This window comes from Onishia niordana, assembly GCF_004798965.1.
Classification (GTDB): domain Bacteria; phylum Pseudomonadota; class Gammaproteobacteria; order Pseudomonadales; family Halomonadaceae; genus Onishia; species Onishia niordana.
The window spans coordinates 1-56,744 of the sequence record NZ_SDSD01000010.1; the positions used below are offsets into that span (position 1 = coordinate 1).

Sequence of the window (56,744 nt, forward strand, 5' to 3'; positions counted from 1 at the left end):
ACACAACCCCTTTCTTTCAAAAAGGTGAATAGAGGCTGTGGATAGATAACAGCGGCGAGAGGGTGTGGATAACCAGGCGCCGCACACGATAACGCCCGCACAAGGGCGGGCGTTGTCAGAGACGCTAGCTTTCAGCCACTAGCTGTCAGCACTTGCAGGCGAAAAGCATCAGCTCGCCGGTTGTTTCTTCACCTTGCGCAGCGCCGCCAGCACCGGGCCGGACGCGACATAGACGGCGAAGAGCAACAGCAGCATAACCGCCGGCTCCACCGAGATCACCACGAAACCCAGCACGATAGCGAGGAGCACCACAAAAGGCACCGGCCCCTTGAGGTCGACATCCTTGAAGCTGTAGTAGCGAATATTACTGACCATCAGCACCCCTGCCGCGGCAACCACCGCCAGCATGAGCAGCTTGAAGAAGAAGGCATTGGCATCGAAGCTGTGGAACGTCCAGACACTGGCGGCAACCAAAGCGGCCGCAGAGGGACTGGGCAGGCCGATGAACCACTTCTTGTCAGTGGAGCCGATCTGGACATTGAAGCGCGCCAGCCGAAGAGCGGCACAGGCCACATACAGGAAGGCCACCACCCAACCGATCTTGCCGATGTCCTGAAGAATCCAGGTGAAGGCGACCAGGGCAGGCGCCATGCCGAAGGAAATCATGTCGGCGAGGCTATCGTACTCGGCACCGAAGGCACTCTGCGTGTTGGTCATGCGCGCGACGCGGCCGTCCAGGCCGTCGAGCACCATGGCGATGAAGATGGCAATGGACGCCGCCGAGAAATCACCATTGATACCGGCGACCACCGCGAAGAATCCCGAAAACAGCGCGGAGGTGGTGAACAGGTTCGGCAGCAAGTATATGCCACGCCGCCGGATCTTCTTGCCATCCTCGACCGCCTCTTCGACGACTTCCGTCTCGCGCAAAAACGTCGCGGTGACGTCTTCGTCATGCTCGGGGCGCTCGTGCTCGTACTCGGTCTTTTGCGAATCCTGACTCATAGAGGTCTTCCGTTGCTGGGATATGTGTCAGCGACACGGGAACCATTCTACATGCTAGCTACCTCAACGATAGTCAGGCTCCCCCAACGCAAACAGCGAGGGCGCGGAAATCCGCGCCCTCGCTGTCGTTACAACCGGAATGGTTCGATCAGTTCTTGGACTTGTCGACCAACTGGTTAGCAGCGATCCAGGGCATCATGGAACGCAGCTTCTCGCCGACCTGTTCGATCGGGTGTTCGGCGTTAAGACGACGACGCGCGGTCATTGACGGATAGTTGGTCTGGCTCTCGGTGATGAAGCTCTTGGCATAGTCGCCGTTCTGAATACGCTTAAGCGCGTTGCGCATCGCTTCACGAGACTGATCGTTGATGATTTCCTTGCCAGTGAAGTACTCGCCAAACTCCGCGTTGTTGGAGATCGAGTAGTTCATGTTGGCGATGCCACCTTCATACATCAGGTCGACAATCAGTTTGAGCTCGTGCAGGCACTCGAAGTAGGCCATTTCCGGCTCGTAGCCTGCTTCGGTCAGGGTCTCGAAACCAGCCTTGACCAGCTCGACAGCACCACCACACAGCACGGCTTGCTCGCCGAACAGGTCCGTTTCGGTCTCGGCACGGAAGGTGGTTTCGATGATACCTGTACGACCACCGCCCACACCTGCCGCATAAGAGAGCGCCAGCGCCTTGGCGTTACCGGTCGCGTCCTGCTGAATCGCGATCAGGTCGGGAATGCCGCCACCCTTGACGAACTCGGAACGCACAGTGTGACCCGGCGCCTTGGGGGCGATCATGATCACGTCCAGATCCTTGCGCGGCTCGATCTGGTTGTAGTGGATGTTGAAGCCATGGGCGAAGGCGAGCGTTGCACCTTGCTTCAGGTTCGGTGCCACTTCCTGCTCGTAGATGGCCTTCTGGTTCTCATCAGGTGCCAGCAGCATGACCACGTCGGCGGTCTTGCTCGCCTCGGCGACAGAGGCCACCTTGAGGCCGGCGGCTTCCGCCTTGGCGGCAGAGGAGGATTCCGGGCGCAGGGCGACAGTCACGTCGACGCCGGATTCCTTCAGGTTGTTGGCATGGGCATGGCCCTGTGAGCCGTAACCCACGATGGTGACCTTCTTGCCCTGAATGAGGGAGAGATCGCAGTCCTTGTCGTAATAAACGCGCATAATAAAATTCCTGATAGCGGATGAGAAAAGTGTCAGCGTTGATGGCGACCCACGCCGTCTATCGCAGCGCTTGTGGTATTGGTGCCGATGGAGAGACGATACGACAGACACCGCGTTGCGTAAAACGCTATATTTGCAACATCACATCCCGAAAAGTGCAACAACGCCCATGGACATGCGCGACCTACGCCACTTCCTGAGCCTGGCCGACACGCTGCATTTTGGCCGCGCCAGCGATGCCTGCCACGTCAGCCCCTCGACACTCTCGCGCTCGATCCGCTCACTCGAGGAGAGCCTGGGCGTAACGCTCTTCGAGCGCGATAACCGGCATGTGGCTCTGACCCACCAAGGCCTGACCTTTCAGGACTACGCCAGAGATGCGCTGGAACAATGGGAGCTGGTGCGTCACTCCCTGATGGAAGACACGGCAACGCTCTCAGGCGAGATCAGCATCTTCTGCTCGGTGACGGCAAGTTACAGTTTTCTTTACGAGCTACTTAGCAACTTTCGTATCCGCCATCCCCGCATCGAACTCAAGCTGCATACGGGTGACCCGGCCCACTCCATCGCACGGGTCTTGGCCGGCGATGAAGACATGGCGATCACGCCACGACCGCGACGCCTTCACGATGCACTGGCTTTCAAGCCGATGACCACTTCTCCACTGGTGTTCATCGCGCCTCGGGATGGCGCCGACTGGATGCCTGCCCACCCGGAGATCCCCACCGCCGAGCAGTGGGCCGAGGTACCGATGATCCTCTCCGAATCAGGCCTGTCCCGGGAGTACAGCGACACCTGGTTCAAGGCGCTGGGCATCGCGCCACGCATCTATGCCCAGGTTGCCGGGCACGAGGCCATCGTCAGCATGGTCGGACTCGGTTTCGGCATCGGCGTGGTGCCAAAGATCGTCGTCGACAATAGCCCCCTCGCCGCCCGGGTACAGTCCCTGGCCGTCAAGCCAGAACTCCCTCACTACGATGTGGGCCTGTGCGTGGCCCAGCGTCGACTGAAGAGCCCACTGATTCGCGCCCTGTGGGCCGAAGTCTCGTCGCACCAATGACAAGAGCATCCCTCTGCCCTCGCTAACCCCCTTCTTCGACCAGACACAAAAAAGCCGCTCCGAAGAGCGGCTTTCATGGCAGGCCTGAGCCTTGTGATCGAGACAAGCCCTCAGAGGCTCAACACCTTGTCGCCACGGGCGATCCCCGAAACACCGGTGCGTGCCACTTCGAGAATACCCACCGGGGCCATGGCCTGGAGAAAGGCATCCAGCTTGCCGGCATCGCCGGTGATCTGAACCGTGTAGAGGTTCGGCGTCACGTCGACCACCTGAGCACGGAAGATGTCGGCGGTGCGCTTGACCTCATCACGAGCAGCGCCCAGTGCCTTGACCTTGACCATCATCAGCTCGCGCTCGATGTGTTGGCCTTCGGTCAGATCGACCAGCTTGACCACATCGATCAGCTTGTTGAGGTGCTTGGTGATCTGCTCGATCACCCGGTCATCACCCACCGTGGTCACGGTCAGGCGCGACAGTGTCGGATCTTCGGTCGGCGCGACGTTGAGCGACTCGATGTTGTAGTTACGCTGCGAAAACAGCCCCACCACACGAGACAAGGCGCCGGGTTCGTTTTCCATCAGGATAGAGATGATATGGCGCATCAGGTCCGCTCCGTCTTCGAAAGCAGCATGTCACGCATGGAGCCCAAGGGCACCTGCATCGGATAAACGTGCTCGCGTGGGTCGACGTAAACGTCGAGGAACACCAGCTCGTTCTTGTCGGCGAAGGCCCGCTCGAGCGCGGGTTCGAGATCCTCGTGACGCTCTACCTTGAGGGCGGTAAAGCCATACGACTCGATCAGCATCTGAAAGTCCGGCAACGACTCCATGTAGGACTGGGCGTGACGGGACTTGTAGTTCAGGTCCTGCCACTGGCGCACCATGCCCAGCGAGCCGTTGTTCAGGTTGATGATCTTCACCCCCACCCCGTACTGCTTACAGGTGGAAAGCTCCTGCATCATCATCTGGAAGCTGCCCTCACCGGTGATGCAGACCACATCATCATCCGGGTAGCTCTTCTTGATCCCCATGGCCGCCGGAAAACCGAAGCCCATGGTGCCGAGTCCGCCCGAGGTAATGAAGCGATTGGGCTTGTCGAACTTGTAGTACTGGGCGGCGAACATCTGATGCTGGCCGACATCGGTGGTCACGAAGGCTTCGCCACGGGTGACCCGGCAAACGGCTTCGATCACTTCCTGCGGCTTGAGCGGCTCGCCCTCCTGAGAAAGCTCATAGAGTTTGCCCGCCCGCTCGTCGCGCCAGCCATCGATCTTCTGCCACCATTCGGTCAGAGCCTCGGGCTGGCTGATTTCCTTGCCCTGCACCAGGCTGATCATCTCGCTGATGACGCTCGCCGCCGGCCCGACGATGGGCACGTCGGCACGCACGGTCTTGGACACCGAGCTTGGATCGATGTCGACGTGGACGATCTTGGCCGTGGGGCAGAACTTGGAGGTGTTGTTGGTCACCCGGTCATCGAAGCGCGCGCCGATGGCGATCACCAGATCGGCATGGTGCATGGCCATGTTCGACTCATAAGAGCCGTGCATGCCCAGCCAACCGAGACATTGGCGATCACTCTGCGGATAGGCGCCAATACCCATCAGCGTGGTCGTGATCGGGAAGCCCAGGTGCTTGACCAGATTGGTCAGTCCTTCGCTTGCATTGCCGGTGACCACGCCGCCGCCGGTATAGAACACCGGGCGCTTGGCCTTGAGCATCAAGTCCACGGCCTTCTTGATCTGCCCGGTATGGCCGCGACTGACCGGGTTGTAAGAGCGCAGCTTGACCTTCTTCGGGTAGACGTACTCGTAACGCTCGGTGGGAGCGGTCATGTCCTTGGGTACGTCTACCACCACCGGACCGGGACGGCCGGTCGCGGCAAGGTAATAGGCCTTCTTCAGCACCTCGGGAATCTCCGAAGGATGCCGGATCGAGAAGCTGTGCTTAACCACCGGACGCGTCACACCGATGATGTCGGTTTCCTGGAAGGCATCGTCGCCGATCAGGTGGCTCATCACCTGTCCGCAGATCACCACCAATGGAATCGAGTCCATGTAGGCGGTAGCGATGCCGGTCACGGCATTGGTCGCGCCGGGACCCGAGGTCACCAGCACGGTACCGGGCTTGCCGGACGCTCGGGCATAGCCGTCGGCGGCATGCGTCGCGGCCTGCTCGTGGCGTACCAGAATGTGTTTGACCTTGTCCTGACGAAATAGGGCGTCATAGATATGCAACGCCGCTCCGCCGGGATAGCCATAGATATATTCGACGCCCTCGTCCTGAAGGAAGCGGGCGATCATGTCGGCGCCGGAAAGCAGTTCCACTGTGTTTCTCCCCTGGAGGTCTCGAGTGCCTTGCCGTGCCCTTTGGGTCACGCAAGTCGAGTGCGGCGGTATGCCGCGGCCGGTCGATGCCGGCACCTGATGCCAAACCCTGGCGTCATTCGGCCCGGATAGGGCCAGCACTCACATCACGGCGGTTCACCGTGTCGGGGCGTTGGCCGAGCAAGGCGGGTAGCCGTGCCCGGAAAGTCCTTCGGCGGGTAGAGGTCCTGCGACCTACCCTTCGCGCGGCGGTCGGGGATCGCCCGGATTCGTCCGCGCCCGCAATCAGGAACCGTCAAGACTCCAATAGCCCCCCGGTAGTGTCAACCGTGAAAAGGCCTCATGCGCTAACTCGACGCTGACAAACGGCCTCAACCGGCGATGGCGGACCCGGTGGAGCCTCGTGGGTGCGGACCATTATGGTACCGACGCCCGACCATTGAACCAATGTCTAATGCCGTTGAGTGGTGGAAATTCCGGCCAGCTGCTGTAATGACGACCTGCTGACACGATTCATCAAATATCGATAAACCTAAGCCGCGTCTTTCGCCGCGTTTTTCGGGCCATCAAGTGAATCGATTCACTTATGATTCTCGGGCCGAGCATCCCTGACCCCAGGCGCACGAGAAACGACGACGAAAGGCGACTCTGCCAGGAGTCTCCCATGTCTCGCATCATACAGTGGTCGATCACAGTAGCCCTCGCTGGCTTCCTGTTCGGCTTCGATACCGCCGTCATCTCCGGCGCCGACAAGCCCATCCAGGCCCTCTGGGGGCTGAGCGACCTGCAGCATGGCCTGCTGATCATGTCGATGGCGCTGTGGGGTACCGTGATCGGCGCCATCGGCGGCAACTGGCCGACCGACAAGCTGGGCCGCCGAGCCACCTTGGTGCTGATCGGCATCCTCTATCTAGGCTCTGCGCTCGGCTCGGCGCTGGCCACCGATCCTTTCTGGTTCTCCTTCTTCCGACTGATTGGCGGCATCGGCGTGGGCATCTCCTCGGTGGCAGCGCCCACCTACATCTCCGAGATCGCACCGGCCAAGCATCGCGGCGCCCTGGTCGGCCTGTACCAGTTCAACATCGTGTTCGGCATCCTGATGGCCTTCGTGTCCAACTACGTAATGGGTTCGATGCTCGGCGAGGGGGCGTGGCGCTGGATGCTGGGCATCGAAGCCGTGCCGGCACTGCTGTATACCCTGATGATCTGCCGAGTGCCGAAGAGCCCGCGCTGGCTGATCCTCAAGCGCAATGACGTTGAGGGTGCCAGCGAGGTGCTGAGAAAGATCGACCCGACCGCCGACGTCGATCGCGAGATCGCCGCGATCCGCGCCGCGGAGAGCAGTGAGCAGAAGGCGCACGCCCCCTTCTTCTCCGGCCGCTACCGGCTACCGATCCTGCTGGCCTTCCTGATCGCCTTCTTCAACCAACTCTCGGGTATCAACTTCATCATCTACTATGCGCCGCGGGTGCTTGAAGCCGCCGAGCTTGGCAGCAGCGTCGCCCTGCTCTCCTCGGCCGGCATTGGTCTGGTCAATCTGACCTTCACCATGGTCGGCATGGCGCTGATCGACCGCCTGGGCCGTCGCACCCTGCTGTATATCGGCTCGGTGGGCTACCTGGTCTCGCTGGTACTGATCTCTCGGGCCTTCTACCTTGGCAACCTCGGCGGCCTCGAGGTGCCGCTGCTGCTCGGGCTGTTCATCGCGGCCCATGCGATCAGCCAGGGGGCGATCATCTGGGTGTTCATCGCCGAGGTCTTCCCCAACCATGTGCGCGCCCGCGGCCAATCCTTCGGCAGCTCGGTACACTGGATCTGCGCGGCCCTGATCACCCTGGTGATGCCCTGGGTGCTAGGCACCTTCAATGGCGGCCCGGTGTTCGCCTTCTTCGCGGTGATGATGGCGCTGCAGGTGCTGTTCGTGAAGTTCCTGATGCCAGAAACCAAGGGCGTGTCGCTGGAGGCCCTGCAGGAGCGCCTGGTTCGCGAACCGACGCCCAAGACGCAATCCGCCACCGCCGGCAACCGCTGAGCGCGACTCGCGCCCTCGCCTGACCATCGAGGGCTGCGACACGCACGCTGAACGACAAAAGGCCCGCCTCCTGGGAGGCGGGCCTTTCTTATGCACACGAGCTAATACGTGTCGGACAAGCGTTGATGTTATTGCTTACTGAACGTCAGCTTTCCGTCTTCGCTTGCCACCTTGATGGTTTCGCCCGGGGCAAACTTGCCGGCGAGCAGGTCCTGAGCCAGCGGGTTTTCGATCCGGCTCTGGATCGCCCGCTTGAGCGGCCTGGCACCAAACACCGGATCGAAGCCCACCACCGCAAGCTGTGCAAGCGCTTCCTCGCTAACGTCAAGCGACAGGTCTCGCTCGGCGAGACGAGAACGCAGGCGCTCAAGCTGGATGCTGGCAATGGCCTGAATCTGCTCCTGACCGAGCGCGTGGAAGACCACCACTTCGTCGATACGGTTGATCAGCTCGGGACGGAAGTGGTCGCCGACCACCGCCATCACCATCTCTTTCATCTGCTCATAGTCTTTCTCGCCATCACCGCTGTTCTCGCCGCCCATGCGCTGGATGATGTCCGAGCCCATGTTGGAGGTCATCACGATCACGGTGTTGCGGAAGTCCACGGTACGTCCCTGTCCGTCGGTGAGGCGTCCATCCTCCAGCACCTGCAGCAGGATGTTGAAGACATCGGCATGGGCCTTTTCGACCTCGTCGAGCAGCAACACCGAATATGGCTTGCGACGCACCGCCTCGGTCAAGTAGCCGCCCTCTTCATAGCCGACATAGCCCGGGGGCGCACCGATCAGACGTGCCACGGAGTGCTTCTCCATGAACTCGGACATGTCGATGCGCACCATGGCTTCCTCGGTATCGAAGAGGAAGTTGGCCAACGACTTGCACAGCTCAGTCTTGCCCACCCCGGTCGGGCCGAGGAACAGGAAGGAGCCATTGGGACGGTTGGGGTCGGAGAGTCCGGCCCGGGAGCGACGCACCGCGTTGGCCACCGCGGTGACCGCCTCGTCCTGCCCGATCACCCGCTCGTGCAGCGCTTGTTCCATGCGCAGCAGCTTGTCACGCTCGCCCTCGAGCATCTTGGACACCGGAATGCCGGTCCAGCGCGAAACGACCTCGGCGATTTCTTCCTCGGTGACGTTGGAGCGCAGCAGCGTGTGCTTCGAGGTATCAGTCTCGGCCTCGGCACTCTCGGCGATCTTCTTCTCCAGGTCGGGGATCACCCCATACTGGATCTCCGACATACGCGCCAGATCGCCTTGACGACGGGCCTGTTCCAGATCGATGCGAGCACGGTCGAGCTCGTCCTTGAACTGGGCCGCGCCTTGGATACTGGCCTTCTCGGCCTTCCAGATCTCATCGAGATCGGCATATTCGCGCTCAAGCTCATCGATCTGGCCCTCGAGGCCCTCGAGACGCTTCTTGGAGGCCTCGTCGGTTTCCTTCTTGAGATGCTCGCGCTCCATCTTGAGCTGGATCAGCCGACGATCGAGGCGATCCATCTCCTCGGGCTTCGAGTCGAGCTCCATGCGGATACGCGAGGAGGCCTCATCGATCAGGTCGATGGCCTTGTCAGGAAGCTGGCGATCGGTGATATAGCGCGTCGACAACTTAGCCGCGGCGATGATCGCGCCATCGGTGATGTCGACCCCATGGTGCACCTCGTAGCGCTCCTTGAGGCCACGCAGGATCGCCACGGTGTCCTCCTCGGTGGGCTCGTTCACCTGCACCTTCTGGAAGCGACGCTCGAGGGCCGCATCCTTCTCGATGTACTTGCGGTATTCATCGAGCGTCGTGGCACCGACACAGTGCAACTCGCCGCGCGCCAGGGCCGGCTTGAGCATGTTGCCGGCATCCATGGAGCCCTCGGCCTTGCCGGCGCCGACCATGGTGTGCAGCTCGTCGATGAACAGGATCACCCGGCCCTCTTCTTGGGCGAGCTCCTTGAGCACTGCTTTGAGGCGCTCCTCGAATTCACCGCGAAACTTGGCACCGGCAAGCAGCGCGCCCATATCCAGCGACAGCACGCGCTTATCCTTGAGTCCTTCCGGCACCTCACCGTCGACGATGCGCTGGGCCAGCCCCTCGACGATGGCCGTCTTGCCGACGCCGGGCTCACCGATCAGCACCGGGTTATTCTTGGTGCGGCGCTGCAGCACCTGGATGGCGCGGCGAATTTCGTCGTCGCGGCCGATGACCGGGTCGATCTTGCCACTGGCGGCCCGCTCATTGAGATCCAGGGTGTACTTCTCCAGGGCTTCGCGCTGGTCCTCGGCGTTGGGGTCATCGACCCGTTCGCCACCCCGTACGTCGTCGACGGCGGTCTCCAGCGCCTTGCGGGTCACCCCGGCCTGAGTCAGCCGCTTGGTCACCGCACCGCCCATCTCCAGCGCGGCCAGCAGCACCAGCTCGCTTGCGATGTACTGATCGCCGCGTTTCTGAGCTTCGCGGTCGGTGAGGTTGAACAGCTTGATCAGGTCACGTGACGGCTGCACCTCGCCATCGAAATTGGCGACCTTGGGCAGGTCATCGAGATGGCCCGAGAGACCATCGCGCAGCCGATTCACATCACCGCCGGCCTTCTGCACCAGTGCCTTGACGCCAGTGTCGCTGGCATCCAGCAGCGCCAGCAGCAGGTGGCCGGGCTCAAGTTGGTTGTGCCCGCGGCCCACCGCTAGCGACTGGGCATCGGAGACGGCGTTCTGCAACTTGGCCGTAAATTTGTCGAATCGCATAGATATCCTCCATCGGGAGGCGGCATGGTTGGACACGCCGCCAGCCTGTTTCTTCTCTTGACAGTATCAATGGAGGTATGGCGGCCCGCTTTCAAGGCGTCTGCTAAAGGAAAGATGCGGCGACTTGATGCAGATCATGATTGGCAGGACGCCCCCGGGACATGAAGCGCGAAGACGCGGTGAATCCTTCCCTGGACGCTCGGCTTTTTCATCTGACCGCCATGGATGGCGGAAATGCCGGAATCGCATGGATGCACTTTCCGGCCCTGAAAAAGACGCTTCGCTTTTCCATGCCCGGGGCCGAGAGAGACACTTAGCGCAGCCAGATCACACTGGCCATGCGGCCGGTGACGCCGTCGTCGCGGCGGTGGGAATAGAAGCGGGGTTCGCAGGCAGTGCAGAAGTGACCGCCGCTGATATGAGCGACGCCGAGCCGCTCGAGACGCAGGCGCGCCAAGCGATAGACATCGGCCATATAGTGGCCGAGGCGATAAGGGCTTGGCTCGAAGACACTCTTGGCTTCTGGCTGCACGGCCACAAAGGCGTCATGCACCTCGGGCCCCACCTCGAACTGGGCATTGGAGATCGCCGGGCCCAGCCAGGCCATCAGCTCGCCGGGCTCGGTGCCTAGCGCCGCCACCGTGGCCTCCAGCACACCGCCGGCAAGCCCGCGCCAGCCAGCATGCGCGATGCCGACCCGAGTGCCACGCTGATCGCAGAAAAACACCGGCAGACAGTCGGCGCTCTGCACCACACAGGCATGGCTGCCATCAAAGGCTACCGCGGCATCCGCCTGCGGCGCCCCTGGCACATACACCTGCTGCACGTTGGCACCATGTACCTGGTCGAGCCAGAGCAACGGGCGGTCGCTACCCACCTCGGCCTGCAAAAGCTCACGACAGCGCGCCACCATGGCCGGGTCATCACCGACATGCTCGGCCGTATTGAACGCCGCGAAGGGCCCCTCACTCGGCCCTGTCTCGCGGGTGGTCACCAGTGCCCGCACCGTACTCGGAGCCGGCCAATCGGGCAGCACCAGCGTGGGGCAAGGGGATAGTGTCTCAGCGGGGTCCGTCATCACCGGATTCCTCTGCAAGGCATGGCCTCATCGCATGGTGGCATGGTCGTCGCGCAGGTAATCGAGCAGCATCAGCATATCGTCGGGCAACGCGGCGCGAAACTCGAGGCGCTGCCCGCTCTGCGGATGCACGAAGGCCAGCTTACGCGCATGCAAGGCCTGTCGCGGGAAGCCGCGCAGCAGGTCCTTGAGGTCATCATCGGCTCCCGGCGGCAGCTTCAGGCGGCCGCCGTAGAGGCTGTCGCCAATCAGCGGGAAACGCTGATGCGACATGTGCACGCGGATCTGGTGGGTGCGCCCAGTCTCGAGCTTGCAGCGCACATGGGTGTGATTGCGAAAACGCTCGGTGACCCGGTAGTGAGTGACCGCCGGCTTGCCGGATGCCGTCACCGACTGACGCTTGCGATCCTTGGGGTGGCGCCCGATCGGCGCATCAATGCGCCCGCCGGAGGTCACGACCCCAGTAACGATGGCATCATACTCCCGCGAGACACTGCGCGCCTGAAGCTGTTCGACCAGATTCGTCTGGGCGGCGAGGGTCTTGGCGACCACCATCAGCCCGGTGGTGTCTTTATCGAGGCGATGCACGATGCCTGCCCTGGGGACGCTGGCGAGATCCGGGCAGTGATGCAGCACTGCGTTGAGCAGCGTGCCATCAGGGTTGCCAGCCGCCGGATGCACGACCAGGCCGGCAGGCTTGTTGATCACCAGTACGGCATCGTCTTCATGGACGATATCCAGATCGATGTCCTGGGGCTCGAAGCGCAGTTCATCTTCAACAATGGCGGTCAGCACCAGCTGCTCGCCACCGTAGACCTTGTCCTTGGGCTTGGCACGAGCGCCATCGAGGGTCAGGTCGCCCGATTTTATCCAGCCTTTCAGGCGCTCGCGGGAGAAGTCTGAGAAGACGTCGGCCGCCACCTGGTCAAGGCGCTGGCCGGCCATGGCCTCGGGAATGCGGGCGTCGCGTTGTACGGTTTCTGACATGGGGGCTGTGTGCCTTTGACGTGGCACTCACCAGACACCAAGGCTTGGCGCTTTGCGACCTGCCCTGAGTGGTTTATCGTGAGTGCTTTATGATGAGCCGCTGCGTAATTCTACCACGGCCATTCGGGTTGTTTGAGACGAGGACCATGATGCGCGTTTTCCCCCGTGGTACACGGCTGGGCGCCTATGCCCTGGCAGCCGCCCTGCTCGCCGGTTGCGCCGGCAACGATACCGTTCCCGACGAGATCGCGGAAGCCGAGCTCTATCAGCAGGCGATGACGGCGATGGAGGCTCAGAATTACACCAATGCTGTCAGCCGCCTTGAGGCGCTCGACGCTCGCTACCCCTTTGGCGAGCACGCCGAGCAAGCGCAGCTGGAGCTGATCTACGCCTACTATCAGGCCGAAAACTATGAATCTGCACGGGCTGCCGCCAGCCGCTTCATCCGCCTGCAGCCAGACCACCCCCAGGTGGACTACGCCTACTATCTGCGTGGCCTGGCGGCCTATCAAGCCGGCCGGTTCAGCCTCGAAGGCCTCAAGCTGATCGACATTTCCAAGCGCGATCTGGGCGCGACCCGCGAGTCCTACAGTGACTTCCGGGATCTCATCGAGCGCTACCCGGACAGCGAGTACGCCCCCGACGCCGAGCAGCGTCTGGTTTATCTGCGTAACGTGCTGGCCCGCCATGAGCTGCAGGTCGCCGACTTCTATCTGCGCAAGGGCGCCTACCTGGCCGCCGTCAAACGCGGGCGCTGGGTGATCTCTCACTATCCTGAGGCACCGTCCAATGCCGACGCGCTGGCGGTGATGGTCGAAGGCTACCTGGGCTTGGGAATGACCGACCGTGCTCGTGAAGTACTCACTAGCCTGATCGAGAACGCGCCGGACCACGAGCGTCTGGACGGTCGTACCTTCCGTGGCGAACACGTCAAAGAGACGCTGCGCATGGGTGGCTAACCCTTCATCACCCGCCTGACTTGCGCTCACACACGATGGCATAAACGCTCGTCAACGTGACACGAAAACGCCCCGCCGGCAGAGCCGACGGGGCGTTTTTATCGACGAGCCTCGGCTTCGAGCGCTACAACACAAGTACGCGTTGCCCGGACGACCATCAACACTAGTCGCCCGGCTGCCAGCCATTGACGATCGGATAGCGACGGTCACGACCGAAACCACGCGGCGTGACACGCACGCCCACCGGCGCCTGACGGCGCTTGTATTCGCAACGATCGACCAGCTTGACCACCTGATAGACGTCATCGCGCGCATAACCTGCCTCGATGATCGCCTCGGCACTCATGTCACCCTCGATATAGCGCGCCAGGATAGCGTCCAGGGTGTCGTAACCCGGCAGCGAGTCGCTGTCCTGCTGATCCGGCGCCAGCTCGGCTGACGGCGGCCGCTCGATCACCCGCTCAGGAATCGCCGGCTCCTGAGCGTTGCGCCAACGCGCCAGGCGGTAGACCCAGGTCTTGTAGACGTCTTTCAGGGCGTTGTAACCGCCGACCATGTCGCCGTAGAGCGTGGCGTAGCCGACCGCCATCTCGCTCTTGTTGCCGGTGGTCAGCACCATCAGGCCTTTCTTGTTGGAGATCGCCATCAGCAGCACACCACGACAGCGCGACTGCAGGTTCTCTTCGGTGGTATCGCGCTCGGTGCCGGCGAAACTCTCCTGCAGTGTCTCCATGAAGCTTTCGACCATCGGCGCAATGGGCATCACTTCATAGCTGACGCCAAGCAGCTTGGCCTGTTCGGCGGCATCGGCCTTGGAGATATCCGCCGTGTAGTGATACGGCATCATCACCGCATGAACTCGCTCTGGGCCAAGGGCATCCACTGCGATGGCAAGCGTCAGCGCCGAGTCGATGCCACCCGACAGGCCGATTACCACGCCCTTGAATCCGCTCTTGTTGACGTAATCACGGACACCGGTCACCAGCGCGCAATAGAGATTTTCTTCGGGGTCGGGCAGCGGCTCGCATTCACCCTCCTGCGGTACCCAGTGCGTCTGCTCACGCAGAAACTGCACCGGCATCAGCCCCACCGCCCAGTGGGGCGCCTGAACCTTCAGCTGACCCTCAGCACCGAAGCAGGCCGAGCCGCCGTCGAACACCAGTTCATCCTGGCCGCCCACCTGGTTCACATACACCAGCGGGCGCTGAGCCTCGGCGGCACGCTCACTCAGCAGTTCAAGGCGTTCAGCGGGCTTGTCCTTATGGTAGGGCGAGGAATTGATGGTAACCAGAATCTCTGCACCCGCCTCGCATGCCTGGCGCACCGGCTCGGTCTTCCAGACATCCTCGCAGATAAGGATGCCGAGCTTCGCCCCCTGATGCTCAATGACCAGCGGCGTTGTGCCGGGGCTGAAGTAGCGCTGCTCATCGAACACCAGATAGTTGGGCAGTGCTTGCTTGGCATACTCATCGAGCCATACGCCGTTATACAGCAGCCCTGCGAGGTTATAGGTGTGTCCCTCGCGGCGTCCGGGGTAACCAATAATCACCAGCACATCACCGGCGACTTTGGCCGCCATGTGTGCGCGGGCTTCTCGCAGGCGCGTCTCCATGGAAGGGCGCAGCAGCAGATCCTCCGGCGGATAGCCGGTCAAAAACAGTTCGGGGAATACCACGATATCCGCGCCGTGCTCGATGCGCGCTTCGCGCACGGCTTCAATGGCGCGCTCGGCATTGCCGGGAATATCGCCGACCAAAGGGTCGAATTGGGCCATCACCAGCGTCAAGTCTTGCATGGTCGGGGAAATCTCTCGAAACTCTCGGATAACCGCATTGTCCCGCATGGCCGCCCGAGTAGCAAAACACGAAGCCTTCTCACGCGGCCCAACCTGGGAGTCATAAAAGGATGAACCTGTTGATCATTCGCCTGATCATTTTCGCTGTGGTGTTCTGGGCCGGCTTAAAGCTCTACCGCATGTACCGCGACTGGAAGCTCGAACGCGAGGAATGGCAGCGTACTGAAGGGCGCCAGGATGGCGGTCATATGGTGCGTTGCATCTATTGCCAGGTGCACTTGCCAGAAGACGAGGCCCTACGCGAGCAGGGCCAATGGTTCTGCGGCACGCCCCACCGCGATAAGTACCTCGCCGAGCAGCAGCCCTCCGAATAAAGGGCTATGACGGTTGAAGGGCGATCATCACGGGAGGGCTCTTTTCACCCAGGAGCCCTCCCCTTAACTCTTTTCCTTTCCACCACGCGCCCGCTTCCTATTCGCCAAGGCGGCCTTCCAACCGGTACGGGGCCGGGTCGAGGATAGGCTCGCGGCCCAACAGCTCATCGACCAACAAGCGCGAAGAGGCCGGTGCCAATACCAAGCCGTTGCGATAGTGGCCGGCATTGACCCACAGGTTTTCAACGCCCGGCACCGCACCGGTGAATGGAATGCCTTCCGGCGAGCCGGGGCGCAACCCGGCCCAATGATGCTCTACCTCACAGTCAACCAGTGCCGGCACGATCTGGGTGGCACTCTGCCACAAGGATTCGCGCGCCTCCTGGGTAGTGGCCTTGTCGAAGCCCGCCTCTTCGAGGGTCGACCCCGCCAGCACGCGACCATCGCCGCGGGGAATCACATAACGTCCGTCCATCAGCACTACCCGCTGGACAAGCCCGGGGGGCGCCTTGAAGAGAATCATCTGCCCCTTCACCGGACGCACCGGTAGCGTCACCTCGACGCTCTCCAATAGTTGAGCCGCCCAGGCACCGCCGCAGACGATCACCCGCTGCGCCGTCACAAGCTCCTCTTGCGTCCGAGCACCGACCACCGCGCCACTGGCGTCACGCTCAAGGCTGATGACTGCTTCATGCTCACGCAGCGTGACCGTCGGCATCGCCGCCAGTCTCGCCCGCAGCGCGCTGCCCAGGCGAGGGTTGCGAATACTGCCCAGTGTCGGCATCCACAGCGCCTGCTCGCAGCCGGGGGCGGCTGCCGGCTCCTTGGCATAGATCACCTCAGGCCCCACCCTCTCGAGCGGCTTTCCCGCCTCCCGGGCCCAGCCAAGTGCCTGCTCCTCATCTTCAACCCGCAGGTACAGGAGTCCCTTCTGGCGATACTCCGGGTCGATGCCGGTCTCCTCCAGAAGCCGCAAGCTGAGCTCCGGATAGAAGCCCTCGGACCAGCGCGACAAGCGCGACACCGGCGCGGCATGGCGCCAAGGATAAAGCGGCGAGACGATACCGCCCCCCGCCCAGGACGCCTCGCGGCCACACTCACCGCGCTCTACAAGGGTTACCGACTGGCCGGCATCAGCCAATTGCAGCGCCGTCATCATGCCGATGACGCCACCACCGATAATCAGGAAATCACTCACAATAAAATACGCTCTGGCTTACGACAGGTTTGGCTAGGGTAAAGGATTGTAGGAAGGGGTAAAGGAGTGCTCATCACGCAGTAGGCCATGACATATCTAACTCTCCAAGGAAGGAGGCGGACATGCACAGAAGAGAGGGTTCCCAACTGCATTTTTCAAGAGCTGGCTTCACCCTGATAGAGCTGCTGGTGACCCTTGCCGTGCTGACGATAATGCTTACCTGGGGCGTACCTAACTTCCAGCGACTCATGGAGCAGCTCTCGATTGATACTGGCATCAGTCGCCTGCAGCGAGCGATTGCGCTAACCAGAAACACCGCCATAAGCCAGCAGCGAAGGTTAACGCTCTGCCCCAGCGCTAATAACAAGCAGTGCAGCCCCAACTGGGATCTGCCATTACTGATACTTGTGGGCAATGTGGATGGGGATGCACTCGAAGGTGCTGAAGTACTGAAGGTAATTGCTGGCGGCGATCTTGAGCGCGTTAACTTCCGCAATGGCTATCGCTGGCTACGCATCGGCTCGAGTGGCTGGCCTCGAGGATACAACGGCACATTCACGCTATGTGGCCAGAAAGCCTCCGCAACACTCGTAATGAGCGCTACCGGGCGCCTTAGAGTCGGCCCGCCAGGAGACTGCAGCAGCTAGAAGCACTGGGCAACAGTCCCAGACTTCGAAGAAATAGACGTTTGTCCTGTCTGATCGAGTGACAGCGTGCCACATTCCGCATCAGGCGCCTGCGGTCCTTTCGGGGTCGCCTCAATCTCAAACGTCTGCGCCGTGGGCTCCTTGTCGGCGAAAGCAAGCGTGTAGCGATTGGCATTATCCAACTCACTGACGCACTCAGCACTCGGCAACGGCTGTGTATCGTTCCTGTAGCTAAAGGTCTCTGTGTAACGGCGCTCCATGCCCTGAGCCAACTCACTGAGACAGGCTGCTGCCCGGGTTCGCCATGTATCGGTTACGTACCTCTGATAAGAGGGATACGCGATACTGGCCAGGATGGCGATGATCGCGACCGCAATCATCAGCTCGATCAACGTAAAACCGCGCTGCCGACCACTGTGCATATATAGCTCCTAGGGTTCAAAAATCTGACGCCACGACTGACGACCGGATGCCGCACCCGAGACGCCAGTGCGCTGCGTGCCGCCAACACTACCTATGGTGCCCGCCAGAACGCCTTGGCCGGTTTCTGGATCACGCACAACGACTTGAGACTCCCCGTTACCCAACTTGATGCCCGTCACGACCTTCTTCGGGTCGCCATTGGCATCAGCGAGATTGTCGCCACTGTCGACCTTGCCATCACCGTTAGTATCGAAGAAGGCTGTGGTGCCACTCCCACCGGTTTCGAGACGTAAACTGTAAACATAACCGTCGACCCCGGCAGTACATTGGCCAAACAAAGGTCTTAGCGTCGAAAATAGCGCACGCTTATGATAGATACCCGCCGGCAATGTCGGCTGGGAGACCAGCCTCTCTCCGGCTGGCAGGTCGATGTACCAGCCCTGCTGAGTCGATCCGACAAGATTATTACTGCCGGTACGTACCTCTTGCCCGTCACTTGTCTTGTCGATAGAGAGAATTTGGGGAGCCAGGGTCGGGGTGGGGGCGCTGGCGCTAACCGCTGTAAGATTCTCATCACTTCTATCCAGTAATCCGTAAAGACGCTGTATGTTTGTATCATTGCGATCGTCAACGAACTGGAAACTGCCCGTACCAAACAACACGACCAATGCTCCAGAATCACCAGGTTTGAACTCTAGCTGCGCAGGAGCGGTAATGGGCTGACTGGCTTGGCCCTCCAGAAGTCTTTGCGGACTACTCGACAAATCGGATAAATCAAAGCGCCACATATTCCCCTGCAGATCACCTGCATAGGCATATTGGCTCAAGCCATTGTAAGCAGGCCAGCGCGTAGCAGTAGGCGGCGCCAGTCCATTAGGGCTGTCAGCCCCTCCGACGCCAGTATCCAAGCGCTTTAGCACCTCGCCAGTTTGCAAATCGACGGCGAACATTACCGCCTGCTGGGCCTCGCTGTTATAGCCATTGCCAAACAGCGCCACCCAGCGGGGCTTCCCTTTATAGCTAATCTGGGAGATTGAAGGTTGAGTCACCCCCTCACCAAGCGCCGCGTCAGAGAACTCCCACAGCACGTCATCCGCACTCATGTTTTCAGGGTCGGACACATCAAGCGCGAATACGGTGCGCCCACCGGCACCCATCGTGCCCACCACAACCGCATCCGGACCACCTTCTATATCAACGTTGCGTGCGACCGGTGAGCCATCGACAAAGTATCGGTGAGTGTAATCGGGGTTCATCAGTGACTCTAGCGGCGCCTTATTTCCTCGCCGGTTGTTGACTAACTCGCCGGGAAGGTACGCGAAAAGTTCTTTCCCTGTCTCGGCGGAAAAACCGTGCAACATGCCATCGTTGGCACCGACGAAAACCATTCCAGCGCGATCGCTACCATCTGGAGGCGTCAGCAGGAAGGGGGCGCTGTTAACGATATCCCCAAGTAGGTTGGGCGCTTCTTGACCGTCGGGGATACGGCCGCGCAAGCCATCGACCGACTCGCCTTTCAGCCAGCGGATTTGGTCTGCGCTAAGATCGCTGCTGACGGTACTCAGCGTTTGACCACTTTCGCCCTTCCAGGTCAGAAGCAGACGGTCGCCCGGTGACTGTTCGCGCAACCTGAGCTCGGCATCCCACTCAAGGTCACGCGCACCACCGGGGAGTAACTGATAGCCCTTGAGCTCACCCGACCAATCGGTGCTGCGAAACCCGGCTGAGAAGAGCTGTGTATCAGGCCCAATGGTGTCACTACTGACTGCCACGGGCACGACGGAAGCCTCCTGTCGAGACACGATCGTCCCCAGCACGGTATTCAATCCCTCGACAAAAGCCTGAGGGTTGGAGGCATTGAAGAAACCACCATGGCCGTTAATTGACGCATGCAGCAGGTCATCCAGGCGTGCCCGGTTTGCCGTATCCGAATCACGGCTGTTGAAATCACTGGCACTTGGCCAATCAACGCTCGCTCCGCTTTTAACCGCCTGCCAAGCGCTATCCGGGTCAATAGATCCCGCCACACCGAACCCTACCCCAAAGGTGGTCATATGCTGCCAGAAAGCAGGATCCTGGGCGTTGACAGGTACATCATTGGCAAGCTCATTTCTCTTATCCCCCCTAAGGTCTCTTTTCCAATAGTGCATCGCCACGTCGGCAAGCGTTGATGACACATCATCGGCATAGGGAGCTGTGGCAGGATATCTGTACGTTTGGCCGTCAGGCCCTTCAACAGAGGGGCCTTGTGTACCATCGGCATTATTAATACCCGGGGGGTTATTACCACTCCAGTAGCCATCAGACATCAGTAGCGAATAGTTCGCTCGACAGGACTGGAAATCACGGGACTGGTCCGAACTGGGATCATCACGCCAAGGCTCATCATGATTTTCGAAGTAGCTGCCGCTACGCTGAAGCCCTCGGCGAAGAGGTGTTCCCTCGGCGGGAACTTCATGGGTATAGAGTTCATCGAAAAAGCCACTACGTCCTTCTCCCTTAAAGACACGTACGCCTTTCGAAACATCACCCTGAATGACGTTGCCGTTGCTATTGATGGTGTCAAAACCGACTCGTATCGTTTCACCCAGTTGTGAGAATGCCTCGCCGATGCCTGCCCGAGCCGCCAGGGTTCTCGAACGATAGTAGCTATACCAGTTGGCGAAATTCTGCATTTCTTCGTCATAGGTACAGCTCGGTATATTGGCTGAAGCATTGGCACAATCGCTGCGATTTTCGCGACCTTCTCCGTCAAAAGACCCACGTCCGGAGCGAATTTCCACCCGGCGATAGTTTTCAATATCACCATAGCCACCACCCGTGTAGGTATAATAAGTCGCCGGGTAGAAGGTCACTTCAGCATCCTGGTAATAGCAGCCAAACCATCTACAGACAACCTCTCTACCCGGAGTCGTTTCACAGCCCTCTGGTCCCGCCTCGTTAATATTATCGCAATCGCCGACCCAACCATCTGCCGACTGCGTATTTTCAAAGGTAAGGTTACGTCCACCACGGTATGGGCTGCTGGGGTTATGGTAGGCATTGATGGGGTTAGCCTGCTGCATTCTAGATCCATCAGCACGAAACCAAGGCTGATAGGTCACGGCCGGGTTATAATAAAGCGCATTGACTTGCGGCGAGCGACTATAGGCATTGTAGGCATCGTCCTGATCGAAATTCGGCACGATATTAGAATAACTTCCCGACCCATAGATGCCACTTGGGCGTGGGTATATAAAGCGTGCCGACTCGGCAATGTTTGACTCTGGCATATTTTCAAAGCGCATGGAGCCAGAGTCATCAATGATGAACATCAAGTTCGGATCGACTCTGGCGCCCGCTGAAAGTGGTGCCCGTGCCAGGTCTGCGGCCTGGGCGAACTGCACTCCCCCTGCTAAAATCAGCAGCAGGGTGCCAAGCAAAGACTGCATGCGCATAACTAAGCCTTTAATTATCAGGAATATACCAACTCTGTATCACCACTCGGCTATTCGGTGAACCACCATAGCCAACCGCATTAATCTGATAAATAGGATGCGAGTTATTGCCGTCATCACCCTCTCCAGCCTGGCCTGCTAGACCTGGGGGATGCCATATATGGTATCGAGGACTACGGCTTAACCGTGAGTCATTTACCGATATCGTCTCCAAAGACCCATCGTCCTCATCCCACTGGGTTTCCTGGATATCTTCACCACTATTTGCCTTCTCTTCCGCTGCTTTCAAGGCGGCCTCTGCTGCCTGAAAAGCCATAGCATGATCTCGCTGGTTTGAGACCATACGCTCCTGGAGCGTGGCATCCTGGACAGAAGATACCGCCAGCAAACTTAGCAACAGAAGAAAAATTAGCGACACAATCAGTGCCATCCCTTGCTGCCGGAGAGGTAACTGAAGACGAGGACGTATCGCTAACATCACTTTATCCCCTCCGCCAAACGATTTCGAAGGGCAACCGTTGTTGTAAAACGTTGATAAAGCCGGCGATCACCGTCACCGGCCTCGAAATCGAAATCGTCGAACAGTTCCTCCTTGGCGGGATTTTGAAGCACATTGGCCTCTGATGAGCGCAGCAGGAGACTGACGCGTACAGCGGTGATGTCCTGCCAGTCGTCGCTGGATGGCGCTTCTACATAACTCCCGTCTACTAAAAACCGCAGCTCCATATCCACTACCGGGCTCGCCAATGTCTCTCGACCACCAGTCACCAAATCAAAGCGCATAAGACCTGGTTCGCCACGCGTTGTGTCTTCACCAATGTAATAGATGCTGCCTTGCGGAGACCCTATCCAAGTATTTTGCTTACTAAAGGCATGCGTAAAAGGGTCAGGAGCGGACAATTTATTATCTTCGGTGGTCTGGACGATTTCGCAGTTATTTTTTTCGATAAAGGCCAGAAGATCTTCACTGTTCATCTCATCCTGATTATCCAGCTTTACGTTTTGGTCTCCGGCCTTGATGCCGTCAGGATCAATGAGCTTTTGACCGGCAGGGGCGGCCGCGTGATGAATCAGTAACAGATTGCCTTGTTGATAATTCTTGGCGCTTATTTGTGAGGTATAGGCATCGTTACCTCGGCTTTCCCAGCCACCGACCGCATCGAAGCGATCTTTCGGAAACAGCTTGTCGGCCATGCCATCTTTAAGGTTCAGCACCAAGCCAACGCCTGACCCTATGTCACCCTGGCAGGCCGGCGCATAACCGGCATGACGGAGGTCTCGCTGAAAGACATCCAGTAAAAACCGACCGTTTTCCTGAACCTCTGAGATGGCATTCTGTAACCGATAGGTACGCTGATTGGCACTGAATAATTGATAAACGCCTGCCGTGATCACCAACGCCAGCACCATCACTATCATCAGCTCAATCAAGTTCGCACCACGCTGGCGCGACAGCCTCGCATAGTGGACATCTTTCATGGACGCACCCATGTCTCGAAGCGTTGCTGGTTGCCGCCCAGGCTTGGGGATGAGGACCATGCAACGGTGATGACGACTTCATCACCGTTGACGACCACGCTGCCATCACCGCTCGGCAGAGTGAACGCGATATCATCCAGCCAATCGGCCAGGTCACGTTTAGCAAGACTGCCGCTGCTGGGCGCGCCATCACCCAGCGCAATGGCATAGTCGCCCAACTGGCCTTCATTGGCCCGCACCCGATCACCCAGGTCATAGGCGAGGCTTGCGGCCTGGCTACGCAAGTAGGCATCTCGGTCCAGGGAGAGAGAGCGTGTCTGCAAGGCGACCATGCCTAGGATGCCGATCCCGAGCACCAGTAGCGCGATCAGCACCTCTATCAGCGAAACGCCGGCTTGACGCGTCATGGGCAAGTATCCACTGCTGTTATTGAACCACTAGGGGCAACCTGCAGCGTCTGACTCTGCCCATCAACACTCAACGTCAGGCAGCGACTACTGGCGCCAGTTGGCCGGCCAAACGAGTTGAAGATGATGGGCGCGCCAGTCACGATGTTGACGCCTTCATCTCGAACCGGATGGCGCCGGATCACCGTCCCTTGAGTTTTAGCCGTCACCAGTTGCCAGCCACTACTCCAGTCATTTCCGCACTTGCCGAGGCCACATAATGTCAGGGAGTGATTACGCTTGATGGCCTCGCTGCGGGCGAGGCGCAGCGTAGCGTTGAGATTATTGGTCAAAGTGGTTAACCGGCTGTCGTTCACCAGCCCGGAAAAGTTGGGCACCGCTACTGTGGCGATGATGACGATCAACGCCATCGTCACCAGCAACTCGATTAGTGTAAAGCCTGACTGCTCTCCTGCCTTTGCCATGCGCGTCACTCGCAAGCATCCCCCACTGAAACATCATGCGTCTAATACCAGTATGTATCAGGATGCCATGCGGCGTCATATTCGCACGCAAGTCTGGGCACAAAAAAACCGGGCCTGAGCCCGGTTCCTGTTGGTCACCGCCTGCCTGGTTCGCCAGGCGAGATAACGACGACCTACTCGCTGACGATGACCTGTTCGCGCAGTTCCTTGGGCATGGAGAAGGTGATGGTCTCCTCGCGGCCGACGAGTTCCTGCGGTGCCTCGGCGCCCAACGCCTGCAAGCGTTCGATCACGCCATTGACCAGTACCTCGGGGGCGCTGGCACCGGCAGTGATACCGATCTGGTCGACGCCTTCGAGCCAGTCGGCCTCGATCTGCTCGGCGTCATCAATCAGGTAGGCCGGAGTACCGACCCGCTCGGAGAGCTCACGCAGGCGATTGGAGTTGGAACTGTTGGGGCTACCGACCACCAGCACCAGCTGACTGCCGGCGGCGAGTTCACGCACGGCGTCCTGGCGGTTCTGGGTGGCGTAGCAGATATCGTCCTTGCGCGGGCCTTCTATCTCGGGGAACTTGGCGCGCAGCGCATCGATCACCCGGGCGGTGTCATCCATCGACAGCGTGGTTTGGGTGACGAAAGACAGACGGCTCGGGTCCTTGACCTCGAGGGCTGCCACATCGGCCTCGTCCTCGACCAGGTAGATGGCGCCGCCATAGCTTGTATCGTAGCGCCCCATGGTGCCTTCCACTTCGGGATGCCCCTGGTGACCGATCAGGATGCATTCCTGGCCGTGGCGCGCATAGCGCAACACTTCCATGTGCACCTTGGTGACCAACGGGCAGGTGGCGTCGAAGATCCGCAGGCCGCGCTGCTCCGCTTCTTCCTGCACCGCACGGGAGACCCCGTGGGCCGAGAAGATCACGATCACGTCATCGGGCACTTCATGGAGTTCCTCGACGAAGATCGCCCCACGCTCGCGCAGGGTGTCGACCACGAAGCGGTTATGAACCACCTCGTGGCGGACGTAGATGGGCGCGCCAAAGACATCGAGGGCGCGATTGACGATCTCGATGGCACGGTCGACGCCGGCGCAGAAACCGCGCGGGTTGGCCAACTGGATATGCATGGTTGCCTAGCCTTGATGCCCGCGGGCATCGCTTGCGAAAAGAAGCGACCCGGGCCTCGCCCGGGCTAGCAGCGTTCAGTGGGTGGTCGCGGGGGCGACCTTGATCACTTCGACCTCAAAGGTCAGCGTTCGTCCGGCCAGCGGGTGATTGAAATCCACCTTGACCTGCTCACCGTCGATATCGGCGATCACGCCGGGGAGCTCACCACCGGCGGCGTCGGCAAACGACATCACCGTGCCGACTTCGGGCACTTCGCCCTCGAAGTCATCACGCTTCATCAACTGCACGTTCTGCGGGTTGTGCTGGCCGAAGGCATGCTCCGGGGTGATCTCGTAGCTGCCGGCGTCGCCGTCGCTGAGGCCGGTCAACGGTGCTTCGAAGCCCGGCGGCAGGTTGCCATCGCCGACCTGGAAGGTTGCCGGCGCCTTGTCGCGGGTGGAATCCACCTCTGTGCCGTCCTCGAGCTTGAGCGTGAAGTGCAGGGTCACTTCCATGCCCTCGTCGATGCGATAGTCGCTCATTTGCTTGGCTCCGTCAGGAACTGGCTCGCCCACGGCGGGCGTCGCACAGGGATTCGATGATCAGGCCGATAGCCCCCAGGGTAATGGCGACATCGGCCAAGTTGAAGGCCGGAAAGTAGGCTTGGCCCCAGTGAAACGACAGGAAGTCGACCACGTAGCCATGCACCAGCCGGTCGTAGAGATTGCCCAAGGCACCGCCGATAATCATTGCCAGCGACACGGCCAACAGCGTCTCACCAGCGCGCAGCCGGCGCATCCAGATCGTGAGGCCGACGCTGGCCCCGATGGCGATAGCGGCGAACAGCCACCGCTGCCAACCGGCGTGTCCCGCCAGAAAACTGAAGGCGGCACCGGTGTTATGCAAGAGCGTCAGGTTGAAGACCGGCAACACCTCCACCGGCCGAGCGTAGGCGAGCCACGCCGTGGCCAGCATCTTGCTGCCAAGGTCGGCGACGATCACCGCAAGCGACAGCCACAGCCAGCGCAGCGGACGCCTCATGGGCGGCGCGCTGTGCTGATCGGCGGTCGTCGTGGCTGATGACTCTTCAGGCGCAGATCGCTTCTGATCAGGCATAGTGGCGCATCTCGCCGGGACCGTCCGGCAGGTTGGAGATACAGCGACCGCAGAGGTCCGTGTGCTCAGGGTGACTGCCCACATCCGGGCGATGGTGCCAGCAGCGCTCGCACTTGGTGTGCTCGCTTTCTGCCACGCTGACCTTGAGGCCCTCGAGCTCGGTGGCCTCGGCGGCCGCGCCTTCGGAGAGCGGTGCCAGGTGCACGTCGCTGGTCAGGAGCACGAAGCGCAGCTCGTCGCCGAGCTTGGCAAGCGTCGCCTCAAGCGCCTCATCGACGTAAAGGGTCACCTCGGCAGCCAAACCATTCTTGATCTGCTTGGCGTTACGCGCATCTTCCAGACACTTGTTGACCGCTTGCTTGACCTCGAGCACCCGAGACCAGAAGTCGCGGCCAAGCGAGGCATCCTCGGGAAGCGTCGAAAGCCCCTCGAAGTAGGTCTCGAGCAGCACGCTATCGGCACGCTTGCCGGGAATGTTCTCGAAGATCTCCTCGGCAGTGAACGACAGGATCGGCGCGACCCAGCGCGAGAGCGCCTCGACCACCTGATAGAGCGCCGTCTGAGCACTGCGCCGGGCCAGGGAATCGCGCTGCGTGGTGTACTGGCGATCCTTGATCACATCCAGATAGAAGCCACCGAGTTCCAGCGAGCAGAAGGAGTGCACCTGCTGGTAGACATCGAGGAAGCGGTACTCGTCATAGGCCGTCTCGATGCGCGCCTGCAACTGGGCGGCGCGGTCGACGACCCACTGATCCAGCGCCAGCATGTCCTCAACGGCCACGGCGTCACGCTCGGGCTCGAAACCGTTGAGGTTGGCGAGCAGGAAGCGCGAGGTATTACGGATACGCCGGTAGACATCAGCGATACGCTTGAGGATCTCGTCAGAGACCGCCATCTCGCCGGAATAGTCAGTGGAGGCCACCCACAGGCGCAGAATGTCGGCGCCAAGCTTGTCCATGACCTCCTGGGGGGCGACCACGTTACCCACCGACTTGGACATCTTGCGGCCCTGGGCATCGACGGTGAAGCCATGGGTCAGCAGCTGACGATAAGGAGCATGACCGTCGATGGCACAGCCAGTCAGCAGCGAGGAATGAAACCAGCCGCGGTGCTGGTCCGAGCCCTCGAGGTACAGATCCGCCCGCGGGCCTACGCTGTGCCCCAGCTGGTGGGAATCGCGCAGCACATGCCAGTGGGTGGTGCCGGAGTCGAACCAGACGTCCAGGGTGTCGGAGACCTTCTCGTAGTCGGCCGCCTCGTCGCCAAGCAGCTCGGCAGGGTCGAGGTTGAACCAGGCATCGATGCCCTTGGCCTCGACACGCTGGGCAACCTCTTCCATCAGCTCGACGGTGCGCGGGTGCAGCTCACCGCTCTGCTTGTGCAGGAAGAACGGGATCGGCACGCCCCAGTTGCGCTGGCGGGAAATGCACCAGTCCGGGCGGTTGGCGATCATCGAATGCAGGCGCGCCTTGCCCCAGGCCGGCACGAACTGTGTCTGCTCGATGCCTTCCAGCGCCGCTTCACGCAGGGAGCGGCCATCGCGGGCGGTGACGTCCATGCCGACGAACCACTGCGCCGTGGCGCGATAGATGATCGGCGTCTTGTGGCGCCAGCAGTGCATGTAGCTGTGAGAGATGGTCTTGTGCGCCATCAGCGCACCGGCCTCACTCAGGGCGGTGACGATCTTGGGGTTGGCCTTCCAGATCATCATGCCACCGAACAGCGGCAGGTCGTCGACATAAATGCCATCGCCCTGCACCGGGCTGATGAAATCATCGAATTCCAGGCCATAGGCACGGCAGGTATTGAAGTCGTCCACGCCGTGCGTCGGCGAGGAGTGCACGATGCCGGTACTGCCCTCGTCGCAGGTCACATAGTCGGCCAGATGTACCGTCGAGGCACGTTCGTATAGCGGATGACGGAACTCGATCAGATCAAGCGCCTCACCGCGGGTGGTGGCGATGACATCACCCGTCAGCCCGAAGCGCTCGAGGCAGCTTTCGACCAGATCCTCGGCGAGCAGCAAAAGGCGCTCCCCCACATCGACCAGGGCGTAGTTGAATTCCGGATGGACGTTGAGCGCCTGGTTGGCGGGGATGGTCCAGGGCGTGGTGGTCCAGATCACCACGGCGGCGGGCTTGGCAAGCTCGTCGAGACCGAAGGCGGCGGCCAGCTTGGCATCATCGCCACTCGGGAAGGCCACGTCGATCGCCTCGGACTTCTTGTCGGCGTACTCCACCTCGGCCTCGGCCAGCGCCGAGCCACAATCGAAGCACCAGTTGACGGGCTTCAGGCCCTTGAAGACATAGCCCCCCTTGACCATCTCCGCCAGGGCACGGATTTCGCCGGCCTCGTTGGCGAAATCCATGGTGCGGTAGGGGTTGTCCCAGTCGCCGATCACGCCCAGACGCACGAAGTCCTTGAGCTGGCCCTGGATCTGCTCGCCGGCATAGTCGCGGCATAACTCACGAGCCCGCTGCGGTTCCAGACGCTTGCCATGGGTGGTCTCGATCTTGTGTTCGATGGGCAGGCCATGGCAATCCCAGCCCGGCACATAGGGTGCATCGAAGCCAGCCAGGCTCTTCGACTTGACGACGATGTCCTTGAGGATCTTGTTGACGGCGTGGCCAATGTGAATGCTGCCGTTGGCATACGGAGGACCATCGTGAAGCACGAAGCTCTCACGGCCGCGGCGCGCCTCACGCAGGCGCTGGTAGAGATCCATTTCCTGCCAGCGAGCGACCCGGGCAGGCTCTCGCTTGGGCAGCATCCCGCGCATCGGGAAGTCGGTCTCGGGCAGATTCAGTGTGTGCTTGTAATCGCTCATAGCCTTGGGGTCAGCCGTCATCTTGGTCGGTAGGGGCCGGGCCCACCGAGGAGTCAGAAGTCGCGGCTTCGCGCGCCAGCGGCGCCGATGCCAGAGGAAGTGCAGTAGAAAGTGCCGTAGCGGGTACGCTTGAAGATGCCGTGTCCTGCCGCGCTCCGCCTTGCTGGGTGCTCGCGCCGTCCTGGGCGAAGTGCTCGGCAAAGAAACGCCGCGCCTGAGCCTGATCGATCTTGATCTGTTCCTTCAGCGGTTCAAGGCCGTTGAACTTGATCTCACCACGCAGCCGGGCGCAGGGATAGACCCGCAGCCGCTGGCCATAGAGATCCTCGTTCACATCGAACAGATGCACTTCAAGCACCGGTCGAGTGCTGCCCACCGTCGGGCGCCAGCCGATATTGGCCACCCCAGGCAGGCAGCGGCCATCCGAGAGCTCCGTGACGACCGCATAGACACCGCGCAGCGCCAATGGCTGTGGCAGCAGTGGCACATTGGCCGTGGGAACGCCGATGGTACGACCCAGTTGCTGATCGACGATCACGCGCCCGGCTAGCCGATAAGGCCGCCCCAGCATGCGGGCTGCCTGCGCGAAGTTGCCACTCGCCAGCAGGGTGCGTATATGGGTGCTGGAGACACGTTCACCTTCAAGCAGGAAGGTGCGGGTATGCTCGACGCCGAAGCCGCACTCTTCCCCCACCTTGGCCAGCAAGGTGAAGTCACCATCGCGCTCGCGGCCAAAGCGGAAGTCATCCCCCACCACCAGGTGGCGCACGCCCAGGCCTGCGACGAGGGTGCGGTCGATGAACTGCCGCGCCGTCAGGCTGCGCAGCGCATCATTGAACGGCAGGCACAGCACCTGATCGACACCGTGATCGGCGAGCAACCGGACCTTGTCGCGCAGCCGGGTAAGCCGCGGCGGGGCCTGTTCGCCGGCGAAAAACTCGCGCGGCTGCGGCTCGAACACGACCACCGTGACCGGCAGCCCCAGCTTGGCGGCGCGCTCGCGCAACTGATCGAGGATCGCCTGATGGCCGCGGTGAACGCCATCGAAATTGCCGATGGTGGCCACGCAGCCCTGGGATGCCTGCGGCAGGTTGTGTAGTCCTCGAATCACTCGCATGCGTATCTCGCGCGCCAAGTAAAAGGTTCGATTATAACGGCCAGGCCGTCTGCCGCCTATCCATCGCGGCGGACACCCGGTCGCCAACCGGTCGACTGCTTGTCATGCCAACACGCGCCACCATGTCATTCTTCGTTCAAGCGCTAGCCGTTCAAACGAAAGTGTCGAAGCCGGACACCTAGCGCCGCCAGCCAGGCGAAGTAGGCAAGGGCCCCGCCGGCTACCAGTGCGCCAAGGGTAGCCACACGTAGCCATAGCCCCCAGCCCAGCCAGACCTGCCAATTGGGCGCCAGCAGATAAAGGCCGAGCCCCATCACCGCACAGCCGCCGCCCAGCTGCAGCGCATAGCGCCCCCAGCCAGGCTGGAACACCAGCACCCCCTCGCGGCGCAGCCCCAGTGCCAGCAGTCCGGCATTGAGGAAGGCCGAAAGTGCCGTGGCAAGCGCCAAGCCGGCATGGGCCAGTGGCCAGATCAGCAGCAGGTTGAAGCCCATGTTGGCGACCATCGCGATAATGCCGATCTTGACCGGTGTCTTGGTGTCCTGTCGGGCGAAGAAGCCCGGCGCCAGCACTTTAATCAGCATGAAGGCCACCAGACCCAGGGCATAGGCCCGCAGGCTCATGGCTGCCATGGCGATGTCATGATCGGTCATGGCGCCATAGTGAAACAGCGTGATCAACAGCGGCTCGGCGAGCACGCCAAGGGCCAGCGCCGCCGGCATGCCCAGCAGCAACACCGCGCGCAGCGCCCAGTCGAGCATCTTGGCAAAGTGTTCGCTGGACTGTTCGGCGTGGCGCTTGGAAAGCGCCGGCAAAATCACCGTACCGATGGCGATACCGAAGACCCCTAGCGGCAGCTCGACCAAACGGTCGGAGTAATAGAGCCAGGACACACTACCCGCCGCCAACAGGGAGGCCAGCACGGTATCCAGCAGCAGGTTGATCTGGGAAACCGACACCCCGAACAGTGCCGGCGCCATCAGGCGCAGCACCCGCCGCACCCCCTCATGGGCGAATGACGGCCAAGGCTTGGGCATGAGTCCCAGCCGCACCAGGAACGGCACCTGAAAGACAAGCTGCGCGACACCCGCGATCAACACGCCCCAGGCCAGCGCCATGGCCGGGGCTTCCATCAGTGGCGTCAGCAGCAGCGCCGCGCCGATCAACGACAGGTTGAGCAGTACCGGGGTAAAGGCCGGCACCGCGAAGCGGTTCCAGGTGTTGAGCACACTGCCGGAAAAGGCCGTCAGCGAGATCAGCAGCAGATACGGAAAGGTCAACTGCAGCATGTCGGCGGTCAGCGCCAGCTTGGCCGGGTCGCGACCAAACCCCGGCGCGAACACCCATACCAGCCAAGGCGCGGCGAGCATGGCAAGCGCCGTGATCAGCGCCAGCACCACCGTCAGGCTGCCGGCCACCGCATCGAGCAGCTCACGCACCTCCTCGCGCGTACGCCGGGTAGCGTACTCGGACAACACCGGCACGAAGGCCTGGTTGAAGGCGCCCTCGGCAAACAGCCGGCGCAGGAAGTTAGGAATCTTGAAGGCGACGAAGAAGGCATCGGCGCCACTGCCAGCGCCCAACAGCGCGGCGATGACTACATCGCGTGCTAGCCCCAGCACTCTCGACAACATGGTCATGACACTGACCACCAGCCCCGAACGCAACAGGCCGGCGCGAGCGACGGCCTTGCCAGCCGCGGAGGGTGTTGGGGAGTCTTGCTGAGACACGCGCGATCGCCCTTCTGTGTTCGAGCACCTACCCGGTGAACGCCATGTTCACTTGGTCTGCCTACTGGCTTCGATGCTTGGCGGTAAGAGGCTTGGCCATGAAACGGCCACTCACAAAAGCGTCAGCCATAAAAAAACCGGCCGAAGCCGGTTTTTCCCTGAGGGCAAGAGGCCTTACGCGCATTGCGCGCCGGCCAGTCCCTAGGTCAGCGTCCGGCTTACGCAGCCAGCGCCTTAATTCGCTTGTTCAGGCGGCTCTTGATGCGAGCGGCCTTCTTCTTGGACAGCGCGTCCTTGTCAGCGATGCGGTCGATGACCGGCTGAGCGGTCTTGAACTCTGCCATTGCCTGGCTGTGATCGCCGCTTTGGATCGCCTTGATGATGCGCTTGACGTAAGTACGCACCATGGAGCGCTGACTGGCCTTGTGTACGCGACGCGCTTCGGACTGAAGAGCGCGCTTACGAGCTTGCTTAGAGTTTGCCACCGTTATCTCCTTGGAGAATCATTACCGGATTTGCCGGCAACGCTATGTAAATGTTTGACCCTGCTGGGAAAATTACACAATTCCCAACCGGTTTGGCCGTAAACGTCAACGGGCCGTGTCTGAGAGGATGGCATAGTCTAGCATGCCATCCTCGGCCTTGCTACAGGCCCCACCGCCTCTGGGCCGAGCTCCCCTAGCAAGTACCTATCTGGCACCCCTGGCCGGGCGCCTCTAGCCGAGCGCCCCTGGCCGGGCGCCTCAAATCACCACCAGGTTATCGCGGTGGATCAACTCGGGCGCCTCCATATAGCCGAGCAGCCCCTCGATCTGGTTGCTTGGCTTACCGAGAATGCGCGCGGCATCCTCGGCGCCGTAGTTGATCAAGCCCTTGGCGATGCGCACCCCATGCTCATCGACGCACTCCACCATGTCGCCGCGCACGAAATCGCCGGAAAGGGTCTTGACGCCCACCGGCAGCAGGCTCGAGCCGCGCTCACGGAGTACCGTGACGGCCCCCGCATCCAGGGTCAGCCGGCCACGCACCTGCAGCTGCCCCGCCAGCCAGCGCTTGCGGGCAGCGATCGGTGCCTGCTCCGGACGCAGCAGGGTGCCCAACCGCTCGCCATCGATCAGCCGCGTCAGCACGTCTGGCTGACGGCCACTGGCAATCGCCGTCACCGCACCGGAGCGGGCCGCAAGACGCGCCGCCCGCACCTTGGTCGTCATGCCGCCCCGACCAAGCACGCCGCCACCGCCAGCCATCGCCGCCAGGCGCGCATCGTCGGCACGCGCCTCGGGAATCAGACTTGCCTGCGGGTTATGGCGTGGATCGGCATCGAAGAGCCCCTCCTGATCGGTCAGGATGATCAGCGCATCGGCCTCCAGCAGGTTAGCGACCAGCGCCCCCAGGGTATCGTTATCACCAAAGCGGATCTCGTCGGTGACCACGGTGTCGTTCTCATTGACCACCGGCACCACCCTCAACTGCACTAGGGTGCGCAGCGCCGAACGGGCATTCAGGTAGCGCTTGCGGTTGGACAAATCGTCATGGGTGAGCAGGATCTGCGCCGTCAGCACGTCATGGCGAGCGAAGTGGCTCTCGTAGCATTCGGTCAGCACGTTCTGGCCCACCGCCGCCGCCGCCTGCAGGGCATGTACGGCACTGGGCCGCGATTGCCAGCCCAGACGCACCATGCCGGCGGCCACGGCGCCTGACGATACCAGCACCACTTCAATGCCGCGGCGATGCAACTCGGCGACCTGGTCGACCCAGCCACCAATCGCCGGCTCATCAAGGCCGCGACCGTCGTTGGTCAACAGGGCACTGCCGATCTTCACGACCACCCGCCGCGCACCTGCCAGGGCTTCACGCCCCGGCGCCTGCTCACTGCCCGTCATCCCCTGCACTCCCGGTAAACCATCGCCCGATCCGTCATCACCCCGCCAGACCTCGACACATCAGGGCGCGTATTCGACCTCGACATCGTAATCATCGTCGTCGAAATCATCATCATCGTCGTCGCCGAAGGTCTTGCGCTTGCGGCCCAGCCGCGCTTCGGTGCGCGCGACTGACTCGCGCTCCATGCGCTCGCGCATCTCGCGCTCGTGTTCGGCAACGGCCTCGTCTTCATTCTCGAGGCGACGCTGTTCGGTCAGCCAGCGATACACCGCTTGCACCAGCGGGTCACAGCCATCGCTTGAGATGGCCGAGACACGAAACACCGGCCCCTGCCAACCAAGACGCTCGACAATGGCATTGGCCACGGCCTCGCGTTCATCTTCGGGCAGCAGGTCGAACTTGTTGAGCACCAGCCAGCGCGGCCGCTCGGAGAGCGCCTGGGAGAAGGTCTCGAGCTCATGCACGATCGCCTCGGCGGACTCGACCGGGTCGGTCTCGTCGAACGGCGCCACATCGACCACATGCAGCAGCAGACGTGTGCGCGTCAAATGCTTGAGGAAGCGCAGCCCCAGACCTGCCCCGTCGGAGGCACCCTCGATCAGCCCCGGCACATCAGCCATCACGAAATGCTGATGCTGGCCGAGCTTCACGACGCCGAGATTCGGCACCAGGGTCGTGAACGGGTAGTTGGCGACCTTGGGCTTGGCCGCCGACACCGCGCGAATCAGCGTCGACTTGCCGGCGTTGGGCATGCCCAGCAGACCGACATCCGCCATCACCTTCATTTCCAGGCGCAGGTTGCGACGCTCACCGTCGGTGCCTGGCGTGGTGCGGCGTGGCGCCCGATTGGTCGACGACTTGAAATGGATGTTACCCAGCCCGCGTCGGCCACCCTGAGCCACCAGCACGACCTGACCGATCTCGGTGACATCGGCGATCACCTCGAGGGTATCCTCGTCGATCACCGTCGTGCCTACCGGCACCTTGACGTGCAGGTCCTCGCCGGCGCGGCCACTCATCTGCCGCCCCTGTCCGGGCCGGCCGTTCTCGGACTTGTAGAAGCGCTGGTACTTGAAGTCGATCAGGGTATTGAGGGCATCGTCACCGATCAGGTAGACACACCCGCCATGACCGCCATCGCCGCCATCCGGGCCACCCTTGGGCACGTACTTCTCGCGCCGGAAGCTCAGGCAGCCGTTGCCGCCGTTGCCGGCTTCAACGATGATCGAGGCTTCGTCGAGGAACTGCATCTGTCACTCTCCTGACGGGATATTACCGTCATGATACGAAAAGGCCCCGCCGGGGCGGGGCCTTTTTTACTGCAGGTTCGCGGCGTCTCAGGCAGAGACGACAGTCACGAACTTGCGGTTCTTCGGGCCCTTGGTCTCGAACTTGACCACACCTTCGTCCAGAGCGAACAGGGTGTGATCCTTGCCGATGCCAACGCCAGTGCCGGCGTGGAACTTGGTGCCACGCTGACGCACGATGATGTTGCCCGGTGCAGCGGCCTGGCCGCCGAACAGTTTCACACCAAGACGCTTGGATTCGGAATCGCGACCGTTGCGGGTAGAGCCCGCTGCTTTCTTATGTGCCATTACGAAAACCTCCTGTTAAGGGGGACCGCTGCGCTTAGGCAGAGATACCGGTGATCTTGACTTCAGTGAACCACTGACGGTGGCCCTGACGCTTCATGGAGTGCTTACGGCGACGGAACTTGATGATCGACACCTTATCGCCACGGCCATGAGAAACGACTTCTGCCGCCACTTTGGCACCCTCGACCAGCGGAGCGCCAACCTTGACGTCATCGCCATCGGCGACCATCAGCACTTCGTCAAACTGCAGGCTTTCGCCGGTGGCCACTTCGAGCTTCTCGAGCTTCAGGGTCTGGCCTTCCTGAACGCGGTACTGCTTGCCACCGCTCTTGATAACTGCGTACATAGCGTATGTCTCCAAACACTCATCGGGTTGAGCTCTTCATCGGCCTGCGGCGAGTGGCGCCCCTTTTGGCAACCATCTGACAGGGAGCATGATGAGTCGGGGGCGGGATTATAATCGCCCGGCACGCGCCAAGCAAGTCAAGCCCCCTTCCTCGCGCCGCGCCTCGCTTGACGCCCCAACAGGCGCCCCATAGCATAAGCGCCATCATTCAAGCCGGCAGTGCCCACGAAGGCCGACTCCCACCTATATACAAGCAGCTAGCCCATGCAGCCTACAGCGTCGCCTATTCATGCGGCGGTGGCCGAGGACTTCGCCGCCGTCAACCGCACCATCCTGGCCCAGCTGACCTCCCGGGTCCCGCTCGTCGAAACCATCGGCAACTACATCATCGAAAGCGGCGGCAAGCGGCTGCGCCCGCTGCTGGTGCTGCTGGCCGCCCGCTCACTCGGCTACGAGGGCGACCGCCACATTACCCTGGCGACGCTGATCGAGTTCATGCATACCTCGACGCTGCTCCACGACGACGTGGTCGACGAATCGCACCTGCGCCGCGGCAAGAAAACTGCCAACGATGCCTGGGGCAACGCCCCTTCTGTACTGGTCGGTGACTTCCTCTACTCCCGCTCTTTCCAGATGATGGTCGACGTCGGCTCGATGCGAGTCATGGAAGTACTGTCAGCGGCCACCTGCACCATCGCCGAAGGCGAAGTGCTGCAGTTGACGAATATCGGCAACCCCGACATCGACGAAGCCGCCTACTTCGAGACGATCCAGGGCAAGACCGCCATGCTCTTCGAAGCCGCCAGCCACAGTGGTGCGATTCTCGCCGGCGCAAGCGCCGAGCAGGAAGCCGCGCTGCAGCGCTTCGGCCGCTATCTGGGCCTTGCCTTCCAGCTGGTCGATGATCTGCTCGACTACCAGGGCGACGCCAAGGCAATGGGCAAGAACGTCGGCGACGACCTGGCCGAAGGCAAGCCCACCCTGCCGCTGATCCAGGCCATGGCCAAGGGCTCCCCCGAGCAGGCCAAGCTGATTCGCCAGGCCATCCGCAAGGGCGGCCTTGATCATCTCGATGAGGTGCTGGCCATCGTGCACGACACCGGCGCACTCGAGTACACCCGTGAACGGGCCGTTGCCATGGCAGACAAGGCCTTGGCCGAGCTGGACGCCCTGTCGCCCAGCGTTTACCGAGACACCATGGCCGAGCTGACTCACCTGGCGGTCGACAGGCAGACCTGAGCCAAAACGGACGATAGCTGAAAAAAGCCAATCACAGGCAGGGCTTGCATCCCACCAATGGATCCGTATAATGCGTCTCCGTTGGGTCGCAAGCCCCACGCATCGGAGTATAGCTCAGCTTGGTAGAGCGCTGCCTTCGGGAGGCAGAGGTCGTAGGTTCGAATCCTGCTACTCCGACCAAGAACATCAGTAAAAACGGCCACTTAGCTCATCAGAGCGGTGGCCGTTTTTCGTTGTGCTCGGCTTCAGGTTCCAAACAGGTGACATTCGAGCAGACCCAATGGCGCATCAAATCTGCCAGCGCCTTGGCTGGCAACGCTTCCTCAAGAGGGGATGCAGCCGACAGCTGTGCTCGTAGGGGTTAAGAATCCCGATCCGCCCTCGCCTCATCCCTGCCATATCGCCATCTCACAAGACGCTTGCGAATCACCTCGGCGCATCCGCCTGCCAGCAGACCCCAGAACGGATCAATGACAGCGGTAAAACCTGCCGTTACGACAATCACTGGCCAGCACGATGGCCTGCAGTCAGTGAGCCGCCTAGAGACCGCCAACTGTCCCGCCGTTACCAACAGAAGCGATCCCAGCCCTGCCCCTGGTATGGCAGCAAGAACGGTGAGGCCGACCCCACCCGGTAGCAACGCGAACGCGATCAACGCCACGCCAATCATGAGGGGCGCGCCGCCGCTGCGTGCGCCAAAGCGATAATGAGCCGCCAGGCCACCCGCACCATGACACATGGGCAATGCCCCCAAGGGGGGCAGGAACAGATTCGCAAGACCGCTACTGATCGAGAGTCTTACCGGCGTTACATGAGAGGCCCGGTCGCCGAAATAATCACCCGCGAGCAGGGCAGTGAGCAGAATGGCGTTGGTGAAGGTTAGCGAGAGTTGTGGCAGCACGAAAACCGACATTGCGCGTTCAACCTCGGCAGGCGAGGGCCAGGTCGGCAAGGCAACCAGCCCCGATGGAAGTGCTCCGACATCCAGTCCTGGCACGTCAAGTGCCTGGGCCATTAGGACTGCCACTACCAAGGCGACCAGGGAGGCCGGATAGCGCGGTGATACCAGCAGGCCAGAAAGCAATGCCAGCGTCACCATGGCAATCAAGGGTGCCGATGCCATCAGCTCCAGGCTCATGTGAGCGAGTGCCAGCCCGAGCCCAAGCTGGAGGCCGGCAAGCACCGACTGCGGTACGAGGCGCGCTATTCGGTTGATCCCGCCTGTCGATCCGAGAATCAGAAGGGTCACGCCGATAATGACGCCGCTAGCAGCAAGCCCACCGGGAGAGATCCCTGCGGTAAGCAGAGCGGCTGCTACCGCCTTCATGGGCTGCACCGGCACCGGGAGGCGATAATAGACCGCTGAAGCGATATAAAAGACGGCAAACCCTAGCAAGACCGGAGTCGGAGCCAACCCGACCAGGGCGATCGTGCCAAGCATCATCGGCAAGAGCGTGCCAATATCGCCTAGCGCCCCATTCACCTCTCGCAGGGTGAAAACAAACCTCTCGCCTCTCATCCCAATGCTCACCACATGTTCTTGCCTGCAAGAAAGTCAGAACATCCGGATATGCCGCGCTCGGACCAGATGACCCCGCTTACGGAGTGTGTAGCAGCGCTTTAAACACCGGATGCTCTCTTCAAGGTCCAATAATATAAGCTTTACGCAGACGAGGATGATGTCGAAACCGACATGGTCGGATGTGGCACTCCGCATGTGAAACCAAGGTCTGAAAAGCTCGCTTGCAGCGCAACGATCTGTGCACATCAGGCCTTTACCTTGAGCACGCGTCGTCACCCAGGCGTTGAAATCGCCCGCTTTGCCGCAAACAGGACTCCTCTGGTCGTTGTTGCACCCGTTCTCAAGGGCACTATGTTGGACTCTGACAAGATAGATGATTACAACCAGAAGGGGTTCATCGATGCCGACTTACCTATCACGCCCTAACGTCTTGCCCTCGTCGCTGCGCACCGCGACGCTATCTCTGCTGACGCTCGGCCTCGCCGCTGCATCGCTGCCGGCCTACTCAGCCGGCATGGACTTTTCAAACGAATACAACGCCAACTCGATCCATGCCCAAGGCGATGCCTGGTTCATAGACCGGGTTGAAACGCTGACCGATGGCGACGTCGACATCACCCTGCATACTGGCGCCGCACTGGGATTTCGCTCCGGGGATCACTTCTACGCCGTCACCGACAACGCCGTGCAGATTGCTGACACCCTCTCAGGCAGCCTCGGCGGCATCGACCCCATTTTCCTGCTCTCGTCGCTGCCATTCCTGGCCGACGACGCCGAATCGGCCCACCGCCTCTATGAGATCGCCCGGCCCGAGTACGCCAAGGTGTTCGAGGCCAACGACCAGATCCTGCTCTACGCCTCCCCCTGGCCGGCTAGCGGTATCTGGTCGAAGGAACCCGTCACCAGCATGGAGACGCTCGAAGGCCTCAAGATCCGCAGCTACGACCGCAATGGTACCGCCACGCTGATGAACGCCGGCGCCTCACCGGTGAAGCTCTCCTGGGCCGACGTGGTGCCCCAGCTCGCCACCGGCGGCATCGAAGCGGTCCTCACCTCAGCCGAGGCGGGTGCCAACGGCAACTTCTGGGAGCACCTGAGCGACTTCAATGCCATCCAGTACGCGATGCCGCTCAACATGGTGCACATGAACCGCGATGCCTTTGAGGCACTCAGTGAGGAAGAACAGCAGGCTGTGCTGCAGGCCGCTAAAGAAACCGACGCCCATAACTGGGAAGTCGTGAAGGAGCGCGTCGCAGAGAACTACGTCCAGCTCGAGGAGAACGGTGTCGCGATCCACGACCCGGTGCCGACCGACTTCCAGCAAAACCTCGAGGAGGCCGCACAACCGGTGATCAACGACTGGGTCGAGAGCACCGGCGAGCGCGCCACTCGCATTCTCGAGGAGTTCCACCAAGAGAGTGACCAATGAGTTCACAGCATCGTCGTGACGGCGCTGTTTTCCCAAGCGTCGCCACCCTCCTGGTCGATCTCCTCGGCCGGCTGACCAGCGCCCTTGCGGCGCTGGGTGCCGGTCTGGCGATGCTGCTCGTGATCTACATGCTTGGCCATATTCTGCTCGAAATCGGGCTACGCCTGTTCGGCCGCTCCACCTTCATCCTCGATGAGTACATCGGCTACGCCGTGGCGTCGATGACCTTTCTCGGCATTCCCTACGCCCTGGAGAAGGGCGGCTTGATCCGCGTGGAGCTGGTGTTAAACCGACTGCCCCAGGCATGGCGCTGGCCGCTGGAACTGCTCGCCAGCGTCTCGGCGCTACTGGCCTTCGGCTGGCTGGCCCGCTACTGGACCATCGCCGTAGAACGCAGCTTCCAGCGCGGCATCACCAGCGAAACCCTGGCCGAGACGCCGCTGTGGATCCCGCAGGGCACCGTGCTGATCGGCCTCTACCTGCTGTGCCTGGTGCTGATCACTCGTACCCTTCGCATCCTGGTGCGGCGCAAAACCTTCGACAGCGGAGAAGACTGAATGGAAACCCTATTAGTCGGGGCCGGTGTCATCGGCCTGCTGCTCGTCGTGCTCGCGCTGGGCAGTTGGGTGTTCGCCGGTCTGGTGATCGCGGCCATGCTATCGCTTTGGGGGCTTGGCGACTTCGACGCCAACCGCATCGGCCTGATCCTCTCCAAGATCATGTTCCGCGCCGCCAACAGCTGGGAGCTCTCGGCGATACCGCTGTTCATCCTGATGGGTGAGCTGATTTTCCGCTCCAACATCTCCGAACGGCTTTTCCGCGGCCTGACCCCACTTACGCGACACATGCCTGGTGGCATCCTGCACACCAACGTACTGGGCTGTACGCTGTTTGCCGCCGTCAGTGGCTCGAGCGCCGCCACCACCGCCACCATCGGCAAGATCACCACCCGCGAGCTGGAAGAGCGGCATTACGACCGCAACCTCTCGATCGGCTCGCTGGCCGGTGCCGGTAGCCTGGGGCTTCTGATCCCGCCGTCGATCGTGATGATCGTCTATGGCGTGCAGGCCGAAGTCTCGATCAGCAAGCTGTTCATGGCCGGCGTGCTGCCAGGCCTGCTGATCGCCGTCCTGTATATCGGTTATGTGGCGCTGCGTTGCATGGCCAATCCGCGCCTTGCTCCCAAGGCCGCCGATACCGGCAGCAGCATCTTCCAGGCGCTGCGCGACCTCGCCCCGGTACTGGGGCTGATCGTGATCGTCCTCGGCGCCATCTATACCGGCATCGCCACGCCTTCCGAGGCAGCCGCTGTGGGTTGCGCGGCCACACTGGCGCTGCTGCTGTGGGAGCGTCAGCTCACCTTTACGCTATTCATGGACGCCCTGCGCGGAGCGCTGATCAGCGCGGTGATGGTGTGCAGCCTGCTGGTGGCCGCGGCACTGCTGTCCACCGCCATGGGTTACCTGCACCTGCCTCGAGAACTGGCGGGCTGGATTGCCGAGCAATCCTTCTCGCCGATCGCCCTGCTGCTGGCCCTGGCCGTGTTCTACGTGCTGCTGGGGCTGTTTCTGGATGGCATCTCGATCACCGTGATGAGCCTGCCCATCACCCTGCCGATTATCATTCAGGCCGGCTACGACCCGCTGTGGTTCGGTGTCTTCCTGGTGATCATGGTGGAGCTGGGGCAGATCACCCCGCCGGTGGGCTTCAACCTCTTCGTGCTGCAGAGCCTGACCGGCGAGAGCATCGGACGTGTGGCCCTTGCCGCCGCCCCCTTCTTCGTCCTGATGTGCGTGGCGGCATTGATCATCAGCGTATGGCCGAGCATCGCGCTATGGCTACCCACGGTGCTTTCAGGGTAATACGCCACGAACGGCCACATCGCCTCCACATCGGCACATGAGCGTCGCCCCCTTTTGGGGGCGATGGCTTTTCTGGCCTCAGAGATCCGCTGCCGACAGGCCTGTTCGAAGCGCTCGCGCACCGCCCCCCCACATGCGACGTCACCTCAGGAAAAACCGCCAATCATGCGGGGACAAATCAGGAAAAACCGCTGATGGTGCGCGTTGGAGACTTTGCTATCGTCAAGCTTGAATCCACTCGACACGAGGAGCTAGCCGATGAGCACTGAACCCCTGTCCAAGGAGATCCCCTCCACCATGGCGGCCATGCTGCTGGCCGGCCATGGCGACATCGACCAGCTCGTCTACCACGAGGACGTGCCGGTGCCCCGACCGGGGCATGGCGAGGTGCTGGTGCGCGTCACCGCGACGGCCAAGAACAACACCGATCGCAAGGCGCGTGAGGGGCTCTACCCGACCAAGGACAAGGGCGAGGTGACCTCCTTTGCCATGGGCGGCTCGCCGACCCTTAACTTCCCGCGCATCCAGGGCGCCGATGTGGTCGGCCATGTGGTGGCGGTCGGCGACGGCGTGGCCAGCCTTCGGATCGGCGAACGCGGCCTTCTCGATTTCAACCTCTACCCCGATGCCCGGCCTGACCTGAACCTGGTGCCGGACTACTACGGCCACGGCGCCGACGGCGGCTTCGCCGAGTACATCGCGGTACCCTCGGATCAGTTCCATGCGGTCAGCAACCCGGGGCTTCACGACGCCGAGCTTGCCTCCATGGGCATGTGCTCCTACCAGACCGCTTACCACATGATGACCTCGGCCAAGGTCTCGGCCGGCGAGCGGGTGCTGGTCACCGGCGCCAGCGGTGGCGTGGGCACGGCGCTGATCCAGCTGTGCCGGGTTGTCGGCGCTATCCCCTACGCGCTTAGCCAGCCGGACAAGGCCGATGCCCTGCTCGCGCTGGGCGCCGAGGCGGTGCTGGATCGCGGCGACATGACCGATTTCACCGAGCAGGTGAAGGCCTTGACCGGCGGCGCGCCCATCGATGCGGTGATGGACCTGGTCGGCGGCGAGATGACTGATCGTTTCATCGACGCCATGATCTTCGACATGCGCCATCGCAGCACTTACCCGCGTCTCTCCATCGCCGGGGCCAGCGGCGGCAACCTGAGCGAGATCATGTGGACGCGCATCTACCTCTATCAGGTGCAGATCTTCGGCGTGTCCCACGGCACTCGCGAGGAAGCCGAGCAGCTCATCGAGTGGATCCGCGGCGGTCAGTTGAAGCCGGTACTGCACGCGGCTTTCAGGCTCTCCGCGTTGCACGACGCCGAGCGTTACTTCGTCAATCGTGGCAGCCATTACCTGGGCAAGATCGTGATCGTGCCCGATGCTCAGTGGCCTGAACACGGCGCTCCCTTCGCCCTGAAAGACGCCCCGCAGGAGAACGCCTCATGAGCCAACCGCTGAGTTTCCAGTTGATCGACACCCATGCCGGGGGCGACGTCAGCCGTATCGTCATCGGTGGCATCGCGCCGCTACCCGGCGCCAGCGTGCGCGAGCAAATGCACTATCTCCGCGATGATGCCGACGGTCTGCGCCGACTACTGCTCGAGGAACCCTACGGGATTCCGGAAATGTCGGTGGATTTGATCGTGCCGGCCACCGATCCGGCAGCCGCGGCGGGCTACATCATCATGGAAGTGATGGGCTACCCCATCTATTCCGGCTCCAATACCCTATGCACCGCCACGGCGGTACTGGAAAGCGGCATCGTGCCCAAGCGGGAGGGGCGCCAGCACTTCGCCCTCGAGTCGCCGGCCGGGCTGGTGCAGATCGAGGCGCGGGTCGAGAACGGCGTAGTCGAGGCCATCACCTGCGAGGGGCTACCCAGCTATATCGATACCTACCGGGCCCGCATTCAGGTACCCGGCATCGGCGAGGTGACCTACTCGATCGCCTACTCGGGGGGCTTTTATGCGCTAATAGATGCCGGCGCGCTCGGCTTCTCGCTGGTCCGCGAGGAGGAGCGGGCACTGGCTGACTGTGCCCACAAGATCGTCGAGGCCATTAAAGCCGAACGCGGCTTCTCCCACTACAGCCTTGGCGACGTGGGCCCCCTGCCCTTCCTGCACTTCATGGGCCCGGTCGAGCAGGTCGCAGAAGACTTCTATCGCTCGCGCTCGACCACCTACGTACACCCGGGCGTGATCTGTCGCAGTACCACCGGCACCGGCACCTCGGCGCGCCTGGCACTGATGCACCACGAGGGGAGCATCCAGCCCGGTGACAAGTTGGAAACGGTATCGCTGCGCGAGACAGGCTTCATCGGTGAGTTCACCGGCACGCACCTGGAAGGTGATCAAGCGGTGGTCGAGAACACCATCACCGGCAAGAGCTACGTGCTCGCCCGCTCGGAAATCGTCGTCAACTGCGACGACCCGATGGTGGAGTGCCAAGGGCTGCGCCATATTCTGACGCAGGGCTAGCAAGCAACAGGAAAGGAAAGAGAAAAGAGGAAAGAGGAAAGAGAGAAGCGCCAGGCGATGCTTATGATGCCGGCTGGATACGCAGCCCATGGCGCTGCATCTTGCGCACGACGCTTGGCTGGCTGATCCCCAGCCGCTCGGCAATGGCATAGCTGCTGGCAAGCTCACTACATAGCGCGGCCAATATCTCGCGCTCGGTGCGCGCCAGAGCGTCCTTGAGCCCTTCGCCCTCAGCCAATTGCCGCCCGGCATCCCCCTCGACAGTAGCCTTAAGCGCCCGGGGCTCACGCCTATGTGGCTCACTGAGGCCCGACAGCACATCCGCCTCGGGCGTCGAGATCACGCCTCCAGGCGCTGACAACCAAGCGCGCTCCAGCCAGTTTTCCAGTTCGCGCACATTGCCCGGCCAGTCACGGCCCATCAGCTCCTGCCACACACCACTATCCAGAATCTTGTCACCGCCGTAGCGATGATTGAGCTGCTTGAGCTGTCGCTCGACCAACCCCGGAATATCCTCACGGCGCTCCCGCAGCGGTGGCAGAGTCACGGGGATCACGTTCAGCCGGTAGTAAAGATCGAGCCGGAAGCGGCCCTCCTCCACCGCCTCGGCCAGGTTCTGGTTGGTGGCCACCACCAGCCGGAAGTCGACCCGACGTGGCGTGGTGTCGCCCAGCCGCATCAGGCTGCCGTCTTGAATGACCTTGAGCAGCTTGGTCTGCATGGCAAGCGGTAACTCGCCGATCTCATCGAGGAAGAGGGTGCCACCGGCCGCCTGCTCCAAGAGCCCCGCCTTGCCCTTGGGGTTGCTGCCGCTGAAGGCCCCCGGCTGATAGCCAAACATCTCCGACTCGAACAGGCTCTCGGGAATGGCGCCGCAGTTGACGTCGATGAAGGGGCCCTCTCCCCGGGCGCTCCAGCGATGCAGCTGGCGCGCGAAGGCCGTCTTGCCCACGCCGGACTCCCCCAGCATCAGCACATTGGCATCGCTTGGCGCCACGCGCTTAAGCAGCAAGGCGATCTCCTGCATCACCCCGCTGCGCACCTCAAGCACACCTTTGAGACTCGAAAGCCCCGGGTCCAGCTCGCCAGTGGCGGCTCCCTCGCCGAGGCTACGCTTGAGGTGGTCACTGAAGCGCTGCTGCAGCAAGGCGTACTCCTCCTGCAGCAGCTGCAGGTCGGTCAAGTCCATCGAGCGGCTGACCACACAGGCCAGTTGCCCTTCGCTGAACACCGGATGCGCCTGGGCGATGACCCGCCGGCCGGTGCCCGTATGCTGCAAGAGCTGCGCCGGCTTGCCGGTGCGCAGTACCTCGAGACTGACCGAGGGCTTGAGGACCCCCTGCTCGACCAGCGTGCGAACATTGCTGCCGATAAGCGTCTCGCAGGACATGCCATAGACGGCGGCAGCGCCGGGGCTTACGTCTCTCACCCGACCGCTGGCATCGACCAGGAAAAAGTGATCATGCGCGGTGTCGATGATGGTCCTGAGAATAGCGTTGTCCAGCTCGCTCATGAGATGCCACCCGATACATTTTTGAATCAATGATACGAGAGTGCATCATCAAGTGCCTGTCAGGCAATGCACTTTTGCATCACCTCTGACGAAACGCCTTACTATTCAATCAACTAAAAGTTGGCATAATTCCTGCTTGATAAACACCAACAAGGCATTCTCTGTGCACGTCTGACCTCTCAGCACACCTGGCAACGACGCCTGCCGAGGGATGCCTTGAAGACCGACACCAAGAACAAGGAGCAGGACATGAGCGACTTCAATCAACCGCTGGGTGGCAACGACATGCCGCGTTTCGGTGGGCCGGCGACCATGATGCGCCTGCCGGCACAGCAATCGGCCGCGGGTCTCGACGCTGCCTTCATCGGCATTCCGCTGGACATCGGCACCTCGAATCGCCCCGGGGCCCGCATGGGGCCGCGCCAGATTCGCGATGAGTCCCGCATGCTGCGTCCCTACAACATGGCGACCCGCGCCGCGCCCTTCGACAGCCTGCAAGTGGCCGATATCGGTGACGTGCCGATCAACACCTTCCACCTGCCCAAGAGCATCGACATCATCAGCGACTTCTACGATGAGGTCCTGTCACATGGCTGTGTACCGCTCTCGCTGGGGGGCGATCACACCGCGACGCTGCCGGTACTGCGTGCCATCGCCAAGAAGCACGGTCCGGTGGGCCTGATTCATATCGATGCCCATGCCGACGTCAACGATCACATGTTCGGCGAGCCGATCGCCCATGGCACGCCGATGCGGCGCGCCCAGGAAGAAGGCCTGCTCGACAGCCGCCGCGTCGTCCAGATCGGCCTGCGTGGCACCGGCTATTCGGCCGAGGACTTCGACTGGTGTCGCGACCAGGGCTTCCGCGTGGTCACCGCCGAGCAGTGCTGGCACAAGTCGCTCGAGCCGCTGATGGCCGAGGTGCGTGAACAGATGGGCGATGGCCCGGTGTACATCACCTTCGATATCGACGGCCTCGATCCGGCCTTCGCGCCGGGCACCGGCACCGTAGAGGCTGGCGGCCTGACCATGCCGCAGGGCATGGAGATCGTCCGTGGTGCCCAGGGCCTCAATGTGGTCGGCGGCGATCTTATGGAAGTCGCGCCTCCTTATGACCCCAGCGGCAACACCGCGCTGATGGGCGCCACCCTGCTCTACGAGATGCTCTGCATCCTGCCCGGCGTCAAGCACCGGGACTGAGCGTCAAGCGCTACGCACTGCCCAAGCAATACCCATTACAACTCCAACAGGTCATACTTCATGTCTTCCGCACTCGACTCAAGCGACGAGATCGCTACCCACCCGGAGCCTCTGAACCGCCGGGCTCTGCTGAAATTCCTGATTCCCTCTCTGATCGGGGTCAGTCTGTTCCTGGTGCCCTTCTCCGTCGATGACAGCATCAATATCGGCATGGGCCTGATGGCCGACGGCCTCAAGGCGGCCCTGGGTGATGCCCTGCCCGCCATCGCCGTGGTCGTGCTGTGCCTGTCGGTGCTGCTGACCGCCGTGGTCAAGCTCGCCAAGCCGGCCTGGGGCCGTCAGGGCAGCGCCAAGGAACTCTTCGATGTCGCCCCGCTGTGGTTCGCCATGCGCGGCCTCGGGGCGCTGTTCGCGCTGATGACCTATTTCCAGGTCGGGCCTTCGTTCATCACCGCCGCCTTCACCGGTGGCGTGATGCTCAACGACCTGGCCCCCGTGCTGCTGACCTTCTTCTTCTTCGCGGCCATTCTGCTGCCGCTTTTGGTCGATTTCGGCTTCATGGAGTTCATCGGCAGTCTGGTGCGCAAGCCGTTTCGGGTCATCTTCGGCCTGCCCGGGCGCAGCGCCATCGATGCCACCGCCTCCTGGATGGGCTCCGGCACCGTCGGCGTGCTGATCACCACCCAGCAGTACGAACAGGGCTACTACAACCAGCGCGAAGCGTCGGCCATCGCCACCAACTTCTCGATCGTCTCGATCGCCTTCGCCTTGCTGGTAACCAGCTTCATCGGCATCAATCACCTGTTCGTGCCCTTCTACCTGACCGTGGTGGTCTCGGGCCTGATCGCCGCGGTGATCGTGCCGCGTCTGCCGCCACTGTCACGCAAGTCGAACACCTATCATGAGCCGGTCGGCTGCCAGATCGCCGAGGAAACCACCGGCGGCATGGGCCTTCTGCGCTACAGTCTGAGTATCGCCGTGGCCCGTGCCGAGACGGCGCCCGGTCCTCGTGCCCTGGCGCGCGTCGCCCTCTTCAACGTCGCCGATATCTTCCTCGGCCTGCTGCCACTGGTGATCGCCATCGGCACCGTGGCGCTGGTGCTCGCCGAGTTCACGCCGCTGTTCACCTGGCTCTCCTATCCGATGGTGCCGGTGCTTGAGTGGCTGCAGATTCCCGAGGCCGCCGCCGCCGCCCCGGCGACGCTGGTGGGCTTTGCCGACATGTTCCTGCCGGCGGTACTGGCCAAGGACATCGACAGCGAGCTGACGCGTTTCGTGATCGCCTGCCTGTCGCTGACTCAGCTGATCTACATGTCGGAAATCGGTGCCCTGCTGCTCAAGTCGAAGATCCCGCTGAAGCTCTGGGAGCTGGTAGTCATCTTCCTGCTGCGCACCGCCATCACCCTGCCGATCATCGCCCTGATCGCCCACGTCTTCGTCTTTTGAGGAGTTCAATGATGACCTGTGCCGAACTTCTTATCGCCCTGCTGCGCGACCGTCATGGCGCCGATACCGTCTTCGGTATCCCCGGTGTGCATACCGTGGAGCTCTACCGGGGCCTCGCTGACAGTGGCCTGCGTCACGTCACTCCCCGTCACGAGCAGGGGGCCGGCTTCATGGCCGACGGCTACGCACGCGCCACCGGCAAGCCCGGCGTCTGCTTCATCATTACCGGCCCCGGGATGACCAACATCGCAACCGCCATGGGTCAGGCGCTGGCGGACTCGGTGCCGATGCTGGTGATCTCGAGCGTCAATCGCCGTGACACCTTGGGTCGCGGCCAGGGACGCCTACACGAGCTGCCGAGCCAGCAACAGCTGCTCTCAGGCGTGTCTCGTTTCAGTCACACCCTGCTCGAGCCGTCGGCCCTGCCGGAGGTGCTGGCCCGGGCCTTCGCGGTCTTTAACAGCATGCGCCCAGGGCCGGTGCACATCGAGATTCCCATCGACCTGTTCGATGCACCGGTGCCAATGCCAACGCAATGGCAGGCACCCGTCATCCATCGCCCGGCACCGGACCCGGCCGGGCTCGCCACTGCCGCTGCCTGGCTGCATGACGCCAAGCGGCCGCTGGTGCTGCTGGGCGGGGGCTGTGTCGCGGCCCCCGCGGCGGCCCGCGCGCTGGTCGAACGCCTGGATGCGCCCACCGTCACCACCATCAACGCCAAGGGCCTGCTGGGACGCCACCATCCGCTGGATCTGGGCGCCAACGCGGCGCTGCCGGCGGTGCGTGAGCTGGCAAGGGAGGCCGATGTGATCCTCGCCATCGGCACCGAACTGGGCGAGACCGACTATGACGTGGTGTTCGACGATGGCTTCCTGCTGACGGGCCGGCTGATCCGGGTCGATCTGGACCCCGAACAACTGGTGCGCAACCAGTCGCTTGCGCTTGGCCTGATCGCCGATGCCGGCGCCACTCTTAACGCCCTGCTGGCCCACTTCCCGGTCGTTCTGCCGCGACAAGGACGCCGCCGCACCGCCGCCGCGCTCGAAGCCCTGGCGCTTGAGCAGGACCCGGCATTCAAGCCCTTCGTGCCGCTCTTCGAGACGCTCGCCGAGGTGGTGCCCGAGGCGATTCTGGTCGGGGATTCCTGCGCCCCGGTCTATGCCGCCAATCACCTGGTCGCCCAGCCCGAGCCACGGCGCTTCTTCAACGCCTCGACCGGCTACGGCACGCTGGGTTACGGCCTGCCCGCCGCGCTCGGCGCTCAGCTAGCACGCCCGGACCTGCCGGTGGTGGCGCTGGTCGGCGATGGCGGGGTGATGTTCACGCTCGCGGAAATCGCCACCGCCGTGGAGGAGCACCTGCCGGTGGTGATCCTCTTATGGCACAACGGCGGCTACGAGGAGATTCGTCGTTACATGGCCGCCAACGGCGTCACCCCCATCGGCGTGAACCTGCATGCCCCTGACTTTCAGGCCCTGGCTGGCGGTTTTGGCTGCCTCGCCACGCGGGCCGAGGATCAGAAAAGCCTGGCCAAGGCGCTATCGCAGCGCCCCGAGAAAGGCCCCTTGCTGATCGAAATCGACGCCCACCGCTGGCCTGCCGGCTGAGGGCCTCGACGAGACGCATCACTGGCATCACGCCATCCCTCAATAAGGAAAACAATAATGAGCCAATCATCTTCCCCCTTTGGTCAGGACACCCTGTCCGCCGATAACGTCGAACGCAGCCTGGGCATACCGGGGACCTTCGCCCTGTGGCTAGGCGCCAACGTGGTGGTCACCACCATCCTGACCGGCATGCTGCTGGTGCCCAACCTGAGCTTCCAGCACGCCATGCTGCTGGTGCTGATCGGCTCCGCAGTCGGCATCATTCCACTGGTGCTGATCGGCCTGATGGGCCAGCAGACCGGCATGACCACCATGGTGCTGGCCCGCGGCACCTTCGGGCGCCTGGGGGCGATGTTCCCCGCCTGGGTCAACCTGCTCGCGCTGATCGCCTGGAGCTGGATCCAGGCATTGCTGGCCGGCATGAGCCTCGATCATGCGGTGTCGACCCTGACCGGCTATTCCAACGTCGCCCTGTTCACGGTGGTGTGTGAGGCGCTGGTGGTGATGATCGCTCTGCGCGGCCACCTGGGCATCGAGAAGGCGGAGAAACTCGCCGCCGTGCTGATGCTGGCGCTGTCCGGGGTCGTGGTGTTTGCCCTGGCCCGCAACTATGACCTGCCCTCGATCAGCGAGCTGGAACCGACCGGCGTCCTGGGCGCCGGCGTCGCCTTCGATATCGTCATCGCCACCGCCTTCTCGTGGATTCCACTGGCTGCCGACTACAATCGCCACTGCCGCTCCCCCAAGGCTGCGGTGCTCGGCACCTGGGTGGGTTATGTCACCGCCACCCTGATCGCCATGGGCCTCGGTGCCACCGTTTCCGCCCTCTCGGTCTCGATCGGCTTCCCGCAGACCTATGACCCCACTCAGCTACTCAGCAGCTTCGGCTTCGGCCTGCCCGCCGCCCTGGTGATCTTCTTCTCGGTGCTGACCACCAACGTGATGTGCGTCTACAGTGCGACCCTGTCCTTCATGAGCGTGCGCACCCGCACGCCATTCTGGAAGCCAGCCCTGATCATCGGTGTCATCTCGGTGCTGGGCTCGCTGATTCCAGGCATCCTCGACCAGTTCCAGACCTTCCTGCTGATCATCGGCAGTGTCTTCATCCCGGCCTTCTCGCTGATGATCGTCGACTACTTCCTGGTCGGTCGCGAGCGCTACACACCCGAGCAACTGATAACGGGCGCCGACAATCTACCGGCGATCAATCCGGTGGCACTCGGCTGTTATGCAATCGGGGCAACCCTTGCCTACTACTGGAACTGGGTCTCGCCGCTGAGCTTCGGCGCCTCGCTGCCGGTGTTCGTGCTGACCGGCGCGCTCTACTACGTCGCCAGCCAGCTGACCAAACGCCAGCAGAAGGCCCGCGCATGAGTTCAGCAACCTCACGCCTCGAGCGTATCGCGCCGGATCAGTGGTATCGCACTCAGCGCCTGAGTGATGGCATCACCCTGATCGACGAGCCGTGGATCAAGCCCTTCTTCCGCTGCAACCTCTGGCATGTACGGGGGCGCGAGCGCGACCTGCTGGTGGACTTCGGGCTTGGCGCCGTGCCTCTGCGCCGGCATGTCGCGCTGCTCGCCGAGCGGGAGGTGGTCGGGGTAGCGAGCCACACTCACTTTGACCACATCGGCGCGGCCAGCGAGTTCGACTGCTGCCACGTGCATGCCGCCGAAGCCGATATCCTCGCCGCCCCGGATAACGTCCGCACCCTGGCCGACGCCTTTCTGGATGACGAGATGTTCGATGCCCTGCCGCCGGCACCCTATGCCCACAGCGGCTACCGCATCCCCGCACCGGCAACGATCACGCGACTCGAGGACGGCGACGTGATCGACCTGGGCGACCGACGCTTCGAGGTGCTTCACACGCCGGGCCACTCGCCCGGCGGCATCGCCCTCTGGGAAGCCACCAGCGCCACCCTGATCTCGGGGGATCTGGTCTATGACGGGCCGCTGATCGAGGACGCCTGGCACAGCAACCTGGACGATTACGCCGCCAGCATGCGTCGCCTGCGCGCCCTGCCGGCCCGCGTCGTTCATGGCGGCCACTTCCCGAGTTTCTCGGGCGAGCGTCTGCACACCATGATCGACGACTGGCTTGCCCATCATCACGACCTATGACATCACGACCTATGACGGAGCGCGTCATGCAACAACTCGACAAGCAGTTCATCAACAATCATTGGGTGGCCAGTCACGGACAACGCCGGCTGGCCGTCATGGACCCCTTCCGCGAAGAGATGATCGCCGAGATCACCGCCGGTGACGCCGCCGATGTCGAGGCCGCCGTCACCGCGGCCCGCCAGGCGCAGCCGGCATGGCAGGCCCTCGGTGGTGATGCGCGCGGCGATTATCTGGACGCCTTTGCCGATGCCCTGATCGCTCGTCGCGACGCGCTGATCCGGGTCTCGTCCACCAATAACGGCAAGGCGCTGATGGAAGCCGGCATTGACCTTGATGATGCCATTGCCTGCTATCGCTACTATGCCGGCCAGGCCCGCGCCCTGGAGGCGCGCCAGGGGCGCCTGGTGGAGCATGCCATGGAGGGCGTCGAGGCTCGCTGCTATGAAGACCCGGCGGGTGTGGTCGGCCTGATCGCGCCCTGGAACTTCCCGCTGGTGACCAGCGCCTGGAAGCTCGCCCCGGCGCTTGCGGCCGGCTGCACCGCGGTATTCAAGCCTTCGGAAGTCACACCGCTGCCCGAGCTGGCCCTTGCAGAGATCGCCCTCGAGATCGGCCTGCCCGCCGGCGTGCTCAACCTGCTGCACGGTGACGGCGACGGCATCGGCGTGCCCCTGACGCAGCATCCCGGCATCGACAAGCTCTCCTTCACCGGCAGCAACGCCGTCGGCGAGAAGGTCATGCAGGCCGCCGCCTATGGCGCCCGCGGCGTCTCCCTGGAGCTCGGCGGCAAGTCGCCGATCCTGGTGCTCGACGATGCCGACGTCGAGCCGGCCGCCGACTGGGTGATGGCCGGCATCTTCTTCAATAGCGGCCAGATCTGCTCGGCCACCTCGCGCCTGATCGTGCATGAGGCGATCAGCGAATCGCTGTATGCCGCGCTTGGCGAACGCATCGATGCACTGACGCTGGGCGACCCGCTGGATGAGGCCAGCGACATGGGGCCGATGACCAGCGCCCGACAGCGCGATGCCGTGCAGTCCTACCTGGCACTGGCCGAGCGCGAGGGGCTTGAGGCCGTGCGTGACGCCCGTCATCGCACCCTGCCGAGCCAGGGCTACTTCGTGGCGCCGACGCTTTATCGCGATGTGCCCGAGGATAGCCGCCTGTGGCGCGAGGAAATCTTCGGCCCGGTGCTGTGCGCCAGGAGTGTGGCAAGCGAAGAAGAGGCGATCGCGCTGGCCAACGACTCGGCGTTTGGTCTGGCCGCCACCGTGATCAGCGGTGATGCCGAGCGGGCCAAGCGTGTCGGCCGCGCCCTGAGAGCCGGCAGCATCTGGTTCAATACCGAGCAACTGGTGCTGCCCGAGACCGGTTGGGGTGGCTTTGGCATCAGCGGCATCGGCCGCGAACTGGGCCCCTGGGGCCTGGCCGGCTATCTCGAGGTCAAGCATATCGTCGGCCCCGCCTGAGCCTCACGGCGATCCGACACCGGGCCGCCGATAGGCTTGCCCAAAAAAAAGAGACCGCCTCGGCGGTCTCTTTTCTTACGTTCAGTTTTACGTTCAGCTTATGTTTCGTATGCGCTAGTCAGCAGGCGCAGGAGCCATCAGGCGGCGCCGGGCACTTCAGCGAAGTGGTTACAGGCATGATGATAAAGGATGCTGGCATAGCCATTGCGGTTGAGAAGCTTGTGGATCTTGGCCGGATCCTGATCGTCGAGGGCGCGGCGCAGCTTGGCCTGCTGCTCTGAATCGATCGCCTCATACCAGTGGAAGGGCGTGCCTTCGGCCAGGGCCTGCTCGGCCTTCTGCATGAGATCTATCTCCACTCGACCGCCCTGTTGATAGAGCAGGTCGTAACCTTCCTGGCGCTCCCCGGCGGGAACATCACAGGGCTTCTCCATCGCTTCCAGGACATTGACGTAGTAATAGCTAAGCGGCTGCATCTCGGCTCCTTCTAAGGAAATTGTTGTCTCGCCAACGAGCGTTTTGCCGTTATTACCGGCCACTCCAATAGAGGAGAGGCGCACTTCGAGTGTATCTCACACGCGGCGATCCGACAGCCATCTGAGCATGTCATATTGCGCTTCGCCCGCTATGTTCTAAAAGCGTCCAGATTGCCATTCTCATCACGACCCTGTAAGGATGCATTGTCCTACCTTCATTTCGCTGACCGGCAGATGTGCCATGACTCGACCCGCTTCGCTCTCACTGACAGAGACCACGATGAGCACTGATGGCCTGCCCGCCTGGGGCAAGGACTGCCTGATCTCGCTTTCGATCGCGGTCTGTCTTGCCCTCCTGACGCTTGGCGCCGGGATCGTTTTCAGCGCACAAGGACTTGGCTGGCTGGCGGTTGGCCCGCTGGTGGTGTCGATTGGCTGGGGCCTGGCCTGGGGATTCGTGCTGGTGCGTCACCTCCACCGATCGCTGACCGGCGCCCTGGGTTTCTGGCTTATTCAGGGGACGCTATGGCACGGCAGCTACCGAGATGGGCCGATGAGTGAGCTCGAGACGGCGCTAATGGTCACCTGGGCACTCGCGCTGATTGGCCTGGCCATCGCCTTGGTGTCGCTCTGGATCCAACAGAGGCTCAGATACCAGGGGAGACGCTCTCAAGGGACGACGACCGCGTTTTCACCCATCACCTGATAGCCCCTCCACCTTCCTCGCAGCACCACACACGCTGGCAAGCGGGTCATCTATACTGCTGGCAGCAGGCCTCGCCGGTCACCTACCAGGCTTCTCCAGAGGCTGGTTCCCGTCAAAGATATTCGCATATCGCATATCTCGTATCAGTATTCATCAGTTCTCGAATACTGCCTACCTCTCTAGGATGGCCATTATTCATTGGGTAACACCCACACCCTTCACGCGCTATTCAAGACATCACCAGGAGCTTCTATGAGCAAACGTATTCTGATGGTACTGACCTCACACGACCAGCTAGGTGACACCGGCAACAAGACCGGCTTCTGGCTCGAAGAGTTGGCGGCGCCCTATTACGCCTGCCTGGATGCCGGCGCCGAGGTGACACTGGCTTCGCCCAAGGGTGGTCTGCCACCGCTCGACCCCGCCAGTGATGCAGAAGATAGCCAGACCGACGCCACCCGCCGCTTCAAGCAGGACGACGCGGCCAATGCGCAGCTCGCCACCACGCATCGTCTGGCAGACATCAAGGCCGACGACTATGACGCCATCTTCTATCCGGGGGGCCACGGCCCGCTATGGGACCTGGTCGACGATGCCGACTCGATCCGCCTGATCGAGACCTTCTGGGCTCAGCAGAAACCCGTCGCGGCGGTCTGTCATGCGCCGATCGTGCTACTCCATGCACGCGACGAGAACGGCGAGCCGCTGGTCAAGGGTCGCGAGGTCACCGGGTTCACCAACGGCGAGGAAGACGCCGTGGGCCAGACCAAGATCGTGCCCCACCTGGTCGAGGATGCGCTGATCGGCTGCGGCGGCGTGTACTCCAAGGCCGACGACTTCACGCCCTACACTCGCCAGGATGGCCGTTTGATCACCGGTCAGAACCCGCCCTCTTCCGAGCCGGTGGCCAAGGTGCTGCTCAAGGCGCTCGGCCTCTGAGGTCGTCATCGACGCCTCTCATCCCGCCCTTGAATCCGGCGGGATGATCCCAAGGTTTATTAGTCAGCTATCGAGCATGGTGAGAGCGACTCGCCAGGCTCGAATCTTGATCACTGTTACGGAGGTTGCATGACTCAGCACACCGCTATTCCCAATCCCGGGCTCGGCACCTTCCGTCTTAAGGGCGATACCCTCAAGAGCGCCGTCAGCAACGCCCTGGAGCAGGGCTATCGCCATATCGATACCGCCCAGATGTATGGCAACGAGGCCGAGGTCGGCCAGGCGATCGCCGATAGCTCGGTGCCGCGGGACGAGATCTTCCTGACCACCAAGGTCTGGCACGACACCCTCAAGCCCGATGATCTCAAGAAGAGCGTCGACGAGAGCCTTGAGAAGCTCGGCACCGATTACGTCGACCTGCTGCTGATCCACTGGCCATCGCCGAACGATGAGGTGCCGATGCGCGATTACCTCACCGCCCTGCGTGAGGTACAGAAGGCCGGCAAGACGCGCCATATCGGCGTCTCCAACTTCACCATGGCGCAGATCGACCAGGCGGTGGATATCCTCGGCGAAGGCGCGCTGCTGACCAATCAGATCGAGGTTCACCCCTTCCTGCAGAACCGCAAGTTGGTGGAGCACTGCAAGCGTCATGACATCGCCATCACCGCCTTCATGCCGCTGGCCGTGGGCAAGGTGATGGAGGATGAGACCCTCAAGCGCATCGCCGCCAACCACGATGCCACCCCGGCGCAGATCACCCTGGCCTGGCTGCAGGCGCTGGATATCGTCACCTTCCCGTCGTCCACCAAGGCCGATCACCTCAAGAGCAACCTTGAGGCGCTCTCGATCACCCTTAGCGACGATGAGCTTGACGAGATTGCCACGCTCGACCGAGGCGAGCGCATCGCCAACCCCGACTTCGCCCCCGACTGGGACTGATCGCGAAGCACGGCAGCGAGAGCGTTCCTATCTGATCCGGCGACGAGATAAGACCGGATAAGGCGATATCAAAAGGGGCGGTGGCCATCAGCCACCGCCCTTTTTTTGCATCTGCCCTACCGCTCGATAGGCCCAACCACTCACACGCATAGCGACAATTCAGCGGCATTGCGCCTCACCGTACGCAACACTCATTCCATAGACATGGCAATCAGGTGGCCACGATGCAGCGACTATCCTTGGACAAGGCAACCCTCAGGGTGCGGGATATCGACGCCCAGGTTCACGTCTTTCGCGAAGTGCTGCCGCTCCTGCTCGCGACGCCGACCGGTGCGGTGTTCGAGCTGGGTACGGATGTTCGTGGGAATACTCAGGTGCTGATGCTGGTGAAGAGCGATAATCCCTCCCCGCCACGCCGCATGGCCCTCGAAGTCCCCAACACCGATTTTGCCCGGCTATGCGAGCGACTGATCGCTCACGGCGCCCACCTTTACCAGAGCC

General features: G+C 62.0%; 51 protein-coding genes and 1 tRNA gene (1 of these 52 running past the window's edge). 23 read left to right on the forward strand and 29 right to left on the reverse strand.

Annotated elements, in window-relative coordinates; all coding sequences use genetic code 11:
- Positions 1 to 168: 168 nt before the first annotated feature.
- Both pssA and ilvC read right to left on the reverse strand, forming a co-directional pair.
- The gene (gene pssA / locus ETC27_RS15315) at positions 169 to 1,005 is read right to left on the reverse strand and encodes a CDP-diacylglycerol--serine O-phosphatidyltransferase (RefSeq protein WP_136255848.1); all 837 of its coding nucleotides are present in this window, start codon (positions 1,003 to 1,005) and stop codon (positions 169 to 171) included.
- Positions 1,006 to 1,153: 148 nt separating this feature from the next.
- On the reverse strand, positions 1,154 to 2,170 hold the full coding sequence (ilvC, locus tag ETC27_RS15320) for a ketol-acid reductoisomerase (protein ID WP_136255849.1): 1,017 nt from the start codon (positions 2,168 to 2,170) through the stop codon (positions 1,154 to 1,156).
- Between the two features lie 169 nt (positions 2,171 to 2,339).
- On the opposite strand from ilvC, the gene ilvY reads away from it, so the two are divergent.
- A complete protein-coding gene (gene ilvY, locus ETC27_RS15325) occupies positions 2,340 to 3,230 on the forward strand; it encodes an HTH-type transcriptional activator IlvY (RefSeq protein WP_136255850.1) in 891 nt (296 codons plus the stop codon).
- A gap of 110 nt (positions 3,231 to 3,340) precedes the next feature.
- Here ilvY and ilvN read toward each other — a convergent pair whose 3' ends face one another.
- Entirely contained in the window at positions 3,341 to 3,832 is a 492-nt protein-coding gene (gene ilvN, locus ETC27_RS15330; protein WP_136255851.1) for an acetolactate synthase small subunit, read from the reverse strand.
- Positions 3,832 to 5,556 (reverse strand): acetolactate synthase 3 large subunit, encoded by a 1,725-nt coding sequence (locus ETC27_RS15335; RefSeq protein ID WP_136255852.1) that lies wholly within the window; start codon positions 5,554 to 5,556, stop codon positions 3,832 to 3,834. Before ETC27_RS15335 ends, ilvN begins: the two co-directional genes overlap by 1 nt.
- Positions 5,557 to 6,220: 664 nt before the next feature.
- Between ETC27_RS15335 and ETC27_RS15340 the strand changes: the two genes are divergently transcribed.
- Entirely contained in the window at positions 6,221 to 7,588 is a 1,368-nt protein-coding gene (locus tag ETC27_RS15340; RefSeq protein WP_136255853.1) for a sugar porter family MFS transporter, read from the forward strand.
- A gap of 128 nt (positions 7,589 to 7,716) precedes the next feature.
- Here the strand turns inward: ETC27_RS15340 and clpB are convergent, their stop codons facing one another.
- Positions 7,717 to 10,317 (reverse strand): ATP-dependent chaperone ClpB, encoded by a 2,601-nt coding sequence (clpB, locus tag ETC27_RS15345; protein ID WP_136255854.1) that lies wholly within the window; start codon positions 10,315 to 10,317, stop codon positions 7,717 to 7,719.
- A gap of 161 nt (positions 10,318 to 10,478) precedes the next feature.
- Here clpB and ETC27_RS17345 point away from each other — a divergent pair, with 161 nt between their 5' ends.
- Positions 10,479 to 10,634, forward strand: coding sequence for a hypothetical protein (locus ETC27_RS17345; RefSeq protein ID WP_168709079.1), 156 nt, complete (start codon positions 10,479 to 10,481; stop codon positions 10,632 to 10,634).
- Here the strand turns inward: ETC27_RS17345 and pgeF are convergent.
- Together pgeF and rluD are read right to left on the reverse strand one after the other, a co-directional pair.
- Positions 10,631 to 11,395 (reverse strand): peptidoglycan editing factor PgeF, encoded by a 765-nt coding sequence (gene pgeF / locus ETC27_RS15350; RefSeq protein WP_136255855.1) that lies wholly within the window; start codon positions 11,393 to 11,395, stop codon positions 10,631 to 10,633. The genes ETC27_RS17345 and pgeF overlap by 4 nt on opposite strands.
- Before the next feature lie 27 nt (positions 11,396 to 11,422).
- Positions 11,423 to 12,382 (reverse strand): 23S rRNA pseudouridine(1911/1915/1917) synthase RluD, encoded by a 960-nt coding sequence (rluD, locus tag ETC27_RS15355; protein ID WP_136255856.1) that lies wholly within the window; start codon positions 12,380 to 12,382, stop codon positions 11,423 to 11,425.
- 149 nt (positions 12,383 to 12,531) lie between these two features.
- Here rluD and ETC27_RS15360 point away from each other — a divergent pair, with 149 nt between their 5' ends.
- Positions 12,532 to 13,341: an outer membrane protein assembly factor BamD gene (locus ETC27_RS15360; protein ID WP_136255950.1), complete on the forward strand. Its 810-nt coding sequence runs from the start codon at positions 12,532 to 12,534 to the stop codon at positions 13,339 to 13,341.
- 163 nt (positions 13,342 to 13,504) lie between these two features.
- On the opposite strand, the gene ETC27_RS15365 is transcribed toward ETC27_RS15360, so the two are convergent.
- A complete protein-coding gene (locus ETC27_RS15365; protein ID WP_136255857.1) occupies positions 13,505 to 15,136 on the reverse strand; it encodes an NAD+ synthase in 1,632 nt (543 codons plus the stop codon).
- 110 nt (positions 15,137 to 15,246) lie between these two features.
- Between ETC27_RS15365 and ETC27_RS15370 the strand changes: the two genes are divergently transcribed.
- Positions 15,247 to 15,510 (forward strand): PP0621 family protein, encoded by a 264-nt coding sequence (locus ETC27_RS15370; RefSeq protein ID WP_136255858.1) that lies wholly within the window; start codon positions 15,247 to 15,249, stop codon positions 15,508 to 15,510.
- Between the two features lie 97 nt (positions 15,511 to 15,607).
- Here the strand turns inward: ETC27_RS15370 and thiO are convergent, their stop codons facing one another.
- Positions 15,608 to 16,708 (reverse strand): glycine oxidase ThiO, encoded by a 1,101-nt coding sequence (gene thiO / locus ETC27_RS15375; protein ID WP_136255859.1) that lies wholly within the window; start codon positions 16,706 to 16,708, stop codon positions 15,608 to 15,610.
- A gap of 122 nt (positions 16,709 to 16,830) precedes the next feature.
- Between thiO and ETC27_RS15380 the strand changes: the two genes are divergently transcribed.
- Positions 16,831 to 17,355 (forward strand): GspH/FimT family pseudopilin, encoded by a 525-nt coding sequence (locus tag ETC27_RS15380; RefSeq protein ID WP_136255951.1) that lies wholly within the window; start codon positions 16,831 to 16,833, stop codon positions 17,353 to 17,355.
- Here ETC27_RS15380 and ETC27_RS15385 read toward each other — a convergent pair.
- The 17 genes from ETC27_RS15385 to rplU all read right to left on the reverse strand — a co-directional run bounded on the left by ETC27_RS15385 (position 17,352) and on the right by rplU (position 35,287).
- Entirely contained in the window at positions 17,352 to 17,777 is a 426-nt protein-coding gene (locus ETC27_RS15385) for a type IV pilin protein (protein WP_136255860.1), read from the reverse strand. The two genes, ETC27_RS15380 and ETC27_RS15385, sit on opposite strands and share 4 nt — an antisense overlap.
- A gap of 9 nt (positions 17,778 to 17,786) precedes the next feature.
- The gene (locus ETC27_RS15390) at positions 17,787 to 21,215 is read right to left on the reverse strand and encodes a pilus assembly protein (protein WP_136255861.1); all 3,429 of its coding nucleotides are present in this window, start codon (positions 21,213 to 21,215) and stop codon (positions 17,787 to 17,789) included.
- Positions 21,216 to 21,225: 10 nt separating this feature from the next.
- Positions 21,226 to 21,645: a pilus assembly PilX family protein gene (locus ETC27_RS15395; RefSeq protein WP_205742753.1), complete on the reverse strand. Its 420-nt coding sequence runs from the start codon at positions 21,643 to 21,645 to the stop codon at positions 21,226 to 21,228.
- 47 nt (positions 21,646 to 21,692) lie between these two features.
- Positions 21,693 to 22,694, reverse strand: a complete 1,002-nt coding sequence (locus ETC27_RS15400; RefSeq protein ID WP_168709080.1) for a PilW family protein — start codon at positions 22,692 to 22,694, stop codon at positions 21,693 to 21,695.
- On the reverse strand, positions 22,691 to 23,101 hold the full coding sequence (gene pilV / locus ETC27_RS15405) for a type IV pilus modification protein PilV (protein ID WP_136255864.1): 411 nt from the start codon (positions 23,099 to 23,101) through the stop codon (positions 22,691 to 22,693). The genes ETC27_RS15400 and pilV overlap by 4 nt, the downstream gene beginning before the upstream one ends.
- A complete protein-coding gene (locus tag ETC27_RS15410) occupies positions 23,098 to 23,565 on the reverse strand; it encodes a GspH/FimT family pseudopilin (RefSeq protein WP_136255865.1) in 468 nt (155 codons plus the stop codon). Before ETC27_RS15410 ends, pilV begins: the two co-directional genes overlap by 4 nt.
- 173 nt (positions 23,566 to 23,738) lie before the next feature.
- Positions 23,739 to 24,692: a 4-hydroxy-3-methylbut-2-enyl diphosphate reductase gene (gene ispH / locus ETC27_RS15415; RefSeq protein ID WP_136255866.1), complete on the reverse strand. Its 954-nt coding sequence runs from the start codon at positions 24,690 to 24,692 to the stop codon at positions 23,739 to 23,741.
- A 75-nt stretch (positions 24,693 to 24,767) separates the two neighbouring features.
- Positions 24,768 to 25,214, reverse strand: coding sequence for an FKBP-type peptidyl-prolyl cis-trans isomerase (gene fkpB / locus ETC27_RS15420; RefSeq protein WP_136255867.1), 447 nt, complete (start codon positions 25,212 to 25,214; stop codon positions 24,768 to 24,770).
- Between the two features lie 13 nt (positions 25,215 to 25,227).
- The gene (gene lspA, locus ETC27_RS15425; protein ID WP_240724950.1) at positions 25,228 to 25,713 is read right to left on the reverse strand and encodes a signal peptidase II; all 486 of its coding nucleotides are present in this window, start codon (positions 25,711 to 25,713) and stop codon (positions 25,228 to 25,230) included.
- A 67-nt stretch (positions 25,714 to 25,780) separates the two neighbouring features.
- The gene (gene ileS, locus ETC27_RS15430) at positions 25,781 to 28,615 is read right to left on the reverse strand and encodes an isoleucine--tRNA ligase (RefSeq protein WP_205742754.1); all 2,835 of its coding nucleotides are present in this window, start codon (positions 28,613 to 28,615) and stop codon (positions 25,781 to 25,783) included.
- 10 nt (positions 28,616 to 28,625) lie between these two features.
- Positions 28,626 to 29,732 carry a bifunctional riboflavin kinase/FAD synthetase gene (ribF, locus tag ETC27_RS15435; RefSeq protein ID WP_136255870.1) on the reverse strand — a complete coding sequence of 369 codons (1,107 nt, stop codon included), beginning with the start codon at positions 29,730 to 29,732 and terminating at the stop codon, positions 28,626 to 28,628.
- A gap of 143 nt (positions 29,733 to 29,875) precedes the next feature.
- Positions 29,876 to 31,462 (reverse strand): murein biosynthesis integral membrane protein MurJ, encoded by a 1,587-nt coding sequence (murJ, locus tag ETC27_RS15440; RefSeq protein ID WP_276605707.1) that lies wholly within the window; start codon positions 31,460 to 31,462, stop codon positions 29,876 to 29,878.
- 218 nt (positions 31,463 to 31,680) lie between these two features.
- The gene (rpsT, locus tag ETC27_RS15445; RefSeq protein ID WP_136255871.1) at positions 31,681 to 31,947 is read right to left on the reverse strand and encodes a 30S ribosomal protein S20; all 267 of its coding nucleotides are present in this window, start codon (positions 31,945 to 31,947) and stop codon (positions 31,681 to 31,683) included.
- A 258-nt stretch (positions 31,948 to 32,205) separates the two neighbouring features.
- Positions 32,206 to 33,345, reverse strand: a complete 1,140-nt coding sequence (proB, locus tag ETC27_RS15450; protein ID WP_136255872.1) for a glutamate 5-kinase — start codon at positions 33,343 to 33,345, stop codon at positions 32,206 to 32,208.
- 60 nt (positions 33,346 to 33,405) lie between these two features.
- Entirely contained in the window at positions 33,406 to 34,596 is a 1,191-nt protein-coding gene (gene cgtA, locus ETC27_RS15455) for an Obg family GTPase CgtA (RefSeq protein ID WP_136255873.1), read from the reverse strand.
- An 87-nt stretch (positions 34,597 to 34,683) separates the two neighbouring features.
- Positions 34,684 to 34,941, reverse strand: a complete 258-nt coding sequence (gene rpmA, locus ETC27_RS15460; RefSeq protein ID WP_136255874.1) for a 50S ribosomal protein L27 — start codon at positions 34,939 to 34,941, stop codon at positions 34,684 to 34,686.
- 34 nt (positions 34,942 to 34,975) lie between these two features.
- Positions 34,976 to 35,287 carry a 50S ribosomal protein L21 gene (rplU, locus tag ETC27_RS15465; RefSeq protein ID WP_092527040.1) on the reverse strand — a complete coding sequence of 104 codons (312 nt, stop codon included), beginning with the start codon at positions 35,285 to 35,287 and terminating at the stop codon, positions 34,976 to 34,978.
- A gap of 264 nt (positions 35,288 to 35,551) precedes the next feature.
- Here rplU and ispB point away from each other — a divergent pair, with 264 nt between their 5' ends.
- Entirely contained in the window at positions 35,552 to 36,526 is a 975-nt protein-coding gene (gene ispB, locus ETC27_RS15470; protein WP_136255875.1) for an octaprenyl diphosphate synthase, read from the forward strand.
- 103 nt (positions 36,527 to 36,629) lie between these two features.
- Positions 36,630 to 36,706: transfer RNA gene (locus ETC27_RS15475), tRNA-Pro, on the forward strand.
- Positions 36,707 to 36,887: 181 nt separating this feature from the next.
- On the opposite strand, the gene ETC27_RS15480 is transcribed toward ETC27_RS15475, so the two are convergent.
- Complete coding sequence (locus ETC27_RS15480; RefSeq protein WP_136255876.1) at positions 36,888 to 38,045, reverse strand: putative sulfate/molybdate transporter; 1,158 nt, start codon at positions 38,043 to 38,045, stop codon at positions 36,888 to 36,890.
- Between the two features lie 403 nt (positions 38,046 to 38,448).
- Between ETC27_RS15480 and ETC27_RS15485 the strand changes: the two genes are divergently transcribed.
- From ETC27_RS15485 to ETC27_RS15505, 5 genes are all read left to right on the forward strand, one after another.
- Positions 38,449 to 39,477 carry a TRAP transporter substrate-binding protein gene (locus ETC27_RS15485; protein ID WP_136255877.1) on the forward strand — a complete coding sequence of 343 codons (1,029 nt, stop codon included), beginning with the start codon at positions 38,449 to 38,451 and terminating at the stop codon, positions 39,475 to 39,477.
- Positions 39,474 to 40,034, forward strand: coding sequence for a TRAP transporter small permease (locus tag ETC27_RS15490; RefSeq protein ID WP_136255878.1), 561 nt, complete (start codon positions 39,474 to 39,476; stop codon positions 40,032 to 40,034). The genes ETC27_RS15485 and ETC27_RS15490 overlap by 4 nt, the downstream gene beginning before the upstream one ends.
- Positions 40,035 to 41,339: a TRAP transporter large permease gene (locus ETC27_RS15495; RefSeq protein WP_136255879.1), complete on the forward strand. Its 1,305-nt coding sequence runs from the start codon at positions 40,035 to 40,037 to the stop codon at positions 41,337 to 41,339. It abuts the gene before it with no gap.
- Between the two features lie 258 nt (positions 41,340 to 41,597).
- On the forward strand, positions 41,598 to 42,788 hold the full coding sequence (locus tag ETC27_RS15500; protein WP_136255880.1) for a zinc-binding dehydrogenase: 1,191 nt from the start codon (positions 41,598 to 41,600) through the stop codon (positions 42,786 to 42,788).
- Positions 42,785 to 43,819, forward strand: a complete 1,035-nt coding sequence (locus ETC27_RS15505) for a proline racemase family protein (protein WP_136255881.1) — start codon at positions 42,785 to 42,787, stop codon at positions 43,817 to 43,819. The genes ETC27_RS15500 and ETC27_RS15505 overlap by 4 nt, the downstream gene beginning before the upstream one ends.
- A gap of 61 nt (positions 43,820 to 43,880) precedes the next feature.
- Here the strand turns inward: ETC27_RS15505 and ETC27_RS15510 are convergent, their stop codons facing one another.
- On the reverse strand, positions 43,881 to 45,332 hold the full coding sequence (locus tag ETC27_RS15510; RefSeq protein ID WP_136255882.1) for a sigma-54 interaction domain-containing protein: 1,452 nt from the start codon (positions 45,330 to 45,332) through the stop codon (positions 43,881 to 43,883).
- A gap of 249 nt (positions 45,333 to 45,581) precedes the next feature.
- Between ETC27_RS15510 and speB the strand changes: the two genes are divergently transcribed.
- The 6 genes from speB to ETC27_RS15540 are packed head-to-tail and all read left to right on the forward strand — an operon-like array spanning position 45,582 to position 53,180.
- A complete protein-coding gene (gene speB, locus ETC27_RS15515) occupies positions 45,582 to 46,532 on the forward strand; it encodes an agmatinase (RefSeq protein ID WP_136255883.1) in 951 nt (316 codons plus the stop codon).
- A gap of 60 nt (positions 46,533 to 46,592) precedes the next feature.
- Positions 46,593 to 47,978 carry a YjiH family protein gene (locus tag ETC27_RS15520; RefSeq protein WP_136255884.1) on the forward strand — a complete coding sequence of 462 codons (1,386 nt, stop codon included), beginning with the start codon at positions 46,593 to 46,595 and terminating at the stop codon, positions 47,976 to 47,978.
- An 11-nt stretch (positions 47,979 to 47,989) separates the two neighbouring features.
- Entirely contained in the window at positions 47,990 to 49,585 is a 1,596-nt protein-coding gene (locus tag ETC27_RS15525; RefSeq protein ID WP_136255953.1) for a 5-guanidino-2-oxopentanoate decarboxylase, read from the forward strand.
- Between the two features lie 57 nt (positions 49,586 to 49,642).
- A complete protein-coding gene (locus tag ETC27_RS15530; RefSeq protein ID WP_136255885.1) occupies positions 49,643 to 50,959 on the forward strand; it encodes a purine-cytosine permease family protein in 1,317 nt (438 codons plus the stop codon).
- Positions 50,956 to 51,708, forward strand: coding sequence for an MBL fold metallo-hydrolase (locus ETC27_RS15535; protein ID WP_136255886.1), 753 nt, complete (start codon positions 50,956 to 50,958; stop codon positions 51,706 to 51,708). Before ETC27_RS15530 ends, ETC27_RS15535 begins: the two co-directional genes overlap by 4 nt.
- Positions 51,709 to 51,734: 26 nt before the next feature.
- Positions 51,735 to 53,180, forward strand: a complete 1,446-nt coding sequence (locus ETC27_RS15540; protein WP_136255887.1) for an aldehyde dehydrogenase family protein — start codon at positions 51,735 to 51,737, stop codon at positions 53,178 to 53,180.
- A gap of 137 nt (positions 53,181 to 53,317) precedes the next feature.
- Here the strand turns inward: ETC27_RS15540 and ETC27_RS15545 are convergent, their stop codons facing one another.
- On the reverse strand, positions 53,318 to 53,656 hold the full coding sequence (locus ETC27_RS15545) for a hypothetical protein (RefSeq protein ID WP_136255888.1): 339 nt from the start codon (positions 53,654 to 53,656) through the stop codon (positions 53,318 to 53,320).
- Positions 53,657 to 53,936: 280 nt separating this feature from the next.
- Here ETC27_RS15545 and ETC27_RS15550 point away from each other — a divergent pair, with 280 nt between their 5' ends.
- The 4 genes from ETC27_RS15550 to ETC27_RS15565 form a co-directional block, all read left to right on the forward strand.
- Complete coding sequence (locus ETC27_RS15550; protein WP_136255889.1) at positions 53,937 to 54,362, forward strand: hypothetical protein; 426 nt, start codon at positions 53,937 to 53,939, stop codon at positions 54,360 to 54,362.
- 252 nt (positions 54,363 to 54,614) lie between these two features.
- A complete protein-coding gene (locus ETC27_RS15555; RefSeq protein WP_136255890.1) occupies positions 54,615 to 55,301 on the forward strand; it encodes a type 1 glutamine amidotransferase domain-containing protein in 687 nt (228 codons plus the stop codon).
- A 129-nt stretch (positions 55,302 to 55,430) separates the two neighbouring features.
- Positions 55,431 to 56,243: a 2,5-didehydrogluconate reductase DkgB gene (gene dkgB, locus ETC27_RS15560; RefSeq protein ID WP_136255891.1), complete on the forward strand. Its 813-nt coding sequence runs from the start codon at positions 55,431 to 55,433 to the stop codon at positions 56,241 to 56,243.
- A gap of 224 nt (positions 56,244 to 56,467) precedes the next feature.
- Positions 56,468 to 56,744, forward strand: partial view of a VOC family protein gene (locus ETC27_RS15565; protein ID WP_136255892.1) — the 5' portion only. The gene runs 137 nt beyond the window's last position; 277 of the gene's 414 nt are visible here — the first part of the coding sequence; the start codon lies at positions 56,468 to 56,470; the stop codon falls past the right edge of the window.

What these genes read in the sequence shown, in the direction of transcription:
- ETC27_RS15550 (WP_136255889.1), top strand. Translation starts at nt 53,937, where the DNA reads ATGAGCACTGATGGCCTGCCCGCCTGGGGCAAGGACTGCCTGATCTCG.
- ETC27_RS15505 (WP_136255881.1), top strand. Translation starts at nt 42,785, where the DNA reads ATGAGCCAACCGCTGAGTTTCCAGTTGATCGACACCCATGCCGGGGGC.
- rpmA (WP_136255874.1), bottom strand. Translation starts at nt 34,941, where the DNA reads ATGGCACATAAGAAAGCAGCGGGCTCTACCCGCAACGGTCGCGATTCC.
- proB (WP_136255872.1), bottom strand. Translation starts at nt 33,345, where the DNA reads ATGACGGGCAGTGAGCAGGCGCCGGGGCGTGAAGCCCTGGCAGGTGCG.
- ilvY (WP_136255850.1), top strand. Translation starts at nt 2,340, where the DNA reads ATGGACATGCGCGACCTACGCCACTTCCTGAGCCTGGCCGACACGCTG.
- ETC27_RS15360 (WP_136255950.1), top strand. Translation starts at nt 12,532, where the DNA reads ATGCGCGTTTTCCCCCGTGGTACACGGCTGGGCGCCTATGCCCTGGCA.
- ETC27_RS15510 (WP_136255882.1), bottom strand. Translation starts at nt 45,332, where the DNA reads ATGAGCGAGCTGGACAACGCTATTCTCAGGACCATCATCGACACCGCG.
- ETC27_RS15535 (WP_136255886.1), top strand. Translation starts at nt 50,956, where the DNA reads ATGAGTTCAGCAACCTCACGCCTCGAGCGTATCGCGCCGGATCAGTGG.
- ETC27_RS15495 (WP_136255879.1), top strand. Translation starts at nt 40,035, where the DNA reads ATGGAAACCCTATTAGTCGGGGCCGGTGTCATCGGCCTGCTGCTCGTC.
- lspA (WP_240724950.1), bottom strand. Translation starts at nt 25,713, where the DNA reads ATGAGGCGTCCGCTGCGCTGGCTGTGGCTGTCGCTTGCGGTGATCGTC.
- ispB (WP_136255875.1), top strand. Translation starts at nt 35,552, where the DNA reads ATGCAGCCTACAGCGTCGCCTATTCATGCGGCGGTGGCCGAGGACTTC.
- ETC27_RS15480 (WP_136255876.1), bottom strand. Translation starts at nt 38,045, where the DNA reads ATGAGAGGCGAGAGGTTTGTTTTCACCCTGCGAGAGGTGAATGGGGCG.
- rluD (WP_136255856.1), bottom strand. Translation starts at nt 12,382, where the DNA reads ATGTCAGAAACCGTACAACGCGACGCCCGCATTCCCGAGGCCATGGCC.
- ETC27_RS15365 (WP_136255857.1), bottom strand. Translation starts at nt 15,136, where the DNA reads ATGCAAGACTTGACGCTGGTGATGGCCCAATTCGACCCTTTGGTCGGC.
- rplU (WP_092527040.1), bottom strand. Translation starts at nt 35,287, where the DNA reads ATGTACGCAGTTATCAAGAGCGGTGGCAAGCAGTACCGCGTTCAGGAA.
- ETC27_RS15340 (WP_136255853.1), top strand. Translation starts at nt 6,221, where the DNA reads ATGTCTCGCATCATACAGTGGTCGATCACAGTAGCCCTCGCTGGCTTC.
- ETC27_RS15540 (WP_136255887.1), top strand. Translation starts at nt 51,735, where the DNA reads ATGCAACAACTCGACAAGCAGTTCATCAACAATCATTGGGTGGCCAGT.
- ETC27_RS17345 (WP_168709079.1), top strand. Translation starts at nt 10,479, where the DNA reads ATGAAGCGCGAAGACGCGGTGAATCCTTCCCTGGACGCTCGGCTTTTT.
- ETC27_RS15500 (WP_136255880.1), top strand. Translation starts at nt 41,598, where the DNA reads ATGAGCACTGAACCCCTGTCCAAGGAGATCCCCTCCACCATGGCGGCC.
- ETC27_RS15385 (WP_136255860.1), bottom strand. Translation starts at nt 17,777, where the DNA reads ATGCACAGTGGTCGGCAGCGCGGTTTTACGTTGATCGAGCTGATGATT.
- fkpB (WP_136255867.1), bottom strand. Translation starts at nt 25,214, where the DNA reads ATGAGCGACTATCGCATCGACGAGGGCATGGAAGTGACCCTGCACTTC.
- pssA (WP_136255848.1), bottom strand. Translation starts at nt 1,005, where the DNA reads ATGAGTCAGGATTCGCAAAAGACCGAGTACGAGCACGAGCGCCCCGAG.
- ETC27_RS15525 (WP_136255953.1), top strand. Translation starts at nt 47,990, where the DNA reads ATGACCTGTGCCGAACTTCTTATCGCCCTGCTGCGCGACCGTCATGGC.
- cgtA (WP_136255873.1), bottom strand. Translation starts at nt 34,596, where the DNA reads ATGCAGTTCCTCGACGAAGCCTCGATCATCGTTGAAGCCGGCAACGGC.
- ispH (WP_136255866.1), bottom strand. Translation starts at nt 24,692, where the DNA reads ATGCATATCCAGTTGGCCAACCCGCGCGGTTTCTGCGCCGGCGTCGAC.
- ETC27_RS15545 (WP_136255888.1), bottom strand. Translation starts at nt 53,656, where the DNA reads ATGCAGCCGCTTAGCTATTACTACGTCAATGTCCTGGAAGCGATGGAG.
- ETC27_RS15485 (WP_136255877.1), top strand. Translation starts at nt 38,449, where the DNA reads ATGCCGACTTACCTATCACGCCCTAACGTCTTGCCCTCGTCGCTGCGC.
- ETC27_RS15380 (WP_136255951.1), top strand. Translation starts at nt 16,831, where the DNA reads ATGCACAGAAGAGAGGGTTCCCAACTGCATTTTTCAAGAGCTGGCTTC.
- ilvC (WP_136255849.1), bottom strand. Translation starts at nt 2,170, where the DNA reads ATGCGCGTTTATTACGACAAGGACTGCGATCTCTCCCTCATTCAGGGC.
- pilV (WP_136255864.1), bottom strand. Translation starts at nt 23,101, where the DNA reads ATGACGCGTCAAGCCGGCGTTTCGCTGATAGAGGTGCTGATCGCGCTA.
- ETC27_RS15530 (WP_136255885.1), top strand. Translation starts at nt 49,643, where the DNA reads ATGAGCCAATCATCTTCCCCCTTTGGTCAGGACACCCTGTCCGCCGAT.
- ETC27_RS15490 (WP_136255878.1), top strand. Translation starts at nt 39,474, where the DNA reads ATGAGTTCACAGCATCGTCGTGACGGCGCTGTTTTCCCAAGCGTCGCC.
- ETC27_RS15410 (WP_136255865.1), bottom strand. Translation starts at nt 23,565, where the DNA reads ATGGCAAAGGCAGGAGAGCAGTCAGGCTTTACACTAATCGAGTTGCTG.
- clpB (WP_136255854.1), bottom strand. Translation starts at nt 10,317, where the DNA reads ATGCGATTCGACAAATTTACGGCCAAGTTGCAGAACGCCGTCTCCGAT.
- ETC27_RS15555 (WP_136255890.1), top strand. Translation starts at nt 54,615, where the DNA reads ATGAGCAAACGTATTCTGATGGTACTGACCTCACACGACCAGCTAGGT.
- dkgB (WP_136255891.1), top strand. Translation starts at nt 55,431, where the DNA reads ATGACTCAGCACACCGCTATTCCCAATCCCGGGCTCGGCACCTTCCGT.
- ETC27_RS15520 (WP_136255884.1), top strand. Translation starts at nt 46,593, where the DNA reads ATGTCTTCCGCACTCGACTCAAGCGACGAGATCGCTACCCACCCGGAG.
- speB (WP_136255883.1), top strand. Translation starts at nt 45,582, where the DNA reads ATGAGCGACTTCAATCAACCGCTGGGTGGCAACGACATGCCGCGTTTC.
- ETC27_RS15370 (WP_136255858.1), top strand. Translation starts at nt 15,247, where the DNA reads ATGAACCTGTTGATCATTCGCCTGATCATTTTCGCTGTGGTGTTCTGG.
- ETC27_RS15395 (WP_205742753.1), bottom strand. Translation starts at nt 21,645, where the DNA reads ATGGCACTGATTGTGTCGCTAATTTTTCTTCTGTTGCTAAGTTTGCTG.
- ETC27_RS15390 (WP_136255861.1), bottom strand. Translation starts at nt 21,215, where the DNA reads ATGCGCATGCAGTCTTTGCTTGGCACCCTGCTGCTGATTTTAGCAGGG.
- ilvN (WP_136255851.1), bottom strand. Translation starts at nt 3,832, where the DNA reads ATGCGCCATATCATCTCTATCCTGATGGAAAACGAACCCGGCGCCTTG.
- pgeF (WP_136255855.1), bottom strand. Translation starts at nt 11,395, where the DNA reads ATGACGGACCCCGCTGAGACACTATCCCCTTGCCCCACGCTGGTGCTG.
- ETC27_RS15400 (WP_168709080.1), bottom strand. Translation starts at nt 22,694, where the DNA reads ATGAAAGATGTCCACTATGCGAGGCTGTCGCGCCAGCGTGGTGCGAAC.
- ribF (WP_136255870.1), bottom strand. Translation starts at nt 29,732, where the DNA reads ATGCGAGTGATTCGAGGACTACACAACCTGCCGCAGGCATCCCAGGGC.
- ileS (WP_205742754.1), bottom strand. Translation starts at nt 28,615, where the DNA reads ATGAGCGATTACAAGCACACACTGAATCTGCCCGAGACCGACTTCCCG.